Here is a 41,257-nt window from a genome sequence, read left to right as displayed (position 1 = left end):
TGGGGTAATTATGATCTCAATGTATTTGGTTATCAAGGTATGTTCAATCTTAGGTGACAACGGTTGACGCCTGATATCCACGCCCTAGAAGGACGTGGTTTTACGGCGCTAGATGATAAAAGTATTAATAATAGAAAACGCTCAGCTTTTGAGTATAACGAAGTTTGGTTGGTTTTTCATAACTCAACGGCTATAACAGCAAAAATACAACGATAATAAAACGAACCATAATGCTGTGATAGTAATTATGCTCAAGGCATCAGTCATAAAAAAAACGCTAAGAATTATCTTAACGTCTCTATATAAAGTCGATTATCAGTATTAATAGTTAAGGTTTTGCAGGCTTAACCAACTTCACTAATGGCGCATAGCCTGACTGCGGCATCACATCGACTGGAATGAACTGTAGCGCACCGCCATTGATACAATAGCGCAGCCCGCCACGATCTTTTGGCCCATCAGGGAATACATGACCCAGATGTGAGTCTGCTACTCGCGAGCGAACTTCAGTGCGTACCATATTAAAAGCGGTGTCTTCATGCTGAGTAATGACTTGCATATCAATCGGCTTAGTAAAGCTTGGCCAACCACAGCCAGACTGGTACTTATCGGTTGATAAAAATAAAGGTTCACCGCTCACCACGTCGACATAGATACCCGGCGCAAATAAATTATCATATTCATGGCTAAAGGCGCGCTCAGTACCGGCATCTTGCGTGATATTGTATTGTGCTTTGGTCAAGGTGTTTTTGAGCGCGCCTTTATCAAATCCTGCATAACGCTTAGGGTCTAAAGTCTCAGCAACGGTACTTGCAGGTGCAAGCTTGGTACGCGCAGTGCCTTCTGGTTTATCATCGGCAAGGCTTAAATCAACGTGACAATAGCCATTTGGGTTTTTTGCCAGATAATCCTGATGGTACATTTCAGCTAAGTAGAAATTGTCTAGCGGCTCATTTTCTACCACAATTTTTTGTTTATACTGGCTTTGCACACGTTTGAGAGCAGCATCAATCACTGCTTTATCTTCTTTATCGGTGTAATAAACGCCTGAGCGGTACTGCACACCGCGATCATTGCCTTGTTTGTTGAGGCTGGTTGGATCAATCACGCGGAAGTAGTATTTTAAGATAGTATCAAGATCTGTTTTATCCGCATCGTAAGTGACTTTGACAGCTTCGGCATGACCTGAGCCACGAATCACTTGCTCGTAGCTTGGATTGGCGGTATCGCCGTTGGCATAGCCTGATACAGCGTCGACCACACCCTCGACGCGCTCCATATAAGCTTCTACGCCCCAGAAGCAGCCACCCGCCAAGTAGATTGAGCGTGTATTAATCGCTTTGCCTTTATCGTTATAATAAACGCCCTCTTTTTGTTTGATAGTTTCAATTTTATTGTTGTTGTCCAAGGTTTGCGCGTTTGCTGGTTTAGCACTCCCTGCTTTAAGCTCAGCAAAATCATTATTGGCATTTTCAGCGAGAGCATAGGCTTGCTCTGCCGATATATTGCCTTTCACCAAATGCACCAAGTTGCCGCTTTTATCGAGTATCGCCCAGCTTGGATAAACTTGCACGCCAAGCTTATTAATCAGCTCGCCTGAAGCGTCAGACAATACTGGTAGCTTTGGATAGTCTGCTTGGACGCCTGCATACCAAGTGCTAAAATCGCCATCAGCTTTTTCGTTTAGATGACCAGGACTGACAACAGTCACGACATTTAAATCAGCGAACTTGGGATCGGTACGCCATTCTTCGGTTTCTGCCAACGTGCCCAAGCATAATGGGCACCAGCTTGCCCAAAATTTAATCAATGTCGGTTTATTAGGATCAATGACTGCTGTGCCCGTGTCACCTAAGCCTTTTGTCAATTGCGGCAGTGCTTGCATTTGCCCAAGCATATCGGAGGGCAACATATCACGTGAGCTAGTTACTCCACTGTTTTGCTTGGCTGATTTAGTCGTGCTACTTGCATTGCTCTCCGCACTACTCATTTGTCCACAAGCGACCAATATACCAGCACTCAGTACTGTCGTGACACCAACGGCACTGACATTCTTTAGCCAACGTGATGAATCACGTGGTGAGTCTGTCGCTAATTTATTAGTATGACTACGATCATTATGGCGAATTTTCTTATGCGGCATGCGAGGTCCTTTTTACGAAGTCTTACGATCATAAACTGAGTTTTTATGCTCGCTCATGGTCTTCTTACGTGATCAATGAGAGTGGATAAATCAAGATTTTAGCAAAGCTAATACACTATTAGAGTATCTTAATAGTATACATCGATGATGGAGTTTACTTTAATAGTAACTAATGGGTTGCTACACTTTTTTAACAACAGTGTAAGAATAATGATATAGACAGAAATCTATCATTTTGCAGGTGCCATTTATAAAACAGCATTTTATAAAACAACGTCGTGTTATTTTTAAATTAAATTTTAGCACCCATAAACTGAGCCACATACTCATCAGCTGGGTTGTGGCGCAATTCACTGGGTGTATCCGTTTGTACCAAACGCCCACCATTTAAAATACTAATCCGCTGACCGACCTTAATCGCTTCATCGATATCATGAGTGATAAAGACGATGGTTTTATTTAGCCGTGCTTGTAGCTCAAGTAGTTGGTCTTGTAATTGGGCACGAATGAGGGGATCAAGGGCAGAGAAAGCCTCGTCCATCAGCAATATCGGATTATCGGTTGCTAAGGCACGCGCCAGCCCGACACGCTGCTGCATCCCTCCTGACAGCTCATCAGGGTAACTTTTCTCCAAATTTGCTAGCCCAACTTCATTGAGCCAATGCCGAGCAACCTCGTGGCGTTCTTTGATACTCATTTTTCGCACTCGCAAGCCGTAAGCGACGTTTTGCAGCACCGTCATATGTGGCACCAAACCAAAATGCTGAAAAACCATACTGAGTGTCTGCTGGCGATAATGCTGTAGCGCTTTATCATTTAGCTCTAAAATATTAATAGCAGATGATGATTTTCCATTTTCTAATAAATCAGCAGAGGGTTTAGCATTAGTCGAGGGCTTAGTAATAGTAGACGGCTTAGCATTAATAGAAGTATCAACCCATATTTTACCGCTGGTTGGGTCAATCAAACGATTGATATGGCGTATCAAGGTTGATTTTCCTGAACCTGACAAGCCCATAATACAATGCAGCTCACCTGCTTTAACGCTTAAATTGATGTCATAAAGCCCGACCGAATAGCCTGTTTGTTCCTTTACCTGAATACTATCCATACCTTGTCCTAGTAATGCCAATGCAGACTTTGCTTGCGAGCTATTGGCATTATAAATCTTGCTGATATTTTCCAATTGAATATGATTCATGATGGCTCTCATTTTTATTTTTCTAGTTATCATTATGATTAGGGCGTGTTGAACATTCGACCATGGCATTGATAATTAACCAATGGGATGCCTGCCAGCATCGATGGTTTTTTGCCGAGCACGCTTGCCTTGACCGAACGCTTGGGTGATACGGTCAATGATAATGGCAACGATGACAATCGCCGTGCCTGCTTGCAAGCCCTGACCGATATTAAGCGTTTGAATCGATTGCAACACATCTTCGCCAAGCCCCGGTGCGCCAATCATAGACGCGAGCACCACCATAGAGAGCGACATCATCACTGCTTGATTCACGCCCGCCATAATACTGGGTAATGCTTGCGGCAATTTAATCCAAATGAGCAGCTGCAAGTGTGTGCTACCGAACGAGCGCCCTGCTTCGACCATCTCGTGATTGACTTGGGTAATCCCCAATGTCGTCAGCCGAATCAGTGGCGGCAAGGCATAAATAATAGTGGCAAATAGCGCAGGCACTTTGCCAATCCCAAATAGCATCAATACGGGTATCAAATAGACAAAACTTGGCATGGTCTGCATCACATCCAGTATCGGCGTCACAACCTTGCGAAGAATTTTACTGCCCGACATAGCAATGCCAATAGGAATACCAATCACGACGGTCACCAACACTGATACGATGAGCAGTGCCAAGGTATCAATCAATGCGCCCCATAATCCAAATGCGCCAATGAGAAACAGTCCGGCGCCACATGCCAGTGCAAACCAGATTTTACGGACGCCAAACCATGCCAATACGCTCACAAGCGCAATGATGAGCCAAGGCGGCATAGTGGTTAATAGACGCTCAATCGGTAGCAATAGATAGGTTAAAGCCATAGTACTGACGGTACGAAACACATCGCCATAATCTTGGACAACGCTTGCCAATGTGTTATTAAGCGGGGTTTCAAGCGACCATGAAGGAAAGCTCGATAATGAGGTCGATCGATTAGTGCTAGAGACGGTTGCATCCGCAGTGATAGCCTCGCCCGTTAAGCTGATGCCTAGCTTAGCCGCAAGGTTACTGGCTGCTTCATCAGACAACCATGCTTGCCAGACGCTCGGATATTTACGCAAAAATGCTAGTGCTTGCTCATCGCCACTACGTTTATTTTCACTCATCTCCAAGATAGCACCATTGAGCTCATCGGAGCTAAACTGAACTTTTTTAAAGACATCAGCAAGCTCTGGATTGGATTCAATGAAGGGGGTAGATACTGCGATACCTAAAGGTGAGACAGGGAATCCAGACACACAATCGGCGGTGCCATCCGCTCGTAATAAGTCTTGCCAACAGGCATCTTTATGAGCAGGAAACGCCAGAGGAGCAAAGTCATATTTTGCCATCAAGCCCGTAGGCTGCCAGTAATAAAACAGTAGTGGCTTATGTTGCTCAAACGCGGAAGCAATCTCGGCATCGAGAGCCGCGCCAGTTCCGGGGTGGGCATTGTTAAAAATACTATCTAAACCTGTATTCTTCAGCAAGCGAGTATTGAAAATCTCACACGTCCAACCAGACGGACAATTCATAAAGCGTGATTTGCTAGGGTCTTCAGGATCTTTAAACAGCTCAGCATATTTAGGCAAATCTTTATAACTGCGTAGACCTGGGTTTTCTTCTAATACATATTTGGGTACATACCAACCTTGAGTTGCACCGCCTTTGAGCGTATTACCGATGACTGCCACTTTATTCTGCTCGATGGCTTGTTCCATAATTGGCGAGCGTCCAACCCACTGCTCGCCAATCACTTGAATGTCGTTTTGTGACAATGCCGTTTCGAGTGCAGGACCAGCACCCGGCACCTCTTCAATTGTACAATCATAGCCATCTTCAGCGATGTACTTAAGCACCCCAGAGATAAATTGACCGCTCTCCCATGTCAGAGCGCCAAATTTGATTGGTGCATCACAAGCTGCTGATGCCGATACTGGCAGTAACAACACGCTCATGCATAGTAAACTTAACGCAATCCATTGGCGCATAAGGTATCCTATTTATAATTTTTATTATGGAAATGAACGCCCAAGTCAATAACATTATTGCTTTACGCCAAGCGTGTACTACTTATGACTCATTCAGTCGCTGATGGCTCATTCAGTCGTTGAAGACTAGACAACGTCTTCATCTAAAACTAATACTACTATCGTTTAGACTCACTACAAAGTGTAGCGATTTATAGACAAGATGACAAATGCTCATTAATTTTTTATCGCTTACTTTTATGCAAAAAAATAGCACCTATTAAGATAGATGCTATTTTTTGACTTTGCTTATATGATTACTCACAATGATTAAGTATTTTTGTTTGCTTGAAAGAAAGCTATGTCAACTTTGCTCGCTTTAGCATTTGTTATTTTAAAAACATTGCCATGGCTTTTTTAAACAACCCGCCATAAGGTGGCAACAACAAATTCAACCCATTCAACTTGGATTGTACAAATACTGGTTTCATATGACTAAGACGCTCGAATCCCGCTTTACCATGGTAAGCACCGGTTCCTGAATCGCCAACCCCGCCAAACGGTAAGTCATGCTGGGCAACATGTATCAGCACTTCATTAATACATAGGCCGCCAGAGACCGTATTGTTACGTACTTTCTCTAGGGCGTTATAGTTATCACCAAAAACATATAGCGCCAGTGGGCGTGGTCGCTCGTTGACAAAATGAATGGCATCATCAAGCGTATCGTAATGCATCAATGGCAAAATCGGCGCAAAAATCTCGTCCTGCATCACATCACTATCAGGGGCAGGCTCACTCACGATGACAGGCGGCATTAGACGCGTTTCGATATTAGACTCAGCATCAGTGAGCTTATGGATCCCATCGCTCGATAATGCATCTAGATAGCCTTTGACACGCTTAAATTGCTCGCCATTGATAATACGTGAGTAATCTGGATTGGTCTCAATATTTGGATAGTGCTTTTCCATCCACTCTTTTGCTAAACGGATAAACTCTTCATGATATTGGCGCTGAATCAGTACATAATCAGGGGCAATACAGGTCTGACCCGCATTTAGTGTTTTGCCCATCATCACACGATTGACAGCGTTTTCTAAGTTTGCGCCCTCTAACACGACGACCGGTGATTTACCACCCAGCTCGAGCGTGACGGGTGTTAAGTTAGGAGCCGCCGCCGCCATGACTTTTTTGCCCACAGCTGTAGAGCCCGTATAAAGCAGATGATCAAAAGGCAGCTCACTAAAAGCAACCGCAATGTCTACCTCACCCAGTACGACACAAATCATGTCTGGTGAAAAATAACGAGCAATCGCACTGGCAAATGCTTGGGCGAACTGCGGTGCCGCTTCACTCATCTTGATCATAACTCTGTTGCCAGCAGTGAGTGCATCAATCATCGGTCCTACTGCTAAAAATAGTGGATAGTTCCAAGGCACCATGATACCAACCACGCCCAATGGCTGAGGCTGGATTTCATTATGAGCTGGCATATACAGCGCTGAAATAGAAGCCCGCTGAACTTTCATCCATTTTTTACCGTGCTTTTTGGCATGACTGATGCCAGTAAAGCTAGGAAACAACTCGGCAAACTGGGTCTCTGATTCGCTACGATAACCAAAGTCGGCACTGATCGCTTTGGCGAAACTGGCTTGGTTATCGCTAAGCATAATTTCCAGACTGTCTAGTTGGGTTTCACGAGTGGCCCAGTCATTGATTGGCTGCGTGCGACTGAGTGTTTGTAAGCGTGAAAATTGCGCTCGCATCTCATCAACCGTATTAGCAATACTAGGCGATTTTGGCGCAGGTTGCTGCAACATATCCATGTCGATTGAGGTCTGCTCATTCATGTTTTGATTATTATCTGTCATTTATCTTCCTTGTCATCTGCGTTGGAGTCAATATACTCTATTGGGTTAGAGACTCTGTATTTCTAGGGCTTGTCCTCATTTTAAAAATGGTGATAAACATGAGATAAATTGCCGTCAAACAAGGAAAGTAGCGCAAATAATATCGAGATATTAATAAGCTATTTGACGATGTTTGGCAAAATTTAGCCATTTTCAGCCCATTTAGAAAGTAATCGATTGAATTGAGGACACGCCCTAATCAGCGGGTCACATTGATGGCAACCCCTGAACATAAGTAATGCGATTCCATTCATTGCACTTTAATGTAGCGCATCAACGAATCAATGAACAGCACATTAAGTTGACTCCTGCGTCTATATGAAATAAGTGTCTAGAAACACGCATCACAATGCTAGCAATTTCATATTAAGCACTGAGAAATTTTGCTTATTATGGCTACTCCGTTAGGGCATTTATCAGTGTTTTGATTGTTGAGTTTTACAGCGTGACCAGAGATAATCTTGGGTACCAATCGCAAAAACTGCTACACTCACTATCGATATCACGACTGGATATCAGTGATACACCTCTTCGAACCAGACCACAATAAGACTGCGACTCTCATGCAAAACACCACGCAACAGCTTAATGACACACTGATCAGCAAATCTCTAACAACAGCTGATTACGTTCCCACTCTCGATGCGATGCTAGCACGTACACTTGCGCGTATTGACTTAAAAAAACAGCAAGGACTGCGCACACCTGACGAGTTATGGATTGTCGATCACAATGATGTCTATACTTTAGGGCAAGCAGGTAAAGAAGAGCACATCTTGCAACGTACCAATACGCCTATTATAAAAACGGATCGCGGCGGTCAAGTGACATGGCATGGTCACGGCCAGCTGGTTATTTATTGGTTGTTCGATTTGAATAGCTTGGGCTGGAGTGTGCGCAACTTGGTCTCGCATGCCGAGCAAGCAATCGAAGACGTTATCAATGACTGTTTGCAAAATCCTGCTTCATCAGACACAACAGCCATCAGCGCCCATGCGCGTCGTGACGCACCCGGTGTTTATCTATATGCTGATACATCTGTAGCGGATGACAGTGACAATACCGATACCGATGCACCAGCCAACAGTACCTCCGTCGATGATAAAATTATGCTTGGAAAAATGGCATCGTTAGGCTTCAAAATTAAACATGGGTTTAGCTATCACGGTATTGCGCTTAATTTAAATTGTGACTTGTCCGCATTTAATGCGATTAATCCGTGCGGCTATGCAGGGATGCAAATGTTACGGTTATCCGACTTTGTGGCTATGCAAAAAGAGTCAGATGAACAAACTGGTGAAGCCTTAAGCTATGAGCAAGTGACCCAAAAACTTATTGATAACATTGCTAAGCGTCATGCTGGACTCATTGAGCTACGCGCACTCGCACCCAAGTGAGTTCTTTGAGTCCATTTTTGCATAATCTTTTTTTGCATAATATCGTGCACGCTTAGACTTAAGCATTGTGAGAAAATTTGAGTCAAACTTGTTATAATCGCAGGCGGCACATATTGGGCACAGTGATAATATCGCAGTGCCGCGACGTTATTCTTTTATCATCACTTATTATTCAAGCACTTAAAACAAAAGCAAATTGGAGTACTTTATGGCAGATTTTAATAAAATTTTGGACGCAGGCGATGTAGACGGCGGCATTATCAACGTAGTAGTAGAAATCCCAGCTGGTAGCAGCCATAAAATTGAGTGGAATCGCGAACTGGCGGTATTTGAGCTTGATCGTATTGATCCACAGATTTTTGCTAAGCCTTGTAACTATGGTTTTATCCCGCAAACGCTTGACGAAGATGGTGATGAGCTTGATGTGTTATTGCTGACTGAGCAGCCACTACCAACTGGTATTTTCTTAAAAGCCAAAGTCATTGGTGTGATGAAATTCGTTGATGATGGCGAAGTCGATGATAAGATCGTCGTCGTACCTGCTGACGACCGTGATACAGGCAATGCTTATAACAGCTTGGCTGATCTACCAAAACAGCTAATCAACCAGTTAGAGTTCCATTTCAGCCACTATAAAGATCTGAAAAAACCAGGCACTACGGTCGTTGAATCTTGGGGCAATGTTGCAGAAGCAAAAGAAGTCATCAAAGAGTCTATCCAACGCTGGAAAGACCTATAGTCTATCAAAAATTGGCAGAAATGCTAATAAAGGATAGCTATTAAAATGCCGCAGTCATTATCGTGATTGCGGTATTTTTTTGATTGAATATTACTACTGTAAAATGGTTATAATAATCAACACTATCGATGCCTATTTTTCATATCGCCATAAGGACAGTCATGTTTAACCCCGACCCTAGCTCAAAACCAGTCAATCCAAAGCTGCCAAGAGACGTCATCATGATGATCGAAAAAAACAATTTAGTGATGGCGATCAAGACTTTGGCGGCAGATGAAGGCATTAGTATGGATGACGCCAAGAATAGGATTGATGCCTATGAGACACAATTAAAGGTAAAGCAGCAGCAAAAACTCAACACTATCGCCAGCAAGCAAGGCATTCCTAACCATGCTATTAGCTTTGATAGAGAGCAAGGTGCTGAGGATGAAACTGGACAGCTGATAAAAAATCGCGTCAAAACAACTAAGCAAAGTCGAGGATTCAAGAGCCTACAAAATGGTGTGGACAGCCAGCTTAATGATTTAGGCTATAAAAAACCGCTGATACCCTATTGGCTGAAACGGCTATTGGTAATTGCCATCATTATGGCTGGATTATTTTGGATATTATGGCGGGTATTTGGTTAACTAGGATAGGATGTTGTCGTGTTAAATTTTTTATAGTCTGTTTTAAGTGGTTCCATTATAGCAGTCTGTTTTAAGTAGTCTGTTAATGGGTTTTTGGGGTGAAACGTCTGGTTCCCTTGGGGTATAGCCTTTTCTAATATCTCTATTACTTTAAATATGAACAAAGGACATCAAGATGAATAAGGAACTACCGAATGATGATACTGGGAATGCATTGCAAAGATTAAAAGATGATGGAACAGATTTGACAAAAATGATCGAAATAGATTTTTTTATCTCAGTACCATCTGAGAGTTTTGGAATCTTAGTAGTAGAAAAAATTAAGGAAGCTTTACCAAATACTACTTTCAGCATTGAAGAGGAAGAAGATGATTTTACATGCTATTGTAAAATATCCATGATTCCTAGCTATGATGATGTAGTAGAAACTGAATCATTACTGAATGCTATAGCAGAGCCGTATGGTGGTTATATAGATGGTTTTGGATCTTTTGGTAATTAAATCAAAAACCAACCTTTGAGTTATATTGAACAAACTGTAGAGATAAACCTTATAGATTTTAATCAAACAGCTTAGTGGTCATAACCTATACTGTCAATTTCATAGTCATGAAAGTCATATCTAAAACTAGGGCGTGTCTTCAATTCATCTTACAATGGACGATAGTACACGCCAGATAAAGCATTGACTTAAAATTACGAGCTAACTTTTCATAGCGAGTGGCGATACTACGAAAGTGTTTGAGCCTTGCGAACATATTCTCAACAAGATGGCGCAGTTTGTATAAGTAGCTATCAAATTCTGGATTAGGTGCTTTAGTATTGCTTCTTTTGGGAATTATAGGAATCATGTCATGCATGCAAGCTTTATCCCTGATCGCTTGTGAATCATAGCCTTTATCAGCGATGAAGTAATCTGCATGCCTAATCATGTCAATCAATTCACCTGCAACTTGACTGTCGTGGACGTCACCCCCAGTGATTTTAAAATGGAGCGGATATCCATCGGCATCACAGGATAGGTGTATCTTTGTAGTTGCGCCGCCACGGCTTCGTCCAATTGCTCTATCTTCACCACGCCGAGCTCCACTTGCATGCTGGTGACAGCGAACATAGCTTCCGTCTGTGAATACCCATTCCGTATCAGTTTCTTTTCGTAAGCTAAAAAAAAATTCGCCCATAAGCCAGTTTTCGACCAGCGATTAAAGCGACTATAAGCTGTTTTCCAAGAACACAATTCTTTAGGTATGTCACGCCAAGGCGCACCTGTGCGCACCTTCCACAGTATGGCTTCCATGACCTCTCGACTGTTTTGAGTTTGATAGCAGCCATGCTGTGTCATCGTTGATTGAAGTTGATCCCAAAGCGTATCTGTTAGTGCTGTTCTTGCCATGACTTGTACTTCTCGCAGCGTCTCAATAGATGCGGTATTGTAACTATTATTTATGGCTTAACCAATTGAAGACACGCCCTAGTAGTTCGACTCCTGTATAGCGCACCGAACCGGTGAAAGCACATGATATGATTGGTTCACCATAAGCACACGTCACTTACAGATAGGTTATTAAGAAATCGAAATTTCTTGGCAATCATTGAGAAAGTCCTCTAAAAATAATTTAAAAGCACTTGCCCTAACGGAAAAATCCAAACCAAAGTCATATCCTGTAATTTTACCGTTTGTATAAACTCCAACAGGCACTCTTAGCTTGATAAACAACAAGTAGTCATTTGATTTAAAGATATCCATACTGAAGAACATATCAATAGGATAGATAGAAAAAACTAGTTCATCTTCCTCTTCATACTGATCTAAATTATCCAGCTTTGTAAGTTGTTTTTTCAGATAAGTTATATTCTCGTATGACATATATCTATTTACTTCATTAACATTTTTAAAATCCAAGCACATCAGCTCTGTTTTTACTTCCAAGCTGCACATTACGCCAAACTCATTATAAGAAACTGGTGCAAGCTGAACGGATATGTTTTTATCGTAATTGACTAAGCTACTCATTTCTATTGCTCTTGAGAATGACTTATAGTGATTACTAGTGTAGTACCTATCGCGCTACCTATTAAATTATTTAATAGGTAGCAGTAATGCGATTCAACATCGAAAAGCTCACTGCATGTACACAACGAAGTACACCGCTGGCACTTCAATAACTAAAACCATTGCTATTAATAGCCTACAGCCAAAGATTCAAGTCCTCACTAGGGTACCATAGCCTTAATTTTTTCTGAAAGTATTCTTTTAGACACATGTTTTTTCAGACTGAGATATGCATAAAAAACAGGTAAGATTATATCTAATTTACTTTATTTACTCTGTTCAAGATCTTTTAGTATGGCACAATCTGCGTTTGCATCACCTGAGCAATGATCAGCAGAAATCTGTAATAAGCTCACCATATCTTGTAATTGAGCTATTTTTTGGTTCAAAGTTACGATATGTTGCAGTGTTAATTGTTTAACATCAGCACTCTGCCGATCTGTATTTTTTCGCAAATCAAGCAACTCTTTCATCTGTTTGGAGGAAAAACCTAAATCACGAGCCTGTCTCAAAAAGCATAAGTCTTTTATATCTTGTTTAGAATACATTCGATACCCTGAATTTGAGCGTTTTACGGCATCAAGCAACCCGATTTGTTCATAATAGCGGATCATTTTGGGAGAGATTCCCGATAGCTCTGACGCTTGACCGATATTCATAACTTTCCTCCTGATATAAAAAGGGTTAAAGCCAAACAGCTACTTTAACCCTATCTTAGTACAATCTATTCTTTAATCGTTGGCACCTGAAAGTACTTTAAGCGTAAGGCATTACCTAGCACAAAAACAGAAGATAGGGCCATTGCGCCTGCTGCAAAAATGGAGGACAACAAAATTCCAAATGCTGGATATAAAACCCCTGCGGCAATTGGAATCAGAGCAATATTATAGAAAAATGCCCAAAATAGATTTTGTCGAATATTTTTGATGGTGGCCTTACTTAAAGCAATCGCATTAGGAACCCCTTGTAAACTACCCGACATCAACACTACATCTGCGGCTTCAATTGCCACATCTGTCCCTGTCCCAATCGCCAGACCGACATCAGCTTGAGCAAGAGCGGGTGCATCATTAATACCATCACCAACAAAAGCCACTCGTCCATATTGTTGCTGCAGTTGACGTATCGCATCTACTTTTCCATCAGGCAACACTTCTGCGATCACTTGATCAATATGTAATTTTGCGGCAATCGCTTGCGCAGTATGGCGATTGTCGCCTGTAATCATTGCTACTTTTAATCCCAGTTGATGTAAACCTGCAATCGCGGCATAAGTGCTGTCTTTAATAGGATCTGCAACGGCAATAATAGCAGCCAATTTCTGATCAATCGCAATATATATGGGGGTTTTAGCTTCTTGTCCTAAGTGCGCGGCTTCGTCTTTAAAGCGCGTAACATCAAGTCCTAATTGCTGCATATAACGATCAGCACCAATATGAACGGCTTGACCTTCAACTTCTGCTTTGATTCCAAATCCCGTCACAGAGTCAAAAGTGGTAATCGGTAATAAGCTGATATCTTGTTGCTCTGCAGCATGAACAATGGCTAGGGCAATGGGATGTTCAGATTTTGCTTCAACCGATGCCACAATACGCAAGACTTGCTCACGTTCGAACCCTGGTTGGACATAAAAGTCTGTTAAGGTTGGTTTGCCTTCAGTCAATGTGCCAGTTTTATCGACAGCAATGACTTTTACTTCCTGTAAAGCTTGTAACGCTTCACCTTTGCGGAATAAGACGCCCATTTCTGCGCCGCGACCTGTACCAACCATTATGGATGTAGGGGTTGCCAATCCCATTGCACAGGGACAAGCAATGATTAGGACGGCAACGGCGTTGACGAGACTAAACGTCAACGCAGGGTCAGGACCAAAGATAAACCAGACTATAAAAGTGAGCATTGCTAAGAGCATGACCATGGGGACAAACCACATAGTGACTTTATCAACCAATGCCTGAATCGGTAATTTAGACCCTTGAGCCTGTTCAACCATGCGAATGATTTGTGCCAATACCGACGATTCTCCGATAGCAGTCGCCCGAAAATTCAAGGTCCCATTCTGATTGACCGTTCCTCCGACTACTTGATCACCGACTTGTTTTTTGACAGGCACGGGTTCACCTGTAATCATGGATTCATCAATATAACTTTGACCTTCAACGACTTCACCATCGACTGGAACACGCTCACCGGGACGAATCTCAACAATCGTTTCTGTGGTCACTTCTGCAATCGGCACTTCAATCATTTGCCCATTGTGGTGAACACGTGCTGTTTTTGCTTGCATACCCACTAGATGTTGAATGGCTTGAGAGGTACGCCCTTTGGCTTTTGCCTCAAAATAACGCCCTAATAAAATTAAGCTTACAATCACAGCGGCCGCTTCGTAATAAACATTCACAGTGCCTTCAGGTAGGACTTGTGGAGTAAATGTAGCGACTAGTGAAAAACTATAGGCCGCCAGTGTGCCCACAGCCACCAATGAATTCATATCTGGAGCAAAGCGCCATAATGCTGGAATACCTTTTTGATAAAAACGTCGCCCTGGAAAGATGAGTACCAGCGTGGTCAAAACAAATTGAATCAGCCAGCTTTGTTGCGTGCCGATATTGTCCATGACCCACATATGAAAAGCTGGAATCATATGTGACCCCATTTCTAGAATAAAAACAGGCACAGCTAGAATTAAAGAGATCGTCAAATCTCGTTTCAGCTGCTGCTGTTCCGTGGCTTTTTTATCCTGTTGAACACTCACACTCTGCTCAATCTGCTTAGCCGTGTATCCTGCTTTTTTAACGGCTTGAATCAAATCGCTGCTCTGTACTTGAGCGTTGCCTTGTATCCATGCTCGTTCGGTAGCAAGGTTGACGTTTGCTTGTTGTACGCCCTCGACTTTTTTTAAGGCTTTTTCTACCCGTCCAACACAGGAAGCACAAGTCATACCTTCTATCGACAGCTCAATCGGCTGAGAGGCCAAGATCTTATAACCGGCTCGTTCTACGGCTTTGGTTACTGCGATAAGGTCTAAAGGTTGAGACGAGGAAATCATGGCGTTTTCAGTCGCTAGATTCACCTCAGCATTTTCAACACCTTCAACTTTTTTTAATACTTTTTCCACCCGTCCCACACAGGAAGCACAGGTCATACCCTCAATTGGCAATATTTCATTGTAAAGATAAGACTTACTATTTTCTGAGTTCATAACACCCTCTATCATGTTCAATCTGTTATCAACAGCATAGAGGTTGACATGATGGTAAGGTCAAGCCTGTTTTTTTAAAATATGTTTGACCTTACCATCATGACAAGGCTTAAGCTTAGTGATGAAATAAAAACTTATTTGGAGAAAGGCTATGAAACTATGGATTGGAAACATGAAATGTGGCGGCTGTGCTCGTGGTGTGACAGCCATCATTCACGATATCGACTCAAACGCCAAAATTGATATTGATTTAGTAGCCAAAGTGGTCAATATCGACACCATCGCAAATATTGAGCAGATGACGGCTGCTTTAGCAAAGGCTGGCTTCCCTGCACAAGTGCAATGAATCAGTCTGATAGACGCGCAGTCTATCTGTTTGACAGAAAGGAGTATGGGCTGAATCATTTTGAATTTATTGACCACGCGCGTTTGGTGATATGTCTACTTTTACGTATGAAAAGTGGACAGTGTTACCAAAATGAATACTTTATCTATGACACGAATTATCGGCAAGCGCATGCAATATTCCGCAGGATTCAGCTAGCGCTTCACTTGCGCATTTTTGCCGCAACGCTAGTAGATGTTGCTTTAATTGTATCAGCTCTTCCATACGTGTCTCTACCGCATCTATATGCTCATCCAATAGTACATTGACCTCACCGCAGTTTTCATCAGGTTTGTCTCTATATTGAAGCAGGGTTCGTACTTCATCCAAAGTCATATCGAGCGTACGGCAGTGCAGGATAAATTGTAGACGCTCAAAATGCGCCTCATTGTACAAACGATAGTTGCCTTGGCTACGCGCAGGCTCTGGTAATAACCTCTCTTTCTCATAATAGCGAATGGTTTCGACCGTCGCCCCTGTGCGCGTGGCAAGTTCACCAATTTTGATTAGCATGTGTATCTCCTTAAATAGTATTTTCTATTCTCTAAAACAATAAAGTAACTATAAGGTTTGCTGATAAAAAATCAAATCTCTTTGTCGTTAAAAGCCTTGACCCTGAAGCTACTATAGGGTTCATAATGTCTTTAATAAGAGGATAAATAACTATGCAATATCATATTGAAGGTATGGACTGTGCCAGTTGTGTTGGCAAAATTGAGCGGGCGCTCATACGTATGCCAGGCGTCTCTGGTGTTCAGTTAAACTTTGCGACCCAAAAGCTAGAGCTAATCTTGGCGTCTGATGCAGCGACTGATGTTAAAGATATCGAAAAAACCATTAAGTGTCTCGGGTTCGGTATATCAGCGTTAAATGGTCAACAAGAGAAGAGTAGCACTGATGAGAGTCAATCAGCGATAGAGAATCAGCGCTGGTGGCAAACCATAAAAGGCAAACAGGTTATTGGTACTGGGCTTTTGATGAGTGCCGCATATATGTTGTCTTTAATTTTCCCTGAATATGGTGCATGGGGTTTTATTGCTGCTGTGGCTATCGGTGTCCTACCATTTGCCCGTAAAGCTTTTGCACTGGCGTTAGTAGGTTCGCCTTTTTCAATTGAAATGCTCATGTCTGTTGCGGCTATCGGCGCCCTTATCATTGGAGAGGCAGAAGAAGCTGCTGCCGTGGTGTTCCTATTTTCGGTTGGTGAGCTTTTAGAGAGCATCGCAGCTGATCGTGCGCGCGCTGGCATCAGAGCGTTATCCTCGCTAGTGCCAAAGACGGCTATCTTGTTGGACGCACAAGGAAAACAACGTCAGGTAGCAGCGACCTCACTGCAAGTGAATGATCAGGTGCTCGTGCGTCCTGGTGATAGAGTTTCTGCTGATGGGGTGATTATTCAAGGGATATCTAGCCTTGATGAGTCACCTGTGACAGGAGAATCTATTCCTGTTGCCAAAACCACAGGCGCTGAGGTCTTTGCTGGATCTATCAATGTTGATGGGGTACTACAAATACGCGTAGAAAAAACAGCGGCAGATAATACGATTGCGCGTATTATTGAACTTGTGGAGCAGGCGCAAGCGTCCAAAGCACCGACTGCACGCTTTATTGAAACCTTTAGCCACTACTATACGCCTATCGTTATGGCGATTGCAGCGCTGGTCATTATTATCCCACCTCTACTGATGGGAGCAGAATGGGGAATATGGCTATATCGCGGTTTGGCGCTATTACTGATAGCTTGTCCTTGTGCCCTTGTGCTGTCAACACCTGCCGCTATTGCCTCAGGTTTGGCTGTCGGCACGCGCCATGGACTGCTTATCAAAGGCGGTAATGTCATGGAGTTGGTGGGTCAGGTCAGTACTGTCGCTTTTGATAAAACGGGTACTTTGACTGAAGGAAAACCACGGGTAACCGATGTTATTGGTTTTAAAACAGCGCATACCGCTGCTGAGGGTCACGATAAACTACTGTCACTGTTTGCGAGTATTGACTCCGTCTCTAGTCATCCGCTTGCTAGGGCTATTGTGGATCATGCCAAAGCCGCTAAGGTAGTAATACCGGATGCCTCTAATGCTTTTGCTACGGCAGGCAAAGCCGTTCATGCCACTGTCGCTGGACGCTCTTTGGCCATCGGCTCACCAGTCTACGTCGCTGAGAAAGTGATGTTGCCAGCTGAGCAGCAGATTCAAATTGAGATGCTACAAAATGATGGTAAAACGGTTTCTATTTTGTTTGATGAGCACACGAGGGAGGCGCTCGGATTGGTCGCTCTACGTGATGAGTTACGAGAAGATGCACAGCAAGCTATTGCCCAGCTTAATAAGATGAACGTGCGTTCTGTCATGCTCACAGGTGACAATAGCCGTACGGCAAAAGCACTTGCTAGTCAGTTAGATATAGAGTGGCAGGCCGAGCTGTTACCTGAAGACAAGCTACGTCTACTCAGTGAGATGCAAAGCAATAGTAAAATAGCGATGATTGGTGATGGTATCAATGATGCACCCGCTTTGGCAGCGGCAGATATTGGCATTGCGATGGGAAGTGGCACGGATGTGGCCATCGAAACGGCTGATATTGCCCTATTAAAAAGCCGCGTAATGGACGTTGCTAACCTTATTGCCTTATCCCGCGCCACCATGAGAAATATCCATCAAAATGTCATATTTGCACTTGGGTTAAAAGGCATATTTCTGATAACCACTGTGCTTGGCGTGACAGGACTTTGGATTGCTGTGCTAGCGGATACTGGTGCTACGGTACTGGTCACGCTGAATGCATTGCGTTTACTACGTTTTAAAGGAGTATCTTCCCGTTAATGACAGTTAAAAAATAAAACGGTTATGGCTACATCAGTGGCCGTTTTATTCTTTAACTCTTACCTATAAGCAGTCAATGTGCCTACCTTTAAAAAAATCATTAACCAAACCTATCACGCCTTATTCGTATTAAATCTGCGCCGATACTCACTTGGTGTCAAACCAACAATGCGCTTAAATATTTTACGAAATGCACTGGCATCACTATAACCAACTTTCCACGCTATTTGCTCAACAGGAGATGATGAGAACTGTAAAAAGTCTTTTGCTTCTCCGATGCGTAATCGCTGACAATATTCTGTGGATGTCATCCCCGTTGCCTTATGAAAACGACGCAGAAAAGTACGCTCTTCTAACTGTGCGCAATCGGCTAAGGTAGATAAATCGATATCTTGTGCATTGGTTCTTTGTAGCCAATGCTGCACTTTTAATATGGCTGTGTCTCCATGGGTGAGGTTGGGTGAGAAAGCACTGTAATAACATTGTTCACGCCTTGAGGGGTCAATTAATAACATACGAGCGGTTTCATTCATCACCTGAGAACCAAGAAAACGATCAACCATTCTTAATCCTAAATCTGTCCAGGCCATCGCACCACCAGCGGTCACAATATCACCGTCTTCGATAATAATGCGATCGACATCGAGCTCCACATCAGGGAAACGCTGCTTAAAATCCTCTACATAGCCCCAATGTGTGGTTGCCTTGCGCTTAGATAGTAGTCCTGTTTCACCCAGTAAAAAAGCACCGGCGCAGACCGATGACAGTATCACCCCTGTCGAATGCTGCTCTTTCAGCCATTCTAGCCAAGGTTCTGCCGCTTGCTTTGCAATCGGTGCTTCTAACGTGGGTGGAATGATGACGGCTGTTAATCTTCCTACGCTATCAAGATTGCTCGAAAAAGTGCGCTTAGGCTGCTGCTTAGCGCCGCTAATCTCCCAGTGACTTACTTGTAGAGGCAGATCGGTTGTATCTTGACGTTTGGCGGCGAGTTTACCGGCAACCGTCAGTAAATCAGTCAGGCCAAGAACAGCGGCCATTTGTGCTTTCTCATAGACGATCAAGCCAATTTCAATAGCATACTTTTGATTCATATGTCGTTATTAACCTCTTATGTGTCGATGTAGCCACTCGTTAGTGTAGCATAGTACTTGTAAAATATACGTCTATACAGTCACTTCCATAAACAAAAAGGAATTATCATGAACACACAAGCACTGATCGTTGTCGACATTCAAAATGAGTATTTTCCACAAGGTAAACTCGCACTCGTAGGTATTAACGAAGCCGCTGATAATGCCGCTTTGGTGATTGCGTCTGCGAGAGAAAAAGGTCATACCGTCATTCATATCCGTCATGAAATGCCTGCTGACGCCCCGATCTTTACGCCTGGTACCGATGGTGTAGAGATTAATGAAAAGGTAAAACCAATAGAGGGTGAGGCCGTCATCACTAAGCACTATCCCAATTCATTCCGTGAGACCAATCTGAAAGAGCTATTAGATAAAGAAGGTATCAAAGAAGTGACTGTGATTGGCGCCATGAGCCACATGTGTGTCGATGCCACCGTTCGTGCGGCAGTAGACTTTGGTTATACCACGACTACCGTCCATGATGCCTGTGCCACGCTTGATCTTGAGTTTAATGGTACGAAAGTACCTGCTGCTCAGGCTCATGCCACCATCATGGCAGCGATTGAGTTTCTATATGGCGAAGTGATTGATACCCAAACGTGGATTGCACGTTAATTCAGAGTTGTTAATCAAGCCACGATTTAGTCATTAAATAGACTCTTAAACCCTATTCCCATTAAGAAGAATTTCCTCAATAAGGTAACTATTATGAATATAGTAAAATCACTGACTGGCACCACAATGTTAAGTGGCGTCATGTTGTTAACGGCATGCACCACCTTTGCCAGTCCAGCAGCAAATTCTAACGCGGTAAAACAGACAGCGACCAATACCGTTGAATTTCAGCAAATCCGTAATGCCACGATCAAGCTTGATTATGACGGCACCACTTTTTTAGTGGATCCGATGCTAGCGGCTAAAAACGCTTATCCAGGGTTTGATGGCACAGTAAATAGCCAAATACGCTATCCAATGGTCGATCTGCCGATGTCTGTTGACGAAGTGCTTAAGGCTGATGCCATTATTTTGACCCACTTACATGATGATCATTGGGATGAAGCTGCACGTAACCTTGTGCCTCGTGACATGCCAATTTTCACCCAAGATGCAGCCGATGCGGCAATCGTACGTAAAGATGGTTTTACCGATGTCAGAATATTAACCGAACAAGGCGTTGTGTTTAAAGGCACTAAGATCAATAAAACCATCGGACAGCATGGTACTGATGAGATGTACAAAGTGGCGCCATTAGCTGAAGTGCTGGGCAAAACGATGGGGATTGTATTCCAGAAACCAAACTACAAGACCGTTTATGTCGCAGGGGATACCATTTGGAATAAGGAAGTAGAGAGTACACTTACTCACTACAAACCTGATGCCGTCATCCTGAATGCAGGCTATGCCAAGCTGACTACCTTTGTGGATGACTCTATCATCATGGGTAAAGACGATGTATACCGTGCCTATAAATTCTCTCCTAATGCGCAGATTGTTAGCGTGCACATGGATACGGTCAATCATGCCACTCTCACCAAGGCAGAGCTGCGCCGCTTTATCGAGGAAAAACATCTGGATAAACAACGAGCGCTTGTTCCTGATGATGGGCAGCTCTATAAATTCTAGTACTTGATAGCTGGATTTTTAAATCTTCTCTGTATGGCAATACCCAAAGTGTGTTGCCATGCATAATCAATACGGTAAAAATGAGATCATTTATGAATATGCCAAATCATTCAGGTAGCGCCCCTTTCGTTCTCTCAGTGCTCGACAATGCCTTTACCGGTGTTGGTCATACAGCAGAGAACACCATTCAAGAGATGATTGCGCTTGCAAAACTGGCGGATAAAAGAGGGTTTCAGCGGTTTTGGATGTCTGAACATCATGCCATGCCTGGTGCTTCGGTGCCTTCGCCGCAGATGATGGTGGCTCGGCTGACTGGGGAAACTGAGCGCATTAGACTTGGTGCAGGCGGCATCATGCTACCCAATCATGTGCCTTTGGTTGTTGCTGAACAATTTGGTATGCTCGATGCGATGGCGCCAGGACGTATCGATCTTGGTTTGGGAAGAGCGCCGGGTACCGATGGCGCAACGGCGTCAGCTTTGCGTCGGCATCAGGCGGCGAACGATGAATTTCCTCAGCAAGTTGCAGAATTGTTGGGCTTTTTAGAAAACAATTTTCCAAAAGACCATCCTTATAATGCGGTTCATTCGGTGCCAGGTCCATGGCAAGCCGAGCAAAACCGAGTACCCCCATCAAAGACTGCTGCGGATATCTGGATCTTGGGGTCCTCGACTTACTCAGCTCATTTGGCAGCACAGCTTGGCAAACCCTATGCCTTCGCTTTGCAGTTTGGCAATGCTGATGTCTTAAGTGCCATGCGCATTTACCGAGAGAATTTCCGTCCTTCAAAAATTCTAGCCAAGCCATATAGTTTGGTCAGTATTGGTGCAATTGCAGATGAAGATCCTATAGAGGCACGTCGCCAGTCAACATCCTCTGCTATGGCAATGTTAAGAATGTTCCAACGTAAGCCTTTTGCCCTACTGCCACCTGATGAAGTGGCGGCTTTTCAAGGCAATACGCAAGTGCATCAGATTATTGAGCAGTATACCGATCAAACCCTGCATGGCACTGCTGCCGAGGTCACAAAAAGTTTAGAGAGTCTTCAGGAGCAGACAGGAGTCGACGAGGTCATGTTGGTTGTCCAAGGTCATTCGCGCCGCGCCCAATCGCGCACTGTTGAGCTAATCGCAGATCATTATGGTATGCCAAATCACTAGATCCTGTTGGGAATAACGATATTAAAAAGTTAGCAAAGCGCTTAATGCTTAACTATTAGGCTTGATTGGGCTCGTAAGCTACCCATGATTCTTAGCTCAGATCAAGGTGCGATTGATCTGCTCATGCACATCTGCCAAATGCATTGCACCGATGTAATAACAGCAACATTCAAAAGACACCGATTCTCATCCAAATAGTAGCCCCTGTGTAGATAATGACTTTTGAGAAAGTAGCGCATACAAGTGAAGTTAGTAAGCAAGATAAGCCGTGATATAATGCCCCGATAATCGATATTTTATGAAAGGTTTACATTATGGCTCGTACAGCTAGCGCATTACACATTTTAGTAAAACACAAAGAGCAGGCTGAAGATATTATTGCCAAGCTTCAAAAAGGCGCTAAGTTCGATGTGCTGGCGAAACGACATTCAACCTGCCCATCAGGTAAAAAAGGCGGCAGCTTGGGTGAGTTTCAACAAGGCGACATGGTACCGCCATTTGATAAAATCTGCTTTAGCGGCAAACTCTTCACCCCACATTTAGTAAAAACCAAATTTGGCTGGCATGTGGTTAAAGTACTTTACAGGACATAAGCGTTAGAGGCGGAGCTTTAATGATAAGCCAACTGACATATGCCTTAAACATTATCCTGACTCATACAGGATATAACATCATGGCAATCACGATTTGAGCTGCCATGATTGACTCATTTATGACCCAAAACAACTTATGACCTAATGTCCATGCCACATCTAAATCTAAATTTGAGTTGAAGACACTTTAGTTCTCATAAGAGTGATGATGGTAGACAGTTATAAATAGGTGTTGATCATAATAAAGCGTTAAGAACAAAAGGCTGCTACTGCCCTCTCTCCTCTTTTGTATCAACAATAATAATTTTTAAGGCGTTAAAAAAGGACACCGCAGCGTCCTTTTTTATTCTAAATCAAGGCTCATATACAGCCTATTCTAATGATGCTCACCAGGAAGTATTCTGGCAAAGGCACGCTGAGCAAGGTTTGGCTTCTTATCGGTAGTCAGTCCAGCGCGAGTGCTTGGAAAAATACGATAACCCATCGACTGAATACCAACGTTGATTGCTGGTGCCAATGAATAAGTAGCTGACGCAAATTTACCCATGTTGCTGGCAATACTGTTTGGTTTATGGACAATCGCTTTAGCAACCATCATCGCTGCTTCATCAGGCATAAGCGCAGGCATGTAGCGGTACAACTTAGTAGGCTCAATCATCGGCGTGCGTACCAATGGCATAAAGATATTGGTGATCGTCACATTATCGCCCTTCACTTCAGCAGCTAAGCAGCGGCTAAAAGCATCCAATGCCGATTTTGAGGCGACATAAGCGGCAAAACGCGGACTGTTTGCCAATACGCCAATAGAGGAGATATTCACAATTTGACCAGTCTGGCGTTCAATCATCGTCGGCAAAAACCCAAGAACTATTTTAACCGCGCCAAAGTAATTGATATCCATAGTACGCTCAAAATCATGGAAACGATTAATAGACTCGTGAACCGAGCGCCGAATTGAACGACCAGCGTTATTGACTAAAACATCAACATGTCCGAAATCTGCCAAAATTTGCGTGCTAACTTTTTCGATATCATCCATATTGGTCAAATCACAAGGGTAATAACTGGCATTGCCACCAAGCTCCTCGATACTTTCTTTAACGGCTTTTAGTTTGTCTTCGGTGCGTGCTAATAAGATAACATGCGCACCGCATTCACTAAGTAAATACGCTGTACGCTCACCAATACCGCTTGATGCCCCTGTGATAATGATATGCTTATCTTTGACCGCTTTGTTGATTGCTTTTTTTGAGGGATTGGCCATAAAAAATCCTTTTTGTTGTTTCTATGCCTATGAATGTTCGATTACAGCATAGCAAAAAATTATGGCTTAAAGTGAACAAAACCGCCGTCTCAGCCAGATAATTTGACGATTATAAGGATTGATAAACGTATAATCGCAGTATTGCTTAGACTTACGCTTTTCACCGAATATCGATAAGGAGTATCTGTTTTGATTGCAACTCTAGCTCATTACATTGATTTAATTGCTAAGATAGTCGAGATCATAGGCGTACTTATCATGTTTTTTGGACTGTTTTTTGCTTTTTATCGAGGGATTCGCCTAACCAGTGGTTTTAATCACGAGACCTATATCGAAATCAGACAAACCGTCGGTAAATCTATTTTGTTAGGATTAGAAGTCCTCATCGCCGCTGATATTATGGCGACTGTCGTCACAGAACCGACGTTACGCAGCGTCCTAGTACTAGGTTTTATCGTACTCATTCGGACTTTTTTGAGCTTGTCACTACAAGTAGAATTAGAAGGCAAATTCCCTTGGCAAAAAGAAAATACAGTACTCAAAAAAGAACCACATACCGCTAAAGTGGACGAGCTTTAAAGATTTTTTATCATTTAACAGACGCTTAGCATGAACCCTCTGCTCACTTACTATTCGTGCGCCTGCAAAAAATCTTCAACCACGCGAAACTGTCCAGCGGTGCTTTCTTCGCCATACATTGCTTGGCGAAAAGCATTAGAATTAGGAATGCCTGTGGTATACCAAGCAATGTGCTTGCGAGCGATACGGCAGCCAGAGTACTCACCATAAAAGTCATATAGCTCTTGCAAATGCGCCAGTACAATCTCTTTTATCTGGCTGACGCTCGGTGCATCAAGACTCTCACCAGTGCGTAAGAAGTGCTCGATATCGCGGAATATCCACGGTTGTCCTTGGGCAGCACGCCCAATCATCACAGCATCACAGCCTGTCAGCTCATAAACACGCTGGGCTTTTTGCGCGCTATCGATATCACCATTGGCAATGACGGGAATGTTGATGCTTTCTTTAACTTCGCGTATCAGCTCATAACGCGCCTCACCTGTATACATATCCTCACGCGTGCGTCCGTGAATGGCAATCGCCGCAATACCTGCTTGCTCAGCACGCTTCGCCACACGCAAGATATTCTCACGACCATTCTCATAGCCCAATCGCGTTTTTAAGGTCACGGGGGCATTTACGCTATTTACCGCCGCATCTAGTAAACGGGCGACCAAATCTTCGTCTTGTAACAGTGCAGAACCTGCCAGCCTACGGCAGACTTTTTTGGCAGGACAGCCCATATTGATATCAATAATTTGCGCGCCATTATCAATCTGATAGCGTGCCGCTTCTGCCAATTTATCAGGCTCAGCCCCTGCAATTTGCGCTGAAATAGGTGCAATTTCATTGTCAAAATTGGCACGATACAAGGACTTTTTGCGCGCGTAAAGCGCCGTGTCAGCGATAATCATTTCACTCACTGCATGACCGGCACCAAATGATTTACACAATCGCCGAAAAGGATTGTCCGTCACGCCCGCCATAGGAGCAACCATGAGGCGGTTTTCAATCGTCAGGCCGCCGATATTCAATGGCTGCAATAAGGGATGATCAGATACGGGCAAAGACGACGGTAAATCAGGAGAATCAGTAGACATAAAAAACGGCTTGCCATTAATTAAAATAAGATAATAAAAACAAGCCGTTATTCTAAGGAATCGTACGCATATTGCAAGCTATTAACGTGAATAACTTGCATTAAGAAACACGACTCTTTCAACAGTGCACCCTTACTTATCAAACACACTGCCCTGCTCTAGTGTGATGTCCTCATCATGCTCCTGCATACGCCACGGCAAACTATCTGGCGACACATTTAAGAAGTGTAGGTATTTTTCGAACTGATCAATAATATCGTTAATCACCGACTCTGATTGATAGCCATATAAATCATAGGTTTGACCACCACGGCGCAAATACACCTCAGCACGATGATGGTGCTCTTGTGGTAATTCATTGGCCATATCTTCCGTATAATAGTCAGGAATTTCATGCTCTGACAAACGAACTTCATACCAGAACTCTACATTATCACCGCGTCTTAATTCCAATACAGCACGGTTATTGACCTCATCATAATTTACATCAGGCAACCAGCCTGTTTCGGCAAACTTCTCTGCCACCTCATGCATCGATGATAAAACCGTACCTTTGATATAACCCAGCACTTTATCTCGCGTTGGTTGATTGGTGATATAGTCAATACGATCACGCCATGCGTCAAGCTTAAGTAGATGCGGCGGCAGATGGTTGTCATTGGCTAGGCTTCGATTGCGATGTCCTTCAATACGTAGTGCACGCCACATACCAAATGTCGAAATTAATATAATGATTGCAAACGGTAAAGCACTAACGATAGCCGCTGTTTGTAGTGCACTTAGACCGCCTGCGATAAGTAGAACCGCCGCGACCGCCCCTTCGGTTACCACCCAAAACGAGCGCTGCCACCAAGGCGTATCACTGCGTCCACCCGCAGCGAGCGAGTCAATCACTAATGACCCTGAATCCGATGACGTCACAAAAAAGGTAATAATTAACAGTACTGTCAATGATGAGACAATCTGCGTGAATGGTAAATTCTCTAGCAATTTAAATAACGCAATTGCTTGGTTGTTTTGCACTTCGCTAATCAGCGCGTCGTAACCATCGACCATAATCATATGCAGTGCCGTATCGCCAAACACCGAAAACCAAAAGAAGGTAAATAGCGTTGGCACTAACATGACGCCCAATACAAACTCACGAATGGTGCGGCCGCGACTGATCTTGGCAATAAACAGACCCACAAAAGGCGCCCAAGCAATTGTCCATGCAAAAATAAATAGTGTCCAACTACCGATCCAATCACTCGATTGGTACGCTTGTAAGCTAAAAGTACGCTCAACGATATTGCCCAGATAGCTGCCCGTATTTTCCATGAAAGCATTGAGAATAAAAATCGACGGACCAACGATAAAGACAAATAACATGAGTGCCGTTGCTAATACCATGTTTAAGATAGACAAGCGCTTGACGCCTTTGTCCATACCTGCCAACACGGACACCAAGGCAGCTGCTGTTACTAAAGCAATGATAATAACCTGCACCGTTGTATTAACTGGCACCATCTCTGGTAGCAAATAATTTAGACCCGCGTTAATTTGCGCCACCGACAGACCCAAGCTGGTGGCGATACCGAACATCGTACCCACGATCGCAAACACATCAACAGTATGTCCGATAGGGCCATAGATTTTGTCACCGATTAATGGATATAGCGTTGAGCGTACCGACAATGGCAAGCCATGACGAAAAGAGAAATACGCCAGAGACAAACCTACTACGCCATAAATCGCCCAAATATGGAAACCCCAATGGAAATAGGCAATTTGCATGGCTTCTTTGGCAGCTTCAATCGTCTGCGGCGTGGAAAGTGGCGGACTGGCAAAATGCAATACGGGCTCTGCTACGCCATAAAACAATAGCGCGATACCGTAGCCTGCGGAAAAAAGCATGGCAAACCATTCCAGAAACTTATACTCAGCCTCCGCATGGTCAGGGCCCAATTTAATACTGCCATAAGGCGAAAATGCCAAGGCGATGATAAACATCAAAAATATGGCGACTGCCAACATATAAAACCAGCCGAAAGTGTCGGTGGTAAATGCCAAAACTTTGCTGAACAGCTCGCCAGCAGCGTCAGGGTTGATGGCTGTGCCAATCACCAATAACAGCATAATCGCTGCTGCCGGTACAAAAACTGGCAACAAAATAGTGGAGCGAGGTAATTTACTCATAGAAAGTGATATCCCCAAAAAGTAGCAATGAAAAATAATCTTCGATATCAAGATTAATAATCAGAAGGAGCAGTGCCTTTTTTATAAAAAGTGACTCACAAAGGCGAAAATGCCTCAGTTATTGTTAAACAAATACAATTTTTATCACACTATGCTCAAAAACCCCAGACAAGCGCCCAACTTGTAACATGACTTTAACGATTGTTACATGACTATTACCAAGTAATAAAAAAGGCCGCTTGTTAGCGACCTTTTTATTTTATTCTGGAACAATTTACGTTTTGCTTGTTAATTCGATAAACATCTCGTTTTTTTATTATTAAACAGTAATGGCAGCAGCAAGTTGCTTTGCCGTTTCAGCCAGTTCTGTGTGATCAGCTTGGGTCACTGCATGTCGACCGAGCTCATGAATACTCGATGGAATGAGATGCACGTGATAATGAAAAACGGTTTGACCCGCCTCGCTACCATTTAATTGCATCTGAATAATGCCTTCACGCGCAAATACTTGACGCTGTGCTTGCATGACTTTTTTAGCGGTCATTAACACCGCGGTGGCATACTCTGGTTCAAGATCCGCCAAATCAACGGCTTTTTGCTTAGGAATCACCAGCACATGCCCCTCTGCTTGTGGCATGATATCCATAAAGGCAAGGGTTTTATCATCTTCATAGACTTTGTGATATGGGATGTCACCGTTTAGCATTTTGGCAAAGATATTGTTATCGTCATACGCGGCTTGCTCATTGGCTTGGGTCATTATTTTTTCCTTTATTTGTTTGATTATTGGTTGCTCGACAGCTTTTAGAAGGGATGGGACAACCTGTAATATAGTGGACGAAATGTCGTTTAAGCACAAGTTGCGATACGATAGCACTCGTTATTAAAAATTAGCAATACATAAGCTAATCACGATAGCTCACCAATTTGGTTGGCGAGTCAGGCGCTTTAAATGTTATATTAACCCTCTACTTTAACAACACTACGTTTATGGATTCGTCTACTTTGCCGACTCAATCAAATATGAGTAACATTTATACAGAACCTGCTCAAGCAGCGCAAACGTCTGTCACAGCTGGCTCTGTATTCAATAATGAAAAAAAAACAAGCAGCACTGAGACTGAAAATGAGACTCAAGCCCCCACTCAAAGCATTGAACCTAACACGCTCATTCTGGCCGAAGCACTGAGCGACAAGACGATTGGTTGGAAAATACACAATTGCAAAATCACTAAAAAGACGGTCACACAGGATTTACCACTACCGTTTTTATATCATTACGACAGTTTAAATGATGCGATTAAGCAAGCGAATCCGCTCACACCTGCCCTCCTGTCACAGTTCAATACGCCCATGAGCGCTCATGAAGCAGCCAAGCTGATTGGTATTAACGAAGCACTAATCATCAGCCCTTGGCATGTCAAAATCATCGGGTCATTGGTGGTGTTTAGCGAAGCGCTGCAGTTAGCCGTACGCTTGCATTGGACCAATACGGGCAAAGACACCCAACAACTTTATACCCAGAATGAAGCAGATGCTATTACAGCCGCTTTTAAAGATTGGCAGTTTTTTGGTCGTATCGATGTACTCTACAAAAATAATAAGCAAACCTTAATCAGTATAGATGAACAAGCTGAAGGTAATGAGCAACTACTTCGTATTGAAGCAAACGCTGATTATCAATGCTTGCCAGCGACTCATGCGTTAGTGGTTATCGCTAAATTGGAAGCGGACAAAATAGAGCTACCTTGGTTTGAGGCGGCGATAGTAGAGCGCGTCGAATAATACCTTTTCTTCCAAATACTTACGATGTTATGACTACTATTGACTTGGCATTATCAATGCATAGTTTTCAGTGACTCATATCTAATGGTATGGTAACGACTTAGTATTATTCACTAGTCCTTGCATTTTATAAAAAGCACACTATCAATATTAAAATTGAGGGTGCACATTTTCACAAACCTCGCCTATTTGTAAGGAACATCACATGGATTATCGCTCAAAAACCTCTACTGGCGGCCGTAATATGGCAGGCGCGCGCGCATTATGGCGTGCGACTGGCATGACTGATGGCGACTTTGGTAAACCAATCATTGCGATTGCCAACTCGTTTACCCAGTTCGTACCCGGCCATGTGCATCTAAAAGACTTGGGGCAACTAGTCGCACGTGAGATTGAACAAGCAGGCGGCGTGGCTAAAGAATTCAACACCATTGCAGTCGATGATGGTATTGCCATGGGTCATAGCGGTATGTTGTACTCACTGCCAAGTCGCGATTTGATTGCCGACTCGGTCGAGTATATGGTCAATGCCCATTGCGCAGATGCCTTAGTTTGTATCTCCAACTGCGATAAAATAACGCCGGGTATGTTGATGGCTGCTATGCGCCTCAATATTCCAGTAGTGTTTATTTCAGGTGGCCCAATGGAAGCGGGCAAGATTTTAGCCAGCACAGTTGGTAAGAGCCATAATACTGATGGCAGTGACAGTAGTGCGATTCGTAAGCTTGACCTCGTCGATGCGATGATGGATGCCGCTGATGACAGCATTAGTGATGAAGATGTAGCCGCTATCGAAGCCTCAGCCTGCCCAACTTGTGGTTCGTGCTCTGGTATGTTTACTGCTAACTCAATGAACTGCTTAACCGAAGCGTTGGGCTTGGCATTACCGGGTAATGGCTCACTATTGGCAACTCATTCATTGCGTCGTGAGCTATTTTTAGAAGCAGGACGCACCATTGTCTCACTTGCCAAACGTCGCTATGAGCAAGATGATGATTCAGTATTGCCACGCTCCATCGCTAGCAAAGCCGCTTTCGAAAACGCAATGACCTTAGATATCGCGATGGGTGGCTCAACCAATACTATTTTGCATCTGTTAGCGGCTGCTAACGAAGCAGAAGTCGATTTCAAAATGTCAGATATCGATCGTCTAAGTCGCGGTGTACCTTGCCTTGCAAAAGTCGCCCCTGCCTCGCAGAAATACCATATGGAAGATGTGCATCGTGCTGGCGGTGTCTTTGCCTTATTGGCCGAGCTTGATCGTGCTGGATTACTGAAGACTGACGTACCGACCATCCATAGTCCAACGATGAAAGCCGCGATTGATAAGTGGGATATCATGAATCCTGATAATCAAGAGGCACGCGCACGCTTCCTTGCAGCACCGGGTGGCATACGTACCACTGAGGCATTTTCACAATCAAAAGAATGGTCAAACCTTGACGTCAACCGTGAGTCAGGTTGCATCCGTAGTGCCCAACATGCCTATTCTACAGATGGTGGTTTGGCCGTATTGTATGGCAATATCGCTGAGCGTGGCTGTGTAGTCAAAACCGCAGGTGTGGATGACAGCATCCTAGTATTCACTGGTCGCGCGCGCCTATTTGAATCGCAAGATGATGCTGTTGCTGCGGTATTGGCTGATGAGATCGTGGCAGGTGATGTGGTCATTATCCGCTATGAAGGCCCTAAAGGTGGCCCTGGCATGCAAGAGATGCTTTATCCAACGACTTACCTTAAGTCTAAAGGCTTGGGTAAAGAATGCGCCCTACTAACTGACGGTCGTTTCTCTGGTGGAACATCAGGTTTATCCATTGGTCATGCAAGCCCAGAAGCAGCGGAAGGTGGCGCAATTGGCTTGGTTGAAGAAGGCGATACCATCCATATCGACATTCCTAATCGTACGATTAACATGCAAGTCAGTGATGCCGATTTGGCCACTCGCCGCGAGGCGATGGAAGCTCGTGGCCGCGATGCGTGGAAGCCTGTAAGCCGTGACCGTCATGTGACCCCTGCGCTACGTGCCTATGCTGCTATGACTACCAGTGCCGATACTGGTGCGGTACGTGACGTGAGTCAAGTTGAGCGTTAAGCCTTCAATTATTAATCGTTAAAGTATATTGGTAAAAATCTATTAAGCCTGCGCTATGCAGGCTTTTTTTTCACCAAAAAACAACGCATATGTCGTTTTGATAACGATTTTTTGCGGTAATCATTATTTTTTAGCGTCATTATAATGGACTAGTAAATATGACCTCACTTTAACTTTTTAAGATAAACATAACAGCGTGCACCTACCTTATGATTGAAAACTACAATTTATTTTTATTGGTCTGCGGTATCGCTTTTTTACTGGGGGCGTTATTCCCCATTATATTTAAGCGCACGCCTATCTCTTTGCCTATGTTGCAGGTCAGCTTTGGGCTGCTGATGGGGTACTGGTGGACGACCTTATCATTTTTAGACCCTATGAATAACGGCTTAATTATCGAAAAATTAACCGAAATTGTGGTGCTCATATCCTTGGTTGGTGCTGGTATCAAAATTGATACGAAGCTGTCTTGGCAATTGTGGCGACCGACCGTGCGTCTGTTGCTTATTACCATGCCGATTGGCATCTTTGCGATGGCGGTGCTAGGCTACTATGCATTTGGTCTCAGTCTGGGAGCCGCTATATTGCTGGGCGCAGTATTGGCTCCAACCGATCCTGTATTGGCTTCTAGTATTCAAGTAGGGCCACCCAATACAGGTCGCGAAGACACACCTCGCTTTACATTAACGTCAGAAGCAGGATTGAATGACGGACTGGCTTTCCCATTTGTTTATTTGGCCATAAAAATAGCGGAAGCCTTTAGCCAAGGCAATTCCTTTACCCTCGAGATGCTCTGGTCATGGTTCACTCATGATGTCTTATGGAAAATTGGTGCTGGGCTGGTGGTGGGGATTGTCGTTGGTAAAATTATGGCCAAGCTGGTATTTTCAAAATACAGCCAAAACACCACTATTTCTCAAGGCTATGTGGTCATTGCACTAACGTTAGTGGCTTATGGACTTGCCGAATTTGTACATAGTTATGGCTTTATCGCCGTGTTTATCGCGGCATTTGCCTTTCGCCGCTCAGAGCATGAGCATAGCTATCACCACAAGCTCCATGATTTTGCAGAACAATCAGAAGGCTTACTCATGTCTCTAGTGCTGGTCACTTTCGGCATGTTTCTTGGTCAAGGATTACAGTCGGGCGTTGAGCTGACATGGCGTGTTTACATCGTCAGCTTCACTTTCCTCTTGTTGATACGTCCCATTGGCGGGTTTATTGCTTTATCAGGACTAAACATGGCACACACTGAAAAGTATGCCATCTCTGCTTTGGGCATCCGTGGTATTGGTACGCTATATTATTTATCTTATGCGCTCAACCAAGGTTTTTTCGGTGATGAAGATGCGCTTAAACTGTGGGTCGTCTGTTCAATTGTCATTTTGGCGTCAATCTTTATTCATGGTCTTAGCGCCACAAGGTTGCTTAAAATGACGCCGAATAAATCACATTAACCTGATCGATAGAGCTATTTAGCGCTTTGAAAGCTCTGAATCGACTAAGTTAAGTACCGCTTCCGTTAGTGCAAACTGACGGACATCATTCAGCATCGTGGTGTCAAAATTATGGATAAAGGCAAATGACAATTGACGCTCTGGGTCACACCAAGCAACCGAACCGTTATAGCCCATATGCCCAAACCCTTGCTTGTTTGCATCAACTTTTTCACTGTCTGTATGCTGACAAAGACTAAATAACCGATGATAACCCAAGCGCCACTCCATGTTTGCTGGCATGACAGCATCTAGCCCTGTGACTTGCGGTTTGGATAGTTGCTCAAAAGTGGCGCTATTAATAAACGTGTGTCCTTGCCATGTTCCGCCAGTGGCTAACATGGCATAGATGGTGGCCAATGCCTGAGCTGAAGCGACACCATTTGCTGCTGGAATAACGGCCTGTAGTGTCTCACGACTGTGATAATCGATCGCTTGTTTGCCAGCAGGTATGAGTGCCGCCTTATAGTTTTTTAGATTAAGCTGACTGGTATTGAAGTACAAACGATTAATATGAGCCGTGTCTAATATCGGTAAAGTATTTTGCTCATCATCTGACCTTAGGTCTGCCGCTTTGCCATCCATTAAAGCTTGCTGCTGCCAGCAAGCATAACTAGGCAGACTAGCATAAGTACGTAAAGTACTTTGTGAGTCGGATTTGAGCGTTGGTTTATGACGTTTATTACGCAGTTGTGAGCCAGCCTCATTTGATGCTTCGAAGTCTTTGGCGAGTCTTGCTACTTGGTTGACTTTATTCTCTGGTACACCAAAATAGCAACTATCAGCAATACCTAAAGGCTCAGTGAGATAATGGCGCAATGCCTCAGCTAAAGACATTTCAGTAACGGCTTCTATCAGACCGCCCAACACCCAACCATAGACCAGAGCACTATAAGCGCTTTCATATAGCTCGCCATAGTCTGGTTCTGTGATTGGCATCGCGGCAACTTTATTGAGCATTTGATCCCAATCAAGCAAAGCTTCGCTATCCACATCGATACTCTGAATTGAGAATAAGTTGGCTTGATGCGACATCACGCTACGTAGCGTAATATTCCCTTTATTCTGTGCAGAAAATGCACGCCAATAATGGGCAGTAGGCTGGTCATAATCAAGCATCTGCTGCGAAACCAATATATGTACAAGCGTCGCCAATATACCTTTACCCGTCGAAAAGTTAATCGCCAAAGTATCAGGCTGCCATGGCATCTCTGGACGTGCCATCCCCACACTCGCCTGTGCAATACATTCTCCTGCCTGATAGACAACCACGGCACCCCCTGCTGGTGCATCATCTAGCTGTAAGTCAGTGAGTATTTGCTGCAAACGTTGTTGCAACGTTATATTTATCTGTTGATCAAAAATCTGCGTGGTTTTATTATTATTATCGATCATGGCTACCCTGCTCCATTTCTATAAAATAGCTAAACGGTAAAAAACTATTTAGCCCTTAATATTAAGTGTTCATATGATAAAAAATACATTATTTGCTAAGGCGTAACTGTTCAATATCTCAATACTAACTCGTTATTTTTTCGTTTTCCTAGGGCGTGTCCTCATTTTTAAAATAACAACGCGCCTTAATAAAAAAGGCAACCTAGTGGTCGCCTCTCTGTCATTCAATGCTGCTCAATAATACGTTGTCATCTTTATGGTCTTAGCGCGGTACCAACAGACGATTATGAACTTCTTGCTCAAGCTTCGTTAAGCCATGACTGCGCCCACGTTCCATAGCGGTGTCCATTTTACGTCCCCGTAGCCATCCTGCGCGTAGCGCCATTGCGGCACCCACTCTATTGCCTGAGCCACAATGCACTGCCATTTTTTTGCCATGATGTTGGCGCAATATATTATCAAATGCCAATATATTGAGCTGCTTTAAGTCTGCAGCACCGTTAATAGGCAGATGCTCATAGTGCATGCCAGCTCGCTCGACCGCTGCGGCTTCATCAAAGCTCAATTCATCATCTGGCTGTAAGTTAATCACTAACTCAACCCCAGCTTTCGCTAAGGCAACCACTTTTTCGTCATTGAGTGCACCGCATACAATGGTAGTGTCATCAGGACGAAAATAAGGCTCAAGAATAGTACTAAGATCAACATCATTGTCTAAAACGCTATTGCCAGCATTCGATACTGTGTCAATAGCTACTGAATGATTCAGTTGATCTGGGTTTGGTACGGCGGTATGTGAAGTCATAATTATAAATTTGTTCGTTATATTGACTATGGTCAATTCCAGTTAAAATAAGTACGAAGCAACCGCGTGTCGATGTATAAGCAATACTTCAAGCGAGGTTAACGCTATCACTTTTCTATCAAGAATCGACCATATTGGGATATTTTTTAGTTAAATGACAGTCGTTCTACTGGCTTTTACTCATGGCCACTCTGTAATTTAACCGTACCTGCCAAATGCGGCTTGTCATTTTTAGAACTAAATAAGCCAAACTCACAGGTAGCGTCTGTGTCTTCAAGTGCAGCCACTGGATCAGCGATAAGCTCTACTTCGGCTGGCAAAAAGATAGGCAGTTTAAATGACACATCAACCGTACAAGCATCCGGCAACTCGTCCATCATAGCAAGGCATTTGGCCTTTGACCACATGCCGTGAGCAATCGCTTTAGGAAAGCCAAACGCACGCGCAGATAATGGATGGAGATGAATGAGGTTAAAGTCACCTGAAACAAAAGCATAACGACGACCGATATCTTCTGGCACTTCAAAGATACTATGCACGCCTTCTGGATTGACTGATGGCTTGACCGTTATTGGACGTGGAGTGCTTTTTTTGTCTTTGCTGCTGATGGGTTTTTTGCTGCGTGATAGATACGTCGAAGTACCTTCCCAAATCACCTTATCTTCTGACTTGACCGTCGTCACAAAATCAAACTGCTGACCCTGAGCATGGTCACGCAAATTATCAAAGGTGACTGACATAGCAACCGTTTCACGCTCACCGATAGGACGATACTGAGTCACACTATTATCGACGTGCACTAGACCCAACATAGCAAATGGAAATGGCTCTTTGACCATCATATTCATTTGCAGTGTTTGAGACAGCACTGAAAAGTAAGTAATAGGTACTTTGCCATTATCTGCAAAACCACAAATTTTACGATAATCGTTTAAGTTACTTTGGTCAATGTGCAAATCGTCCACATAGTAAGTCGCTTGCGGCAATTGGTCTTTACTGATTTTGCCATTATTACCAATAGGCAATAAACTTTTAACGATATTGGCATAGGTCGTATGCGCTTTCGGCAACGCATCATAATGTTTGTCTGACATAATAAATCCTAAGTGGGGCTTGAGCAAATTTTCTTGGTGTATCTAAAGATGCTATGACATTGTTGGTTACAGCCTATCATTGAGCAATGCCACCAGTATTATGCCTAAATTAGGCACAATTCATAGGCGTGGTTTTAGACAATGTAAGCAACTCTCACAGCAAAAAACAATTTGGCTACTGATTCTCTGTGTTTTTATCATAAAAAAGCCACCCTTGGGCAGCTTTATTACGATTTATGAGCAATTTTTTCGTAAGCATATGTGAGGAAAATTAAAAACACTGATTAATATCAACCATTTATCATCATCTAAATCATCATTTACACTTACTTATAATTGACACTTACTTATAAAGTGATATTAAGCACCCAATAAGCTTTGACCACAAACGCGAACGATGTTGCCATTTAAGCCACCAGAAGCAGGTGATGCAAACCATGCGATGGTCTCAGCCACGTCTACTGGCAAGCCGCCTTGGCTCATAGAGTTCATACGGCGACCCGCTTCACGAATAGCAAATGGAATGGCTTCGGTCATTTGCGTTTCAATAAACCCTGGAGCAACGGCGTTGATCGTCATGCCTTTGGCGTTGTCTTCTAACTGCTTGGCAGTGGCATTAACCAAACCAATCACCCCTGCTTTAGAGGTGGCATAGTTGGTTTGACCCAAGTTGCCAGCGATACCTGAAATCGATGACACACAAACGATACGTGCATTGTCTTTTAATACGTCGTTGTCTAGTAAATAGCGGTTCAGCCTAGCAATACTACCTAGGTTGATATTAATAACCATGTCCCACTTTTTCTCGTCCATGTTTGCCAAAGTCTTATCACGAGTGACGCCAGCATTATGGATGATTGAATCTAATCCGCCACGCTTTTGTGCGGCTTCGGCGATTTGTTTGCCAGCGTCATCACTGGTGATGTCGACGGTCAATACTGAGCCACTAATTTCGCTAGCGACTTTTTGTAGGTCTGCTTGTTGCTGCGGTACATCGAGGCAGATAACGTGAGCGCCTTCACGAGCCAATACACGAGCAATTGCTTCACCAATACCGCGACTTGCGCCAGTTACTAGCATGGTTTTACCGCCAAGAGGCTGTGTCCAATCGACATCAACATTACTGCCTTTACTAACGCGTACGACTTGTCCTGAGACATAAGCTGAACGAGCTGAGGTGAAAAAGCGTAAAGTCGAATCTAGATTTTGCTCTGCGCCGTCTTCCACATAGATAAGCTGTGCCGTAATACCGCGTTTGAACTCTTTACCGACAGACTTTACAAAGCCTTCAAGCGCACGCTGAGCCAAAGCTGTATCAATGTCAGTGATATTTTCTGGTGGGCGGCCAATAATAATGACGCGACCAGACTTTTCTACACGACGAGCGACAGTATGGAAGAACTCATACACTTCTTTTAATTGATCGGCATTGCTAATATTGCTGGCATCAAACAACAAAACTTTAAATTTATCATCGCCGCCCGTATTGGCTTTTGCTTCGACACCTGCATCAGCAAGGGCATCTTTGATATCATCACTGCTGTTTACATAAACATCAGCATGTACGTCTGACAAAATTCGCGCAACAGACTCACTGACGCTTTTATCATCGCCATTAGCACGACCAACCAATACGCTACCACGTACTAAAGGCTCACCGCTTTCGAAGCGATCAAGGGTAACAGGTAACGGTAAACCCAAATTTTTGGCCACTTTTTTGCCAATAGAAGACTGAACAAAATCACCATAACGGTCTGACATAATATAATCCCTATAACGAACGGTTAGAATAATAGTAATAAATGTAATGTGCCTATTATATAGACTCAATAACCTCATAATCATTGATATTTAATAAATGAGTCTAAAGCTGGCCTAACTATACACTGCCATCTTAAACAAGTCCAAAAACCGATAATGTCTACAACAATCTGTAAACAAGCCAGTATACAAGACGGTCACTTTTTCTGGATTTAAAAATCACCACATTGTGCTAAAATCAGACCTATAAGTTATAGCAAATGCAATTATCGATAACAATATATTATCAAATCTATCGTTATGCAATGCCAATAACCGATACTAGCCAGTCTACGAAAGTCATATTGATGTCTTTCAAAGCGGATACCGACCTTAGATAAGCGTCACATAGTTTGCCAAAGATATACAGTAAGGTCGTAAAAACGTCTTATCATAAACAGTTATGCTGCGTAATAAGTGATAATATTTGCTTCTTGTTTATTTTCGATTATTGAATTATTTAATGTAATCATTTTTATTATTAGTTTTACTATTGTTACCCTCTTTTCTTCTGCCCATATTTTTTAAGGATAATATTATGAGTAATAAAAACAATCACCCTGATAGCCCTGTTGTTGAAAGCACAGTGGTAAAAGCCAGTGCATCAAAATCTACTGATAATAAATCAGACAGCGCCAAAACAGAAATGGCTGTTAAAAAAGCTAAAAGCACGACAGCTACAGACACGTCTAATAAAGAGTCTTCTAGCACCACAGAAGCGAATGATAAATCACCAGCTTCTACTACGAAAAAGCCAGCGTCTGCTGCCAAAAAAACCAGCAAAACCAAAGCCGTTGCTGGTCAAAATCGTGTGGCTATCTTAGGTGGCAACCGTATTCCATTTGCACGCTCGAACGGTTCATACGCTGACGTTAGCAACACCGACATGTTGACAGCTGCATTAGATGGCTTGATTGAACGCTATAATCTACAAGACGAAGTGTTGGGTGAAGTGGTATCTGGTGCCGTCATGAAACTAAGCCGTGACATCAACCTAACTCGCGAAGCCACGCTTAACACAGCGCTCAACCCACATACGCCAACTTACGATATCTCACAAGCTTGCGGTACTGGCTTGCAAGCGACTTTTGCTTCTGCCAATAAAATCGCACTGGGTCTTATCGATTCAGCAATTACTGGCGGCGTAGACACGACCTCTGATGCACCGATCGCGATTGGTGATGGTCTACGTAAAGTACTGATCAAACTGGGCGCGGCTAAAGACAACAAACAACGCCTGAAAGCGTTAATGGGTCTAAATCCAAAAGACTTAATCGATTCGCCACAAAATGGTGAACCACGCACTGGTCTATCAATGGGCGACCATCAAGCCATCACCACTCTTGAGTGGAATGTCAGCCGCGAAGCACAAGATGAGCTTGCTTTTAACAGTCATCAAAACCTAGCGCGCGCTTATGATGAAGGATTCTTTGACGACCTAATCACTCCATACAAAGGTCTGACGCGCGATAACAACTTGCGTCCAGATACCACTTTGGAAAAACTGGCTAAATTAAAGCCTGTGTTTGGTAAAAAGAACGCCAACCCAACGATGACAGCAGCCAACTCTACACCATTAACGGATGGTGCCTCTTGTGTCCTACTAGGAACCGATGAGTGGGCAAAAGAGCGTGGTCTTAAGCCATTGGCTTATATCGTTCATCAAGAAACGGCCGCCGTTGATTTCATTGGTAAATCTGGCACCACAGAAGGCCTATTAATGGCACCTGCTTATGCCGTACCGCGTATGCTTGAGCGTGCAGGTCTAACACTACAAGATTTCGATTTTTATGAAATCCATGAAGCCTTTGCATCACAAGTGTTATCAACACTAGCTGCTTGGGAAGATGAAAAATTCTGTGAAGAGCGTCTAGGACTAGATGCACCACTAGGCTCTATCGATCGTAGCAAGCTAAACGTGAATGGCTCGTCGTTAGCTGCGGGTCATCCATTTGCCGCAACGGGCGGTCGTATCCTAGCCACTGCAGCGAAGCTATTGGATCAAAAAGGCTCAGGTCGTGCACTAATCTCTATCTGTGCAGCTGGTGGTCAGGGCGTGACTTGTATCTTAGAGAAATAACTCTTTGACTGCTATTATTTGATTGGTATTATCAGTCAATAGTTAGCATGAATACTTTAAAGCACTCTTTAATCGATGGATTAAAGGGTGCTTTTTTATGCCCATTCACTACTCAAAACTGGATGTTAGTCACGGTCTTGCTAACAACACAATAATGAAACGTAGCCAACGCATAGCTCTATCGGTAGTTATGCTAAAGTAAGAGGATAACCAATAAAAATCATAACAACACTGATTAGGAGTTTTTTATGGGTAAGATACCTTCGTCCATCAATCCCAAATCCCTCACGCCACAAGAGCGTCAGGAACTTAGCTCACCTGAGCAACACAGTTTTATCGAGCGTATGGATAAGGAGGTTTTTAATGATCAGTTGCGTCGTAAGATGCACGAAGACCTCATCGATACTTATGATGAAGAGTTAGAAAACGAGATAGATGATTATGTGCGTGACTTTCGTTTTGATGGGCGCGAAATGAGTGAGCAAGAAAGACTTGATCGTCGTATGTACTTTCAAGAGTTGGTAAGGCTACAGCGCGAGCTTATTAAGTTGCAAGACTGGGTCGTTGATCGCGGTGAGCGTATCGTCGTCATATTTGAGGGTCGTGATTCGGCGGGTAAAGGTGGCGCTAT

34 protein-coding genes (1 of these 34 only partly in view) are annotated in these 41,257 nt (G+C 43.5%); 16 read left to right on the top strand and 18 right to left on the bottom strand.

All coding sequences use genetic code 11. The features are described 5' to 3' along the window. Window positions 1-328: 328 nt before the first annotated feature. From msrAB to ACP7AE_RS06010, 4 genes are all read right to left on the bottom strand, one after another. Complete coding sequence (gene msrAB / locus ACP7AE_RS06025; protein ID WP_426241958.1) at window positions 329-2,143, bottom strand: bifunctional peptide-methionine (S)-S-oxide reductase MsrA/peptide-methionine (R)-S-oxide reductase MsrB; 1,815 nt, start codon at window positions 2,141-2,143, stop codon at window positions 329-331. 292 nt (window positions 2,144-2,435) lie between these two features. Continuing rightward, entirely contained in the window at window positions 2,436-3,344 is a 909-nt protein-coding gene (locus ACP7AE_RS06020) for an ATP-binding cassette domain-containing protein (RefSeq protein ID WP_426241956.1), read from the bottom strand. Window positions 3,345-3,419: 75 nt separating this feature from the next. Continuing rightward, the gene (locus ACP7AE_RS06015; protein ID WP_426241954.1) at window positions 3,420-5,351 is read right to left on the bottom strand and encodes a glycine betaine ABC transporter substrate-binding protein; all 1,932 of its coding nucleotides are present in this window, start codon (window positions 5,349-5,351) and stop codon (window positions 3,420-3,422) included. Between the two features lie 368 nt (window positions 5,352-5,719). Further along, window positions 5,720-7,204 (bottom strand): coniferyl aldehyde dehydrogenase, encoded by a 1,485-nt coding sequence (locus tag ACP7AE_RS06010; RefSeq protein ID WP_426241952.1) that lies wholly within the window; start codon window positions 7,202-7,204, stop codon window positions 5,720-5,722. Window positions 7,205-7,806: 602 nt separating this feature from the next. Between ACP7AE_RS06010 and lipB the strand changes: the two genes are divergently transcribed. The 4 genes from lipB (at window position 7,807) to ACP7AE_RS05990 (ending at window position 10,510) form a co-directional block, all read left to right on the top strand. Then, window positions 7,807-8,640: a lipoyl(octanoyl) transferase LipB gene (lipB, locus tag ACP7AE_RS06005; RefSeq protein ID WP_201501419.1), complete on the top strand. Its 834-nt coding sequence runs from the start codon at window positions 7,807-7,809 to the stop codon at window positions 8,638-8,640. A gap of 208 nt (window positions 8,641-8,848) precedes the next feature. Further along, window positions 8,849-9,379, top strand: a complete 531-nt coding sequence (locus ACP7AE_RS06000) for an inorganic diphosphatase (protein WP_201501420.1) — start codon at window positions 8,849-8,851, stop codon at window positions 9,377-9,379. A gap of 161 nt (window positions 9,380-9,540) precedes the next feature. Next, window positions 9,541-10,008 carry a hypothetical protein gene (locus tag ACP7AE_RS05995; RefSeq protein WP_426241949.1) on the top strand — a complete coding sequence of 156 codons (468 nt, stop codon included), beginning with the start codon at window positions 9,541-9,543 and terminating at the stop codon, window positions 10,006-10,008. Between the two features lie 175 nt (window positions 10,009-10,183). After that, complete coding sequence (locus ACP7AE_RS05990) at window positions 10,184-10,510, top strand: ribonuclease E inhibitor RraB (protein WP_426241947.1); 327 nt, start codon at window positions 10,184-10,186, stop codon at window positions 10,508-10,510. Between the two features lie 139 nt (window positions 10,511-10,649). Here the strand turns inward: ACP7AE_RS05990 and ACP7AE_RS05985 are convergent. The 4 genes from ACP7AE_RS05985 to ACP7AE_RS05970 form a co-directional block, all read right to left on the bottom strand. After that, a protein-coding gene (locus tag ACP7AE_RS05985; protein ID WP_426241945.1) for an IS5 family transposase occupies window positions 10,650-11,401 on the bottom strand; the annotation gives its coding sequence in 2 pieces (ribosomal slippage) (window positions 10,650-11,194 and window positions 11,194-11,401; 753 coding nt in all). A gap of 171 nt (window positions 11,402-11,572) precedes the next feature. Then, window positions 11,573-12,022 (bottom strand): hypothetical protein, encoded by a 450-nt coding sequence (locus ACP7AE_RS05980; RefSeq protein ID WP_426241943.1) that lies wholly within the window; start codon window positions 12,020-12,022, stop codon window positions 11,573-11,575. A gap of 305 nt (window positions 12,023-12,327) precedes the next feature. Beyond that, on the bottom strand, window positions 12,328-12,720 hold the full coding sequence (locus ACP7AE_RS05975) for a MerR family transcriptional regulator (protein ID WP_201501423.1): 393 nt from the start codon (window positions 12,718-12,720) through the stop codon (window positions 12,328-12,330). 65 nt (window positions 12,721-12,785) lie between these two features. After that, window positions 12,786-15,263 carry a heavy metal translocating P-type ATPase gene (locus tag ACP7AE_RS05970; RefSeq protein WP_426241941.1) on the bottom strand — a complete coding sequence of 826 codons (2,478 nt, stop codon included), beginning with the start codon at window positions 15,261-15,263 and terminating at the stop codon, window positions 12,786-12,788. A 151-nt stretch (window positions 15,264-15,414) separates the two neighbouring features. Between ACP7AE_RS05970 and ACP7AE_RS05965 the strand changes: the two genes are divergently transcribed. After that, complete coding sequence (locus ACP7AE_RS05965) at window positions 15,415-15,609, top strand: heavy-metal-associated domain-containing protein (protein ID WP_426241939.1); 195 nt, start codon at window positions 15,415-15,417, stop codon at window positions 15,607-15,609. A 141-nt stretch (window positions 15,610-15,750) separates the two neighbouring features. On the opposite strand, the gene cadR is transcribed toward ACP7AE_RS05965, so the two are convergent. Next, window positions 15,751-16,161: a Cd(II)/Pb(II)-responsive transcriptional regulator gene (gene cadR, locus ACP7AE_RS05960; RefSeq protein WP_426241937.1), complete on the bottom strand. Its 411-nt coding sequence runs from the start codon at window positions 16,159-16,161 to the stop codon at window positions 15,751-15,753. Window positions 16,162-16,313: 152 nt separating this feature from the next. On the opposite strand from cadR, the gene ACP7AE_RS05955 reads away from it, so the two are divergent. Further along, complete coding sequence (locus ACP7AE_RS05955; RefSeq protein ID WP_426241935.1) at window positions 16,314-18,467, top strand: heavy metal translocating P-type ATPase; 2,154 nt, start codon at window positions 16,314-16,316, stop codon at window positions 18,465-18,467. A gap of 113 nt (window positions 18,468-18,580) precedes the next feature. On the opposite strand, the gene ACP7AE_RS05950 is transcribed toward ACP7AE_RS05955, so the two are convergent. Continuing rightward, window positions 18,581-19,561 (bottom strand): GlxA family transcriptional regulator, encoded by a 981-nt coding sequence (locus ACP7AE_RS05950; protein ID WP_426241933.1) that lies wholly within the window; start codon window positions 19,559-19,561, stop codon window positions 18,581-18,583. Window positions 19,562-19,669: 108 nt separating this feature from the next. Between ACP7AE_RS05950 and ACP7AE_RS05945 the strand changes: the two genes are divergently transcribed. The 4 genes from ACP7AE_RS05945 (at window position 19,670) to ACP7AE_RS05930 (ending at window position 22,976) form a co-directional block, all read left to right on the top strand. Beyond that, a complete protein-coding gene (locus ACP7AE_RS05945) occupies window positions 19,670-20,215 on the top strand; it encodes a cysteine hydrolase family protein (protein ID WP_426241931.1) in 546 nt (181 codons plus the stop codon). 93 nt (window positions 20,216-20,308) lie between these two features. Further along, the gene (locus ACP7AE_RS05940) at window positions 20,309-21,223 is read left to right on the top strand and encodes an MBL fold metallo-hydrolase (protein WP_426241929.1); all 915 of its coding nucleotides are present in this window, start codon (window positions 20,309-20,311) and stop codon (window positions 21,221-21,223) included. A gap of 92 nt (window positions 21,224-21,315) precedes the next feature. Next, on the top strand, window positions 21,316-22,383 hold the full coding sequence (locus ACP7AE_RS05935; protein WP_426241927.1) for an LLM class flavin-dependent oxidoreductase: 1,068 nt from the start codon (window positions 21,316-21,318) through the stop codon (window positions 22,381-22,383). 314 nt (window positions 22,384-22,697) lie between these two features. Beyond that, a complete protein-coding gene (locus tag ACP7AE_RS05930) occupies window positions 22,698-22,976 on the top strand; it encodes a peptidylprolyl isomerase (protein WP_045446094.1) in 279 nt (92 codons plus the stop codon). Window positions 22,977-23,352: 376 nt separating this feature from the next. On the opposite strand, the gene ACP7AE_RS05925 is transcribed toward ACP7AE_RS05930, so the two are convergent. Next, on the bottom strand, window positions 23,353-24,240 hold the full coding sequence (locus tag ACP7AE_RS05925) for an SDR family NAD(P)-dependent oxidoreductase (RefSeq protein WP_426241925.1): 888 nt from the start codon (window positions 24,238-24,240) through the stop codon (window positions 23,353-23,355). Between the two features lie 189 nt (window positions 24,241-24,429). Between ACP7AE_RS05925 and ACP7AE_RS05920 the strand changes: the two genes are divergently transcribed. Further along, window positions 24,430-24,819 carry a DUF1622 domain-containing protein gene (locus ACP7AE_RS05920; RefSeq protein WP_201501432.1) on the top strand — a complete coding sequence of 130 codons (390 nt, stop codon included), beginning with the start codon at window positions 24,430-24,432 and terminating at the stop codon, window positions 24,817-24,819. Between the two features lie 50 nt (window positions 24,820-24,869). Here the strand turns inward: ACP7AE_RS05920 and dusB are convergent, their stop codons facing one another. The 3 genes from dusB to ACP7AE_RS05905 form a co-directional block, all read right to left on the bottom strand. Beyond that, window positions 24,870-25,901: a tRNA dihydrouridine synthase DusB gene (gene dusB / locus ACP7AE_RS05915; RefSeq protein ID WP_426241923.1), complete on the bottom strand. Its 1,032-nt coding sequence runs from the start codon at window positions 25,899-25,901 to the stop codon at window positions 24,870-24,872. 132 nt (window positions 25,902-26,033) lie between these two features. After that, on the bottom strand, window positions 26,034-28,079 hold the full coding sequence (locus tag ACP7AE_RS05910) for a BCCT family transporter (protein ID WP_426241921.1): 2,046 nt from the start codon (window positions 28,077-28,079) through the stop codon (window positions 26,034-26,036). A 319-nt stretch (window positions 28,080-28,398) separates the two neighbouring features. Further along, a complete protein-coding gene (locus ACP7AE_RS05905; RefSeq protein WP_426241919.1) occupies window positions 28,399-28,839 on the bottom strand; it encodes an HIT family protein in 441 nt (146 codons plus the stop codon). 263 nt (window positions 28,840-29,102) lie between these two features. Between ACP7AE_RS05905 and ACP7AE_RS05900 the strand changes: the two genes are divergently transcribed. The 3 genes from ACP7AE_RS05900 (at window position 29,103) to ACP7AE_RS05890 (ending at window position 33,413) form a co-directional block, all read left to right on the top strand. Next, entirely contained in the window at window positions 29,103-29,864 is a 762-nt protein-coding gene (locus tag ACP7AE_RS05900) for a hypothetical protein (protein ID WP_426241917.1), read from the top strand. Between the two features lie 205 nt (window positions 29,865-30,069). Beyond that, window positions 30,070-31,956, top strand: a complete 1,887-nt coding sequence (ilvD, locus tag ACP7AE_RS05895; protein WP_045446079.1) for a dihydroxy-acid dehydratase — start codon at window positions 30,070-30,072, stop codon at window positions 31,954-31,956. A 209-nt stretch (window positions 31,957-32,165) separates the two neighbouring features. Continuing rightward, complete coding sequence (locus ACP7AE_RS05890; RefSeq protein ID WP_426241915.1) at window positions 32,166-33,413, top strand: cation:proton antiporter; 1,248 nt, start codon at window positions 32,166-32,168, stop codon at window positions 33,411-33,413. 18 nt (window positions 33,414-33,431) lie between these two features. Here the strand turns inward: ACP7AE_RS05890 and ACP7AE_RS05885 are convergent, their stop codons facing one another. The 4 genes from ACP7AE_RS05885 to ACP7AE_RS05870 all read right to left on the bottom strand — a co-directional run bounded on the left by ACP7AE_RS05885 (window position 33,432) and on the right by ACP7AE_RS05870 (window position 38,507). After that, complete coding sequence (locus tag ACP7AE_RS05885; protein ID WP_426241913.1) at window positions 33,432-34,847, bottom strand: serine hydrolase domain-containing protein; 1,416 nt, start codon at window positions 34,845-34,847, stop codon at window positions 33,432-33,434. A gap of 262 nt (window positions 34,848-35,109) precedes the next feature. Then, complete coding sequence (locus ACP7AE_RS05880; protein ID WP_426241911.1) at window positions 35,110-35,652, bottom strand: beta-lactamase hydrolase domain-containing protein; 543 nt, start codon at window positions 35,650-35,652, stop codon at window positions 35,110-35,112. A 176-nt stretch (window positions 35,653-35,828) separates the two neighbouring features. After that, a complete protein-coding gene (locus ACP7AE_RS05875) occupies window positions 35,829-36,746 on the bottom strand; it encodes a MaoC family dehydratase (protein ID WP_426241909.1) in 918 nt (305 codons plus the stop codon). A gap of 360 nt (window positions 36,747-37,106) precedes the next feature. Beyond that, on the bottom strand, window positions 37,107-38,507 hold the full coding sequence (locus tag ACP7AE_RS05870) for a 3-oxoacyl-ACP reductase (RefSeq protein WP_201501441.1): 1,401 nt from the start codon (window positions 38,505-38,507) through the stop codon (window positions 37,107-37,109). 577 nt (window positions 38,508-39,084) lie between these two features. On the opposite strand from ACP7AE_RS05870, the gene ACP7AE_RS05865 reads away from it, so the two are divergent. Further along, on the top strand, window positions 39,085-40,626 hold the full coding sequence (locus ACP7AE_RS05865; RefSeq protein ID WP_426241907.1) for an acetyl-CoA C-acetyltransferase: 1,542 nt from the start codon (window positions 39,085-39,087) through the stop codon (window positions 40,624-40,626). Window positions 40,627-40,874: 248 nt separating this feature from the next. Then, window positions 40,875-41,257, top strand: the beginning of a protein-coding gene (gene ppk2 / locus ACP7AE_RS05860) for a polyphosphate kinase 2 (RefSeq protein WP_238049249.1). The gene runs 631 nt beyond the window's last position; the window shows 383 of its 1,014 coding nt (coding positions 1-383); it begins with the start codon at window positions 40,875-40,877; its stop codon lies off the right edge, out of view.

This window comes from Psychrobacter sp. TWP2-1-2, assembly GCF_049896785.1.
Classification (GTDB): domain Bacteria; phylum Pseudomonadota; class Gammaproteobacteria; order Pseudomonadales; family Moraxellaceae; genus Psychrobacter.
Note: the sequence above shows the minus strand (reverse complement) of the source record. Positions and strands in the feature narration are given on the sequence as shown.

Coding starts and splice junctions, on each gene's coding strand:
- msrAB (WP_426241958.1), bottom strand. CDS start 2,143: ATGCCGCATAAGAAAATTCGCCATAATGATCGTAGTCATACTAATAAA.
- ACP7AE_RS06020 (WP_426241956.1), bottom strand. CDS start 3,344: ATGAATCATATTCAATTGGAAAATATCAGCAAGATTTATAATGCCAAT.
- ACP7AE_RS06015 (WP_426241954.1), bottom strand. CDS start 5,351: ATGCGCCAATGGATTGCGTTAAGTTTACTATGCATGAGCGTGTTGTTA.
- ACP7AE_RS06010 (WP_426241952.1), bottom strand. CDS start 7,204: ATGACAGATAATAATCAAAACATGAATGAGCAGACCTCAATCGACATG.
- lipB (WP_201501419.1), top strand. CDS start 7,807: ATGCAAAACACCACGCAACAGCTTAATGACACACTGATCAGCAAATCT.
- ACP7AE_RS06000 (WP_201501420.1), top strand. CDS start 8,849: ATGGCAGATTTTAATAAAATTTTGGACGCAGGCGATGTAGACGGCGGC.
- ACP7AE_RS05995 (WP_426241949.1), top strand. CDS start 9,541: ATGTTTAACCCCGACCCTAGCTCAAAACCAGTCAATCCAAAGCTGCCA.
- ACP7AE_RS05990 (WP_426241947.1), top strand. CDS start 10,184: ATGAATAAGGAACTACCGAATGATGATACTGGGAATGCATTGCAAAGA.
- ACP7AE_RS05980 (WP_426241943.1), bottom strand. CDS start 12,022: ATGAGTAGCTTAGTCAATTACGATAAAAACATATCCGTTCAGCTTGCA.
- ACP7AE_RS05975 (WP_201501423.1), bottom strand. CDS start 12,720: ATGAATATCGGTCAAGCGTCAGAGCTATCGGGAATCTCTCCCAAAATG.
- ACP7AE_RS05970 (WP_426241941.1), bottom strand. CDS start 15,263: ATGAACTCAGAAAATAGTAAGTCTTATCTTTACAATGAAATATTGCCA.
- ACP7AE_RS05965 (WP_426241939.1), top strand. CDS start 15,415: ATGAAACTATGGATTGGAAACATGAAATGTGGCGGCTGTGCTCGTGGT.
- cadR (WP_426241937.1), bottom strand. CDS start 16,161: ATGCTAATCAAAATTGGTGAACTTGCCACGCGCACAGGGGCGACGGTC.
- ACP7AE_RS05955 (WP_426241935.1), top strand. CDS start 16,314: ATGCAATATCATATTGAAGGTATGGACTGTGCCAGTTGTGTTGGCAAA.
- ACP7AE_RS05950 (WP_426241933.1), bottom strand. CDS start 19,561: ATGAATCAAAAGTATGCTATTGAAATTGGCTTGATCGTCTATGAGAAA.
- ACP7AE_RS05945 (WP_426241931.1), top strand. CDS start 19,670: ATGAACACACAAGCACTGATCGTTGTCGACATTCAAAATGAGTATTTT.
- ACP7AE_RS05940 (WP_426241929.1), top strand. CDS start 20,309: ATGAATATAGTAAAATCACTGACTGGCACCACAATGTTAAGTGGCGTC.
- ACP7AE_RS05935 (WP_426241927.1), top strand. CDS start 21,316: ATGAATATGCCAAATCATTCAGGTAGCGCCCCTTTCGTTCTCTCAGTG.
- ACP7AE_RS05930 (WP_045446094.1), top strand. CDS start 22,698: ATGGCTCGTACAGCTAGCGCATTACACATTTTAGTAAAACACAAAGAG.
- ACP7AE_RS05925 (WP_426241925.1), bottom strand. CDS start 24,240: ATGGCCAATCCCTCAAAAAAAGCAATCAACAAAGCGGTCAAAGATAAG.
- dusB (WP_426241923.1), bottom strand. CDS start 25,901: ATGTCTACTGATTCTCCTGATTTACCGTCGTCTTTGCCCGTATCTGAT.
- ACP7AE_RS05910 (WP_426241921.1), bottom strand. CDS start 28,079: ATGAGTAAATTACCTCGCTCCACTATTTTGTTGCCAGTTTTTGTACCG.
- ACP7AE_RS05905 (WP_426241919.1), bottom strand. CDS start 28,839: ATGACCCAAGCCAATGAGCAAGCCGCGTATGACGATAACAATATCTTT.
- ACP7AE_RS05900 (WP_426241917.1), top strand. CDS start 29,103: ATGAGTAACATTTATACAGAACCTGCTCAAGCAGCGCAAACGTCTGTC.
- ilvD (WP_045446079.1), top strand. CDS start 30,070: ATGGATTATCGCTCAAAAACCTCTACTGGCGGCCGTAATATGGCAGGC.
- ACP7AE_RS05890 (WP_426241915.1), top strand. CDS start 32,166: ATGATTGAAAACTACAATTTATTTTTATTGGTCTGCGGTATCGCTTTT.
- ACP7AE_RS05885 (WP_426241913.1), bottom strand. CDS start 34,847: ATGATCGATAATAATAATAAAACCACGCAGATTTTTGATCAACAGATA.
- ACP7AE_RS05880 (WP_426241911.1), bottom strand. CDS start 35,652: ATGACTTCACATACCGCCGTACCAAACCCAGATCAACTGAATCATTCA.
- ACP7AE_RS05875 (WP_426241909.1), bottom strand. CDS start 36,746: ATGTCAGACAAACATTATGATGCGTTGCCGAAAGCGCATACGACCTAT.
- ACP7AE_RS05870 (WP_201501441.1), bottom strand. CDS start 38,507: ATGTCAGACCGTTATGGTGATTTTGTTCAGTCTTCTATTGGCAAAAAA.
- ACP7AE_RS05865 (WP_426241907.1), top strand. CDS start 39,085: ATGAGTAATAAAAACAATCACCCTGATAGCCCTGTTGTTGAAAGCACA.